This is a genomic window from Chelatococcus sp. YT9 (assembly GCF_018398315.1).
Taxonomy (GTDB): Bacteria; Pseudomonadota; Alphaproteobacteria; order Rhizobiales; family Beijerinckiaceae; genus Chelatococcus.
Window position 1 is genome coordinate 4,062,627 of record NZ_JAHBRW010000001.1, and the last position, 56,813, is coordinate 4,119,439.

At 62.4% G+C, this 56,813-nt stretch carries 54 protein-coding genes and 1 riboswitch (2 of these 55 cut by a window edge); of the genes, 35 read left to right on the forward strand and 19 right to left on the reverse strand.

All coding sequences use genetic code 11. The features are described from left to right. A protein-coding gene (gene lexA, locus KIO76_RS18765; protein WP_213324661.1) for a transcriptional repressor LexA crosses the window boundary here: on the reverse strand, positions 1 to 637 show its 5' portion. Its footprint begins 65 nt before the window's first position; 637 of the gene's 702 nt are visible here — the first part of the coding sequence; it begins with the start codon at positions 635 to 637; its stop codon lies off the left edge, out of view. Positions 638 to 1,091: 454 nt separating this feature from the next. Here lexA and KIO76_RS18770 point away from each other — a divergent pair, with 454 nt between their 5' ends. The 5 genes from KIO76_RS18770 (at position 1,092) to KIO76_RS18790 (ending at position 3,916) form a co-directional block, all read left to right on the forward strand. Continuing rightward, complete coding sequence (locus KIO76_RS18770; protein ID WP_213324662.1) at positions 1,092 to 2,009, forward strand: ABC transporter permease; 918 nt, start codon at positions 1,092 to 1,094, stop codon at positions 2,007 to 2,009. A gap of 9 nt (positions 2,010 to 2,018) precedes the next feature. Continuing rightward, a complete protein-coding gene (locus KIO76_RS18775; RefSeq protein ID WP_213324663.1) occupies positions 2,019 to 2,924 on the forward strand; it encodes an ABC transporter permease in 906 nt (301 codons plus the stop codon). After that, on the forward strand, positions 2,875 to 3,180 hold the full coding sequence (locus tag KIO76_RS18780) for a tautomerase family protein (protein ID WP_283771451.1): 306 nt from the start codon (positions 2,875 to 2,877) through the stop codon (positions 3,178 to 3,180). Before KIO76_RS18775 ends, KIO76_RS18780 begins: the two co-directional genes overlap by 50 nt. A 259-nt stretch (positions 3,181 to 3,439) precedes the next feature. Beyond that, complete coding sequence (locus tag KIO76_RS18785) at positions 3,440 to 3,655, forward strand: tautomerase family protein (protein WP_249729648.1); 216 nt, start codon at positions 3,440 to 3,442, stop codon at positions 3,653 to 3,655. Positions 3,656 to 3,697: 42 nt separating this feature from the next. Continuing rightward, a complete protein-coding gene (locus KIO76_RS18790) occupies positions 3,698 to 3,916 on the forward strand; it encodes a tautomerase family protein (RefSeq protein ID WP_291959844.1) in 219 nt (72 codons plus the stop codon). A 53-nt stretch (positions 3,917 to 3,969) separates the two neighbouring features. On the opposite strand, the gene KIO76_RS18795 is transcribed toward KIO76_RS18790, so the two are convergent. Further along, positions 3,970 to 5,481 (reverse strand): ABC transporter substrate-binding protein, encoded by a 1,512-nt coding sequence (locus KIO76_RS18795; RefSeq protein WP_213324665.1) that lies wholly within the window; start codon positions 5,479 to 5,481, stop codon positions 3,970 to 3,972. Positions 5,482 to 5,656: 175 nt separating this feature from the next. On the opposite strand from KIO76_RS18795, the gene KIO76_RS18800 reads away from it, so the two are divergent. Next, positions 5,657 to 6,208 (forward strand): cupin domain-containing protein, encoded by a 552-nt coding sequence (locus KIO76_RS18800; RefSeq protein WP_213324666.1) that lies wholly within the window; start codon positions 5,657 to 5,659, stop codon positions 6,206 to 6,208. 98 nt (positions 6,209 to 6,306) lie between these two features. Continuing rightward, entirely contained in the window at positions 6,307 to 7,305 is a 999-nt protein-coding gene (locus KIO76_RS18805; protein ID WP_213324667.1) for a dipeptidase, read from the forward strand. A gap of 224 nt (positions 7,306 to 7,529) precedes the next feature. On the opposite strand, the gene KIO76_RS18810 is transcribed toward KIO76_RS18805, so the two are convergent. The 5 genes from KIO76_RS18810 to KIO76_RS18830 all read right to left on the reverse strand — a co-directional run bounded on the left by KIO76_RS18810 (position 7,530) and on the right by KIO76_RS18830 (position 13,799). Next, positions 7,530 to 8,534 carry a dipeptidase gene (locus KIO76_RS18810; RefSeq protein WP_213324668.1) on the reverse strand — a complete coding sequence of 335 codons (1,005 nt, stop codon included), beginning with the start codon at positions 8,532 to 8,534 and terminating at the stop codon, positions 7,530 to 7,532. A gap of 81 nt (positions 8,535 to 8,615) precedes the next feature. After that, positions 8,616 to 10,130, reverse strand: a complete 1,515-nt coding sequence (locus KIO76_RS18815) for an ABC transporter substrate-binding protein (protein ID WP_213324669.1) — start codon at positions 10,128 to 10,130, stop codon at positions 8,616 to 8,618. A gap of 272 nt (positions 10,131 to 10,402) precedes the next feature. After that, the gene (locus KIO76_RS18820) at positions 10,403 to 11,287 is read right to left on the reverse strand and encodes a carbohydrate ABC transporter permease (protein ID WP_213324670.1); all 885 of its coding nucleotides are present in this window, start codon (positions 11,285 to 11,287) and stop codon (positions 10,403 to 10,405) included. Beyond that, positions 11,284 to 12,204 carry a carbohydrate ABC transporter permease gene (locus KIO76_RS18825; protein ID WP_213324671.1) on the reverse strand — a complete coding sequence of 307 codons (921 nt, stop codon included), beginning with the start codon at positions 12,202 to 12,204 and terminating at the stop codon, positions 11,284 to 11,286. The genes KIO76_RS18820 and KIO76_RS18825 overlap by 4 nt, the downstream gene beginning before the upstream one ends. A gap of 350 nt (positions 12,205 to 12,554) precedes the next feature. Next, positions 12,555 to 13,799, reverse strand: a complete 1,245-nt coding sequence (locus KIO76_RS18830) for an ABC transporter substrate-binding protein (RefSeq protein WP_213324672.1) — start codon at positions 13,797 to 13,799, stop codon at positions 12,555 to 12,557. Between the two features lie 95 nt (positions 13,800 to 13,894). On the opposite strand from KIO76_RS18830, the gene KIO76_RS18835 reads away from it, so the two are divergent. The 8 genes from KIO76_RS18835 (at position 13,895) to KIO76_RS18870 (ending at position 24,361) form a co-directional block, all read left to right on the forward strand. Beyond that, positions 13,895 to 14,989 (forward strand): GntR family transcriptional regulator, encoded by a 1,095-nt coding sequence (locus tag KIO76_RS18835; protein WP_213324673.1) that lies wholly within the window; start codon positions 13,895 to 13,897, stop codon positions 14,987 to 14,989. An 88-nt stretch (positions 14,990 to 15,077) separates the two neighbouring features. Further along, on the forward strand, positions 15,078 to 16,139 hold the full coding sequence (locus KIO76_RS18840; RefSeq protein ID WP_213324674.1) for a lactonase family protein: 1,062 nt from the start codon (positions 15,078 to 15,080) through the stop codon (positions 16,137 to 16,139). 60 nt (positions 16,140 to 16,199) lie between these two features. Continuing rightward, positions 16,200 to 17,729, forward strand: a complete 1,530-nt coding sequence (locus tag KIO76_RS18845; RefSeq protein WP_213324675.1) for an ABC transporter substrate-binding protein — start codon at positions 16,200 to 16,202, stop codon at positions 17,727 to 17,729. A gap of 86 nt (positions 17,730 to 17,815) precedes the next feature. Further along, positions 17,816 to 18,757 carry an ABC transporter permease gene (locus KIO76_RS18850; RefSeq protein ID WP_213324676.1) on the forward strand — a complete coding sequence of 314 codons (942 nt, stop codon included), beginning with the start codon at positions 17,816 to 17,818 and terminating at the stop codon, positions 18,755 to 18,757. Continuing rightward, positions 18,757 to 19,623, forward strand: coding sequence for an ABC transporter permease (locus KIO76_RS18855; protein WP_213324677.1), 867 nt, complete (start codon positions 18,757 to 18,759; stop codon positions 19,621 to 19,623). The genes KIO76_RS18850 and KIO76_RS18855 overlap by 1 nt, the downstream gene beginning before the upstream one ends. 19 nt (positions 19,624 to 19,642) lie before the next feature. Continuing rightward, positions 19,643 to 20,878, forward strand: a complete 1,236-nt coding sequence (locus KIO76_RS18860; RefSeq protein ID WP_213324678.1) for an amidohydrolase/deacetylase family metallohydrolase — start codon at positions 19,643 to 19,645, stop codon at positions 20,876 to 20,878. A gap of 234 nt (positions 20,879 to 21,112) precedes the next feature. Further along, a complete protein-coding gene (locus tag KIO76_RS18865; RefSeq protein WP_213324679.1) occupies positions 21,113 to 22,309 on the forward strand; it encodes an aminotransferase class V-fold PLP-dependent enzyme in 1,197 nt (398 codons plus the stop codon). A 402-nt stretch (positions 22,310 to 22,711) separates the two neighbouring features. After that, positions 22,712 to 24,361 (forward strand): FAD-binding protein, encoded by a 1,650-nt coding sequence (locus tag KIO76_RS18870; protein ID WP_213324680.1) that lies wholly within the window; start codon positions 22,712 to 22,714, stop codon positions 24,359 to 24,361. Here the strand turns inward: KIO76_RS18870 and KIO76_RS18875 are convergent. The 7 genes from KIO76_RS18875 to KIO76_RS18905 form a co-directional block, all read right to left on the reverse strand. Then, positions 24,345 to 25,589, reverse strand: a complete 1,245-nt coding sequence (locus KIO76_RS18875; protein ID WP_283771452.1) for a molybdopterin molybdotransferase MoeA — start codon at positions 25,587 to 25,589, stop codon at positions 24,345 to 24,347. The genes KIO76_RS18870 and KIO76_RS18875 overlap by 17 nt on opposite strands. Continuing rightward, complete coding sequence (moaC, locus tag KIO76_RS18880) at positions 25,586 to 26,086, reverse strand: cyclic pyranopterin monophosphate synthase MoaC (protein ID WP_213324681.1); 501 nt, start codon at positions 26,084 to 26,086, stop codon at positions 25,586 to 25,588. The genes KIO76_RS18875 and moaC overlap by 4 nt, the downstream gene beginning before the upstream one ends. Then, a complete protein-coding gene (gene trpC / locus KIO76_RS18885) occupies positions 26,083 to 26,913 on the reverse strand; it encodes an indole-3-glycerol phosphate synthase TrpC (RefSeq protein WP_213324682.1) in 831 nt (276 codons plus the stop codon). The genes moaC and trpC overlap by 4 nt, the downstream gene beginning before the upstream one ends. Beyond that, positions 26,913 to 27,944 (reverse strand): anthranilate phosphoribosyltransferase, encoded by a 1,032-nt coding sequence (trpD, locus tag KIO76_RS18890; RefSeq protein WP_213324683.1) that lies wholly within the window; start codon positions 27,942 to 27,944, stop codon positions 26,913 to 26,915. Before trpD ends, trpC begins: the two co-directional genes overlap by 1 nt. Positions 27,945 to 27,954: 10 nt before the next feature. Further along, a complete protein-coding gene (locus KIO76_RS18895; protein WP_213324684.1) occupies positions 27,955 to 28,563 on the reverse strand; it encodes an anthranilate synthase component II in 609 nt (202 codons plus the stop codon). An 11-nt stretch (positions 28,564 to 28,574) separates the two neighbouring features. Continuing rightward, on the reverse strand, positions 28,575 to 30,092 hold the full coding sequence (gene trpE, locus KIO76_RS18900) for an anthranilate synthase component I (protein WP_213324685.1): 1,518 nt from the start codon (positions 30,090 to 30,092) through the stop codon (positions 28,575 to 28,577). Between the two features lie 361 nt (positions 30,093 to 30,453). After that, positions 30,454 to 32,367, reverse strand: coding sequence for a peptidylprolyl isomerase (locus KIO76_RS18905; RefSeq protein WP_213324686.1), 1,914 nt, complete (start codon positions 32,365 to 32,367; stop codon positions 30,454 to 30,456). A gap of 354 nt (positions 32,368 to 32,721) precedes the next feature. Between KIO76_RS18905 and tpiA the strand changes: the two genes are divergently transcribed. The 9 genes from tpiA to KIO76_RS18950 all read left to right on the forward strand — a co-directional run bounded on the left by tpiA (position 32,722) and on the right by KIO76_RS18950 (position 40,274). Then, positions 32,722 to 33,495, forward strand: a complete 774-nt coding sequence (gene tpiA, locus KIO76_RS18910) for a triose-phosphate isomerase (protein WP_213324687.1) — start codon at positions 32,722 to 32,724, stop codon at positions 33,493 to 33,495. Positions 33,496 to 33,662: 167 nt separating this feature from the next. Continuing rightward, a complete protein-coding gene (secG, locus tag KIO76_RS18915; protein ID WP_213324688.1) occupies positions 33,663 to 34,106 on the forward strand; it encodes a preprotein translocase subunit SecG in 444 nt (147 codons plus the stop codon). A 183-nt stretch (positions 34,107 to 34,289) separates the two neighbouring features. After that, the gene (gene pyrG / locus KIO76_RS18920; protein ID WP_213324689.1) at positions 34,290 to 35,918 is read left to right on the forward strand and encodes a CTP synthase; all 1,629 of its coding nucleotides are present in this window, start codon (positions 34,290 to 34,292) and stop codon (positions 35,916 to 35,918) included. Next, positions 35,918 to 36,808, forward strand: coding sequence for a VOC family protein (locus tag KIO76_RS18925; RefSeq protein ID WP_213324690.1), 891 nt, complete (start codon positions 35,918 to 35,920; stop codon positions 36,806 to 36,808). Before pyrG ends, KIO76_RS18925 begins: the two co-directional genes overlap by 1 nt. Positions 36,809 to 36,843: 35 nt before the next feature. Beyond that, on the forward strand, positions 36,844 to 37,248 hold the full coding sequence (locus tag KIO76_RS18930) for a DUF350 domain-containing protein (protein ID WP_213324691.1): 405 nt from the start codon (positions 36,844 to 36,846) through the stop codon (positions 37,246 to 37,248). A gap of 48 nt (positions 37,249 to 37,296) precedes the next feature. After that, positions 37,297 to 37,391, forward strand: a riboswitch (TPP riboswitch). Beyond that, positions 37,383 to 38,534: a glycine oxidase ThiO gene (gene thiO, locus KIO76_RS18935; protein ID WP_213324692.1), complete on the forward strand. Its 1,152-nt coding sequence runs from the start codon at positions 37,383 to 37,385 to the stop codon at positions 38,532 to 38,534. (Overlaps the previous riboswitch by 9 nt.) Positions 38,535 to 38,643: 109 nt before the next feature. Continuing rightward, a complete protein-coding gene (thiS, locus tag KIO76_RS18940) occupies positions 38,644 to 38,850 on the forward strand; it encodes a sulfur carrier protein ThiS (protein ID WP_213324693.1) in 207 nt (68 codons plus the stop codon). Positions 38,851 to 38,853: 3 nt separating this feature from the next. Next, on the forward strand, positions 38,854 to 39,651 hold the full coding sequence (locus tag KIO76_RS18945) for a thiazole synthase (RefSeq protein WP_213324694.1): 798 nt from the start codon (positions 38,854 to 38,856) through the stop codon (positions 39,649 to 39,651). Continuing rightward, positions 39,651 to 40,274, forward strand: a complete 624-nt coding sequence (locus KIO76_RS18950; RefSeq protein ID WP_213324695.1) for a thiamine phosphate synthase — start codon at positions 39,651 to 39,653, stop codon at positions 40,272 to 40,274. The genes KIO76_RS18945 and KIO76_RS18950 overlap by 1 nt, the downstream gene beginning before the upstream one ends. Positions 40,275 to 40,477: 203 nt before the next feature. On the opposite strand, the gene queF is transcribed toward KIO76_RS18950, so the two are convergent. Further along, positions 40,478 to 40,942 (reverse strand): preQ(1) synthase, encoded by a 465-nt coding sequence (gene queF / locus KIO76_RS18955; RefSeq protein WP_213324696.1) that lies wholly within the window; start codon positions 40,940 to 40,942, stop codon positions 40,478 to 40,480. 198 nt (positions 40,943 to 41,140) lie between these two features. Between queF and eno the strand changes: the two genes are divergently transcribed. The 7 genes from eno (at position 41,141) to KIO76_RS18990 (ending at position 49,332) form a co-directional block, all read left to right on the forward strand. Further along, positions 41,141 to 42,430, forward strand: a complete 1,290-nt coding sequence (gene eno, locus KIO76_RS18960; RefSeq protein WP_213324697.1) for a phosphopyruvate hydratase — start codon at positions 41,141 to 41,143, stop codon at positions 42,428 to 42,430. A gap of 126 nt (positions 42,431 to 42,556) precedes the next feature. Beyond that, positions 42,557 to 42,931 (forward strand): FtsB family cell division protein, encoded by a 375-nt coding sequence (locus KIO76_RS18965; protein WP_213324698.1) that lies wholly within the window; start codon positions 42,557 to 42,559, stop codon positions 42,929 to 42,931. Positions 42,932 to 43,125: 194 nt separating this feature from the next. After that, complete coding sequence (gene pdhA / locus KIO76_RS18970; protein ID WP_291976314.1) at positions 43,126 to 44,199, forward strand: pyruvate dehydrogenase (acetyl-transferring) E1 component subunit alpha; 1,074 nt, start codon at positions 43,126 to 43,128, stop codon at positions 44,197 to 44,199. 86 nt (positions 44,200 to 44,285) lie between these two features. Next, positions 44,286 to 45,707 (forward strand): pyruvate dehydrogenase complex E1 component subunit beta, encoded by a 1,422-nt coding sequence (locus KIO76_RS18975; protein ID WP_213324700.1) that lies wholly within the window; start codon positions 44,286 to 44,288, stop codon positions 45,705 to 45,707. Between the two features lie 163 nt (positions 45,708 to 45,870). Beyond that, on the forward strand, positions 45,871 to 47,301 hold the full coding sequence (locus KIO76_RS18980) for a pyruvate dehydrogenase complex dihydrolipoamide acetyltransferase (RefSeq protein ID WP_213324701.1): 1,431 nt from the start codon (positions 45,871 to 45,873) through the stop codon (positions 47,299 to 47,301). 121 nt (positions 47,302 to 47,422) lie between these two features. After that, positions 47,423 to 48,862, forward strand: coding sequence for a dihydrolipoyl dehydrogenase (gene lpdA, locus KIO76_RS18985; protein ID WP_213324702.1), 1,440 nt, complete (start codon positions 47,423 to 47,425; stop codon positions 48,860 to 48,862). A gap of 215 nt (positions 48,863 to 49,077) precedes the next feature. Then, positions 49,078 to 49,332 carry a GlsB/YeaQ/YmgE family stress response membrane protein gene (locus KIO76_RS18990; protein ID WP_213324703.1) on the forward strand — a complete coding sequence of 85 codons (255 nt, stop codon included), beginning with the start codon at positions 49,078 to 49,080 and terminating at the stop codon, positions 49,330 to 49,332. A gap of 7 nt (positions 49,333 to 49,339) precedes the next feature. Here the strand turns inward: KIO76_RS18990 and KIO76_RS18995 are convergent, their stop codons facing one another. Continuing rightward, positions 49,340 to 50,506, reverse strand: coding sequence for an acyltransferase family protein (locus KIO76_RS18995; protein ID WP_213324704.1), 1,167 nt, complete (start codon positions 50,504 to 50,506; stop codon positions 49,340 to 49,342). Further along, on the reverse strand, positions 50,503 to 51,648 hold the full coding sequence (locus KIO76_RS19000) for an acyltransferase family protein (protein ID WP_213324705.1): 1,146 nt from the start codon (positions 51,646 to 51,648) through the stop codon (positions 50,503 to 50,505). The genes KIO76_RS18995 and KIO76_RS19000 overlap by 4 nt, the downstream gene beginning before the upstream one ends. A gap of 147 nt (positions 51,649 to 51,795) precedes the next feature. Between KIO76_RS19000 and lipA the strand changes: the two genes are divergently transcribed. Next, complete coding sequence (gene lipA, locus KIO76_RS19005) at positions 51,796 to 52,791, forward strand: lipoyl synthase (RefSeq protein ID WP_213324706.1); 996 nt, start codon at positions 51,796 to 51,798, stop codon at positions 52,789 to 52,791. A gap of 77 nt (positions 52,792 to 52,868) precedes the next feature. After that, positions 52,869 to 53,345 carry a type II toxin-antitoxin system RatA family toxin gene (locus KIO76_RS19010; protein ID WP_213324707.1) on the forward strand — a complete coding sequence of 159 codons (477 nt, stop codon included), beginning with the start codon at positions 52,869 to 52,871 and terminating at the stop codon, positions 53,343 to 53,345. Between the two features lie 14 nt (positions 53,346 to 53,359). Here the strand turns inward: KIO76_RS19010 and KIO76_RS19015 are convergent, their stop codons facing one another. Together KIO76_RS19015 and KIO76_RS19020 are read right to left on the reverse strand one after the other, a co-directional pair. Then, the gene (locus KIO76_RS19015) at positions 53,360 to 53,887 is read right to left on the reverse strand and encodes a CinA family protein (protein WP_213324708.1); all 528 of its coding nucleotides are present in this window, start codon (positions 53,885 to 53,887) and stop codon (positions 53,360 to 53,362) included. A 119-nt stretch (positions 53,888 to 54,006) separates the two neighbouring features. Continuing rightward, the gene (locus KIO76_RS19020; RefSeq protein WP_213324709.1) at positions 54,007 to 55,206 is read right to left on the reverse strand and encodes a bifunctional 2-C-methyl-D-erythritol 4-phosphate cytidylyltransferase/2-C-methyl-D-erythritol 2,4-cyclodiphosphate synthase; all 1,200 of its coding nucleotides are present in this window, start codon (positions 55,204 to 55,206) and stop codon (positions 54,007 to 54,009) included. A gap of 179 nt (positions 55,207 to 55,385) precedes the next feature. On the opposite strand from KIO76_RS19020, the gene dusB reads away from it, so the two are divergent. Continuing rightward, a complete protein-coding gene (dusB, locus tag KIO76_RS19025; protein WP_249729649.1) occupies positions 55,386 to 56,408 on the forward strand; it encodes a tRNA dihydrouridine synthase DusB in 1,023 nt (340 codons plus the stop codon). 86 nt (positions 56,409 to 56,494) lie between these two features. Continuing rightward, positions 56,495 to 56,813 carry the beginning of a two-component system sensor histidine kinase NtrB gene (locus KIO76_RS19030; RefSeq protein WP_249729960.1) on the forward strand. The gene runs 806 nt beyond the window's last position, so 319 of the gene's 1,125 nt are visible here — the first part of the coding sequence; it begins with the start codon at positions 56,495 to 56,497; the stop codon falls past the right edge of the window.

Below are 56,813 nucleotides of genomic sequence, written 5' to 3' on the forward strand. Positions count from 1 at the left end.
GCGTCTCATAAGCCGGGTTAGCCGCTTCAAGCGCGATCGAGGAGCCACGGCGCCGCAGGCGTTTAAGCGTCGCTTCCTCATCATCGATCAGGGCAACGATGATGTCTCCCGTATCCGCCATGTCCTGGCGCCGGATAACGACCGTGTCGCCATCAAGGATGCCGGCCTCAATCATCGAATCGCCGCGGACCTCAAGAGCAAAATGCTCGCCGGCACTCAGCATTTCGACCGGAATGGCCAGTGTGTTGCTGCGCGATTGGATCGCTGAGATGGGCGTGCCGGCGGCGATCCGCCCCATCACCGGGACCGAAATCGTTTTTGGCGCATCGGTTTCTGCCGCAGGAGGCAGGTTGCGCACACGTCCCAGGCCCCCCTCCACCACACTTGGGCTGAATTTTCCACGCGGCACGGCGGCCATCGCGGTATCGGGCAACTTGATGACTTCAAGAGCGCGCGCCCGGTTAGGAAGCCGGCGAATAAAGCCGCGTTCCTCGAGAGCGATGATCAGACGATGGATGCCTGATTTCGACTTCAAATCAAGCGCTTCCTTCATCTCGTCGAAGGAGGGAGGTACGCTTGTTTCCCGCAGCCGCTCGTGGATGAAGCGAAGAAGCTCGTTCTGCTTGCGCGTCAGCATGTTGTGACCACCCCCGCCTTTCGTTTGCCCGCTTCCAACACATCCAGCACCAGGATCGATCAGTTTTTAGGAGCAATCGCACCTATTCAATACTGTGCTCCTGAAGTAGGAAACAAATCATGAACGACGATAGCTGTTCTCTATGTGTTCCGCAACCCCGAAAGCACGCGCCCGAGGCGGGCGGCTGATTTCAGCCGCTCCGTATGCCGCCTCTCTGCTGATCAACAGGCTCTCTCTTTGCGAACTCTGCCACCCATCTTTCCGGACGGATGACTTGGGGCCGCGCATGCAGTTTCCGAATTTGTGAATTTTAAATCGGAAATATCGTTCATCATGAAATTCATGCTTGTGAATTTAAGCATGGCCGATAAGATCGTCTCAACTTCAAATCAAGCGGTCGCAAAATGCGATCCGTCGCTCTCAAAGACGTGCGACGGTGGCAGGGGAACTATGTATGGGCCGTTACATCGTGCAGCGACTCATCCTCACGATTCCGGTGCTCATCGGCATCATGCTGGTGTGTTTTTTTCTGACCCGTCTAAGCGGTGATCCGACCGACCTCATGTTGCCGACCAACGCGACCGAGGAGGCCAGGGCCGCCTTCCGGTCCGTGCACGGCCTCGACAAGCCGTTGTGGGAGCAGTTCGTCACATTCTTCGCCAAAGGGCTCATGGGCGATTTCGGCTCCTCGTTGCGCTTCAACCAGCCGGCGATGAGCCTCGTCTGGGAGCGCCTTGGTGCGACCACGGAACTGGCCGCCGCAACGATGGCCATGGCGCTCTTCATCGGCGTGCCGGCGGGGGTGGCCGCTGCCTATCGCCGCAATACGCCCGCCGATATCACCATTCGCGGCATCACGCTCATGGGACAGGCGCTGCCAGGCTTTTACCTCGGCATCATCTCGATCATTGTCTTTGCCGTATGGCTGCGCTGGCTGCCCTCGGGCGGACGCGGTTCCTGGCTCAATCTCATTCTGCCGGCCGCGACCCTTGCCTTCAATCTCGTCGCGCTGATCGCACGCGTCACGCGGTCCTGCATGCTCGACGTGCTGCGGCAGGATTATATCCGTACAGCCCGCGCCAAGGGCGCCCGTGAGCGCACCGTGCTGTGGATCCACGCCCTGCGGAACGGCTTCATTCCCGTGCTCACCGTTATTGGTCTCCAGGTCGGTCTCCTGATGGGAGGCGTCGTAGTGACCGAAACGGTATTCTCCTGGCCCGGAGTGGGGCGCCTCGCCATCCAAGCGATCTACGCGCGCGACTTTCCCGTTGTGCAGGCAGTCGTTTTCACCTTCGCGATCATTTTCGTGTTCGTGAACCTCGTCGTCGATCTCCTCTACGCGGTTCTCGATCCGCGCATCAGCTACAACTGAGGCGGCGCCATGTCCTTGTCACCGCCTGTCGCTGCAGCGGAGCCCACCCCCATCGAAAGCCGCTGGCGCGGCGTGCTGAAGCGCCTCGTGGCGAAGAAGGCGGCCAAGCTCAGCCTCTTGATCATCTTGATCGGGTTTCTGTTCGCGCTGGCGCCTTCGCTATTGGCGCCGCATGATCCCTATGCCCAGGAGCTAACCCTGCGCCTGCGTCCGCCGGCGCTGATGGAGCGCGGTGTGCCGGGATACTGGCTCGGCACCGACCAACTCGGCCGCGATATTCTCTCCCGCATCATCTATGGCGCCCGTATCACGCTCTTCGTCAGTATCTTCGCTGTCCTCGTATCGGGCCTCGCGGGCGTCGCGATGGGCCTCATCGCGGGGTACTACGGCGGCAAGGCGGATGCGGTCATCCTGCGGCTGATCGATATCCAGCTCGCCTTTCCGCTGGTTCTCCTGGTCATTGCCGTGGTGGCGGTCGTTGGTCCCTCGCTCACCAATCTCATCATCATCATGGGATTGTCGGGCTGGCCGCGCTTCGCGCGCGTGGTGCGCGGCTCGGTACTGTCCGTCCGCAACAAGGAATTCGTGGAGGCCGCGCGAGCGATCGGCGTGAAGACGCCGCGCATCATGGTGCAGCACATCCTGCCGAACGTCCTCTCGGCGGTGATCGTCTATGCCAGCTTTGATCTCGCCCGCATGATCCTCCTGGAAGCGACGCTCAGCTTTCTAGGCCTTGGCGTGCAGCCGCCATCGCCAACATGGGGTGGCATGATCAGCGACGGCGCCAAATACATGAGCTTGTCGTGGTCGGTCTCACTCAGCCCCGGCATCGCCATCGCGCTTCTGATCCTGGCCTTCAACATTCTTGGCGACGAGCTTCGCGACGCGCTCGACCCACAGATTTCCGATAACTGACGTCGCGATCGATCCGGCCCAGGAGGGGGCGACCATGATCATTACCATTCAGTTTGAGAACAGCCGCACGGACGACACCAAGCGTGCCGGCGCCAAGGCTTTGACGGAGGCGGCTGTTGAAACGCTCGGCGTCAAGCCGGAGTGGGTCACCGTTCTCTACGAGAATTACGACAAGGAGAACTGGGCCATTGGCGGCGAATTGCTGCTCGACCGCCATGCGGCGCGCGAGAAGGCCGCGAAAGCGCAGGAGTCCTAAGGCCTACAGGAGGCCTCAGGCCGATCCAGGGCCATGAATTGGCTTTGGCTGTTCCGAAGCAGAGCCAGTCTCAACACGCGGACCGGCTCGAAACAAGCGGGAAATCCGGCCGAATCCTTAAAGTGACGATCCAAACGCCTGAGTATTTCGAGGGGTATATCTTCTCAGCTGAGCCTGAGCCGCATCGATCAAGATCGGAAAAGCAGGGGGATATCCACCCGATGTTCGTAACCATCACCAGCCAGACAGGGATTAATCGATGCCCATCATCACCATTCAGTTCGACAAGGGCCGCTCCGTGGAGAAAAAGCGGGAAGTCGCCAATGCTGTAACCGACGCCATCGTGGCAACGCTCGGGGGCCAGCGCGATTGGGTCACCATTCTGTTCCGCGACTATGAGCGTACGGACTGGGCGATCGGCGGCAACCTGCAACTTGACCGCCACGGTCCGCTGAAACCCGGCCACCACGGCTGATAGCGCATACCTCTCCCCTCACGAGCAAAAGGCATCACGACAGTGATCATCACCATTCAGATGGAAAAAGGCCGCAACGTGGATACCAAGCGGCGGGCGGCGAAGGCCTTTACGGAGGCTGCCATTGCGACCCTCGGCGCCAAAGCCGAGTGGGTGACAGTGCTGTTTGAGGATTACGAGCGCACGGATTGGGCGATCGGGGGCAACCTGCAGCTAGATCGCCACGGCCCGGGGCTCGTCACGCTCGGCAATAAGGAATAACAAAAGGGGCCCGGATTTTATTCCGGGCCCTCATCACTGAACCGAGGCGTGATCTACTTCAGCGAAGTATTATAGAAATAGAAGCGCTGGTCGCCGCTCGGCTTGAAGTTCTCGAGCTTGTTGGTCGTTCCGTAGAATTCGACGCCAGCGAACAGAAATATGATCGGCGCCTCATCATGCATGATGCGCATCGCCTTCTTATAGATCTCGTCGCGCTTGGCACGGTCGGTCTCGCGTGCTCCGGCATCGATCAGCGCATCGAGCTCGGCGTTCTTGATATAGGAGTAGCGATAGTCCGAACGATAGGCAGCGATCGCAAAGCCTGGATCATCGGGAACCCCAAGGCCGATCAAGCCGAGAGGCGCCAGCTCGCGAGCGATGAACTGACGCAGGAATTCGCCTGACTCGAGCGAGGTGATCTTCGTTTTCACGCCGACCTTATCGAGCATGCCGGCAATGGCTTCGCAAAGCTCACGATCATTGGGATAACGGTTCGACGGGCATTTGAAACCGACCTCGAAGCCGCTGGGAAAGCCTGCTTCTGCAAGCAGAGCCTTTGCCTTGGCGGGATCGTAGGGATAGTCGTCGATCGAGGGATCGAAGCCGAGCTGGTTCTTCCGCAGGATCTGGCCGTGGAGCATCCCCCCCTTGCCGAAGAAGAGGTTGTCGATGATCGCCTTTTTATCGATTGCGTAGTTCAGCGCCTGGCGAACGCGCTTGTCTTGAACAGGGCCTGGGTGGGTTTCAAGCGACGACTGCACGACCTGGAATACCCGATAGCTGTCGACGCCGATCAGCTTCAAATCCGGACGCGCCTCGAGCTCGATCGCCGTGGTCACCGGCAGGTTGACGGCAAGCCCATATTCGCCCGTCGTAAGACCCGCAGCGCGCGCGGTATCGTCCGGCACGGCCTTCCAAACGAGCCGATCGATGCCTTCCGGCAACTTGCCCCAGTATCCCGTGTTCTTGTCCATCACGAGCCGGTCGTCCTTGACCCACTCGGTCAGCTTGAAAAGACCGGTGCCGATCGGCTTCTGACCAAAGCCCTTAGGTCCGACCTCTGCCCAATAGGCAGGTGGTGTCACGAGCACCTGCGCAAGCATCAGTTCAAGGGCAGGGTAGGGATATTTGAGACGAAGGCGGACCGTATGATCATCAACCTTCTCGGCGCCCGCAAGACCAGTCGAATAGACCGTGTAAGCGGACGCGATCTTTGGGTCCATGAAGATGCGGAGACTATGGACCACGGCATCCGCATTCATCGGCTCGCCGTTGGTGAAGCTGACCCCCTTGCGCAGCTTGATGAGGATCTCAGTCTCGGACACCTTCTCGAAGCTCTCCGCCAGGAGAGGTTCGATCTTGCCGCTGACCGGATTGTTGAAGAACAGCGGCTCCAGGATCGCGAAGGACGGGTTGTTCGTCGACAGTGTGCCGAACAGATCCGCTGGGTCGTAGGGCTGGGCGATGGTCAGGGTCGCCGCCACGGCGTTGGCCGACAAGGGCAATGCGGAGGCCATGAAGGGAAGCGTCACCGCAAGCGCAAGTGCACGCAGGTTGGGGCGCATCTTATTCTCCTCGGAAGTTAAATTATGACGAGCGTATCGCTATTTTTTGAATTTACAAAAGAAAATTTCACAAATATCGTAATGTCACCCAATTCATTATGAAGCATCGAAGGTCACGCCCATTCCTGCCCTCGCCAGCAATTCAGCCGCCCTGGACCGTGAAACGGACATCTCTGTGGGTGATCGCATTCGCCAGCTCCGCCTGGCGCGCGGTCGTTCCCTGAAGGAAGTTGCGGAACGAGCCGGGCTGTCGATCGCTCTCATCAGCCAGATCGAGCGAGGCCTTTCCTCCGCATCCGTGCGCGTTCTCGCGCGGCTTGCCTACGGTCTCGATGTGGACATCGCTGACCTGTTCGAGCCGCCGTTTGACGAGGGGGACAGCGAACGGCCCATTGCGCGCGTCAAGGACCGCAAGCGCATTGAGTTGGCGCAAACGGGAATCACGAAGGAACTGCTCACGCCCTTCCGTCGCACGCCGCGCTTGGACATCTACATGATGACGATCGAGCCCAACGGGAAATCGGGCGACGAGAGCTTCGTCCACGAGGGTGAGGAAGCTGGCGTTATCCTTGAGGGAAGCCTCGATTTCTTCGTCGATGGGCGGCGTTACGTTCTGGGCCAGGGCGATTGCTTTCGCTTCGCCAGCCAGCGCCCCCATAAATACTACAATGCAGGCCCCATTCCCACGAAGGTGATGTGGGTTCTGTTTCGCAGCGACGAGAAGTAGCGCCGGGCCGGCTGACAGTCGTCTGCCTTTTCTGGCCGCATAGACGCCGGGCCCCACACAACCAGGGGCGGCCGATCAAGAACAGAGGAAATCCGGAGGTGTCCGAAGTGTCCCACATCGTCATAGACGGCCTGAATTGCGCATCAATGAACCGCGACCAGATGGTGCGCACCCATGAGGGGGGTATCACCGCGCTCAACTACACATGTCTGCCGGTGCTCGGGGACCTCGTCGCCTCCCTCACACGTCTGCAGGCCGTGCGCGATACCATCGAGGCGATGCCTGACGTCGCCCTGATCGTGTCCTCGACCGCAGACATTCGGGCAGCCCACGAAACAGGCCGGGTTGGGGTCATCCTCGGCACCCAGAACTCGACAATGGTCGAGGCCGACGTGGCGCTGCTCGGTGCGTTCCGGACACTGGGTCTGCGCATCCTGCAGCCCACCTACAACGAGCAGAACGCCTTCGGTTATGGCGCATCCTTCGACGCGAGCACCGATCTCGGCATCACCGAAGCCGGGCACGCGTGGCTGGCCGAGATGCACAAGCAGCACCTCATCGTTGACCTGTCACATTGCGGCCCGAAGACAACCGACGACTACCTGGCGGCCGCCAAGGAGCCCGTCGTCATCAGCCATTCCAACGCCTTTGCGCTTTGTCCCAATCCACGCAACAAGTCTGACGACCAAGCGCGCGCGGTCGCCAAAACCGGCGGCCTCATTGGCGCGGTGCTGTGGTCGCCGCTCGTCAAGATCGAGACCCGGCCCACCCTCGACGACTATATCGACCATGTCGCGCATCTCGTGAGAGTCGCCGGGATCGAGCACGTGTCTTTCGCGACCGACCTTGTCGAGCCGCATCCCGATCCTGTGAAATGGGACAAGGCGGTCGGTCCGAACGGTGAATATCCAAACATCACCGGCATTCTCGGTGACTGGTATCGCTACGAGACCCGCCTCAATACCGGCTTTCAATCGATGAGGGATACACCCGGGATCTGGGAGGCCATGCGGCGCCGCGGCTTCAGCTCGTCCGACATCGAGAGGATCGCCTCGGGCAATTGGCTTCGGGTCATGCGTGATATCTGGGGTGCGTGAGGTTCCCATTCCCCCCCAGAAGCGGAACCAACGCAGGATCCAGCCGGGCTTTCTGGCCCGGCTGGATCTTTCTACTGGAAACAGGTGCGGCTCGTGACGATGCAGTCCACCTGAAATACTGCTGAAATCAGCCTTAAGGTCGCGACATTCGGTCGACCGGCGGGGCTTCTTTCTGGCCCCACTTCCGGCTGGGAGATGAACAACGTGAGGTGGAGAGGGACTGATCAGCCGCCCCACACTTCGGCGTAAACGCGCAAGAGGTTGCCGCCCATGATCTTGTCGACATCCGACGGGCTGAACCCTTTGCGTTTTAGCGCTTCGCTCAAATTGGGCGTTTCAGCGAGGCTCTCGAAGCCCTCAGTCATGCGACAGGTGAAGGTGAACCAGGGACCCATGACGCCGGTAACCTCGGGATACATGCCGCGGGGACCGAAGGATTTCTGCCACTGCTCCTCCGATGCATAGGTTCCCTCGGACAGGTCGCTGCCGAACGCCACATGGTCGATGCCGATCAGATTGACGACGTAGGCGACCTGTTCTGCCCAGTCGTCCAGTGTCGGCCGCGTCGCATGCCGTGTCATAGGCGGCCAGGGCGTCAGACCGACGGTGCCGCCCGTGCGCGCGGCGGCGCGGATCAGCTCGTCTGGAATGTTGCGCAGGCTGTTGCACACCGCGCGCGCGTTGGAATGGCTGAAAATGACCGGACGCTTCGAACGGGCAAGCACGTCGGCGGCCGTGCGGTAGCCCACGTGGGACAGATCGATAAGGATCCTCAGCTCATTCATGAGCTCGACCCAGCGCTCGCCCTTTTCGGTCAAGCCGTCGTCTCCGCCCTCTGCGAGCACGCCGCAGCCAAGAGTGTTTCGCTCCATATAGGTTGGCTGGAGAATGCGAAAGCCGATGCGTTGCAGGATGCGGAGAAGTTCCAGATCCTCCTCCACCACGACCGAATTCTGCGCGCCCAGAATGATGGCGAGCTTGCCGGCGGCTTTCGCTGCCTTGATATCGGCGACGCTGCGGGGGATGACGGCGATGTCGTGGTTCTCTGAGATGACCGCCAGGCTTCGCGCTAGCGCCGGCATGGCGGTGGCAAAATCGTGGGGCGGACGGATCGCGGTGAGATTGATGGCTGTGACGCCGCCCTCCAGCGTGCGCAGCATCTGCTCGCGGCTGACGCGCGCGCAGTTCAAGCCATCGACGACGATGGCATCAGATGACGATGATGGCATGACGTTCCTTGCACTCCCATAGTCTTCGGAACATTCCGGACAGGCGACTTCTCAACTGGCGAATTCCTGGCGATGCCAATGTCACGGCTTTAGAGTGACACCGTAGAAGAAGAAGCGTTGGTCGCCGCGCGGCTGAAAGCCCTCGAGCTTTTTCGAGACGCCGTAGAAGTCGTATCCGCCGTAGAGAAAGACGATAGGCGCCTCTTCGTGCATGAGCTGCATGGCCTGGCGATAAATGGCGGTACGCTTGTCACGGTTCGTCTCGCGCGCGCCAGCGTCGATTAAGCCGTCGAGCTCCGCATTGCGCATGTAGGAATAGCGCCAGGACGAGCGATATTGCGCAACCTGGAAGTCGGGGTCGTCAAGGGGCGCAAGTCCCAGAAACGCCATCGGTTGCAGTTCACGCGCCCGGAGCTGGCGCAGAAACTCACCGGCCTCGAGCGACACCATCTTTGTGCGAACGCCCACCTTGGCCAGCATTCCGGCGATCGCCTCGGACACCTCGCGGTCCTGCGCATAGCGGCCTGAAGGAAATTTGAAGACGATCTCGAAGCCATCGGGATAGCCGGCTTCGCGCAGAAGCGCTTTAGCCTTCTCCGGGTCGTAGGGGTAGTCCTTAAGGGATGGATCGAAGCCCAGCTGTTCCTTGCGCAGCACCTGCCCGTTGAGCGGGAAGGCACGGCCGGCGAACAGGCTGTCGATGATGAGCTTCTTATCGACGGCATAGTTCATCGCCTGGCGGACGCGCTTGTCCTTCAGAGGACTTGGATGTTCCTCGAGCGAGGACAGAATCAGCTGAAATATCCTGTAGCTTGGCACCTGCATCACTTCGCGGTCGGGCAGACGCTCGATGTCGCCGATGGCGGTGATGGGAATATTCGTGGCGACATCGAACTCGCCGATCGTGAAGCCCGCGACACGGGCTGCATCGTCAGGCACCGGGCGCCAGACGAGACGATCGATACCGTTCGGCCCGTTGCCCCAATACTGGGTGTTACGCTCCATGACCAGCTGATTGTCTTTAATCCACTCCTTCAGGATAAACGGTCCAGTACCAATTGGCTTCTGGCCGTAGGCTTCCAGTCCGACGCTCGACCAATAAGCGGGCGGCGTGATGTAGACCTGAGTCAGCATCAGCTCGAAGGGCGGGTAGGGGAACTTGGTGTGCACGGCGACGGTCATGTCGTCGAGCTTCTCGACCCGGTCGACCGCCGCTGCATAATTGGCGTACGCAGGCGCCTGCTTCGGGTCGAGGAACACCTTGAAGCTGTGGACCACCGCATCGGCGTTCAGGGGTTCGCCATTGCTGAAGCTGACACCCTTGCGGATTGTCAGCTTCATGGTCGTTGGCGCGACGAGCTCCCAGCTTTCGGCAAGAAGAGGTTCGGTCTTGCCGCTGGTGGGATTGTTCCAGAGCAGAGGCTCGACGATCACGCCGCCGGCATTGAGATTGTCCGACGCTGTTGTGCCATTCGGCCAGAGAGTCTGTGGATCGAAGCCCTGAGCCACGGTCACGGTTTTCGTCTGCGCCACGGCCATAGTCGATGACGTGACGATGGCGAGCAGAATGAAGGCACGGCGCACAGCTTGCAGCATGAAGCGAGCTCCCCTTCTGACGTCGCGCGAGCTCGACCTACTTTTATTTAAATGAAGCCGTTTGATGCGCGCGACGATGAAATTATGAGGATCGTATTCGCAAAAAGTGAAGTCGGAAAGGGATATTTCAGACCTGCTGCAGCATCAGGCCATAGGCGCACCACATTGGTCTGACGGTGCTGTTTTTTACGACGATCACCGTTCGTTAAAACAAACAAGGCGCGGATGACATCTGTCAGCCGCGCCTCGGATCTCGATGGCCTTGCTGTCGCCTAGCCCTTCACGGCACCGGACGTCAGGCCGGAGACGAGATAGCGCTGGATGACCAGGAAGAACGCTGCAGCGGGCAGCGCGAAAACGACCGACGCCGCCATCATCTCGTCCCACGCCACCGAATACTGGCTCTCGAAGGAGGTGAGACCGACCGAGAGCACCCAATTGCTCTGGGTGGCGATGAGCGTGCGCGCCAGGAAGAATTCATCCCATCCGGTGATGAAGGAGAAGGCTGTCACCACCACGAGCCCGGGAATGGCCAGCGGTAGGGTCACCCGATAGAAGGCGCCCATGCGGCTGCAGCCATCGATCTGTGCCTGCTCCTCGAGGTCCGCTGGAATGCGGTCGAAGAAGCCCTTCATCAGCCAGGTCGCGAGCGGCAGAATGAAGGCCGCGTCGGCGATCGCAAGCCCGATCAGGGTATTGTAGAGGCCGAGCTGCCGGAAGATCACATAGAGTGGCACGACGATCAGCGTCGCGGGCAGCATTTGCGAGAACAGGATGAAAATCCCGAAAGCGCCGGTCATTTTGCCGCGAAAGCGCGACAGAGCATAGCCGGCATTGATCGCCACGATGGTGCAGAAGATCGACGTTGCGGAGGCCACGACGGCGGTGTTGGTCAGCCAGGTCAGTACCGCGCGCTCTGTGAAGATCTTTTCATAGGCTTTGAGGGAAATGCTGCTGGGAATGATCCGCGGCGGCCATTCGAAGAGAGAGCCGGTGTCCAGAGAGGATACGAGCATCCAATAGTACGGAAAGATCACGATCCCCGCGCAGAGCAGCGTGAAGATGAAAGCAGCGGTGCTTCTCACAAGCGCGAGCCGCGACGACCCTGCGATCGAAGACGAGTCCATCCTCTTTGCGGTACTGACGAAGGATCTCATGGTGTCTCGCTCCGGCGGGCGATCAGAAAGAAATAAACCAGGCTGAAGCAGAGCAGGATTACGAGAAGCACGGCGCCGACCGCAGAGGCGTAGCCGATGCGCTGATATTGGAAGGCGACGTTATATGTGAGAATCGACAACGTTTCCGTCGCGCGCGCTGGCCCACCGCCGGTCATCGCATAGATCATCGTCACGCGGCGGAAGGAATTGAGAATCAGGATCAGGATGAGGATGACGTTGACGGCTCTCAAGCCAGGCAACGTCACGTGGATGAAGCGCCGGAAAACGCCTGCGCCATCCACCATCGCGGCTTCATACTGCTCGTCGGGAATGGTCTGCAGACCGGCAAGCAGGATCAGCATCGCGAAGGGGAATTGCTGCCAACTCGTAACCAGCACAAGAGCCGGCATGGCCAGCCCTGCGCTTGTCAGCCAGGCGGCTGGAGCACTGAGAATGCCGGCTTCAACCAGGACGTAGTTGATGACGCCATACTGGGCATCCAGCATCCACACGAAGATCATGACGGCCACAACTTCGGGGATGGCCCACGGCATGATGAAAAGTGTGCGAATGAAGCCACGACCGGGCATCTTGCGGTTGAGCAGCAACGCAAAGCCGAGCCCGAGGCAATAGGTGCAGAGCATGGTCACAATGCCGTAGGTGAAAGTCACCGTTACGGAATTCGAGAATGCCGGATCGCTCCCCAAAGCCACGTAGTTGGCAAGGCCAATAAACTGGCCCTCGCTGTAGCGCAGTAGCCGCGTGTTGAAAAAGCTGAGCGCGATGCCCCGCACGATGGGATAGAAGAGGAGCCCCGCCATAATGATCCCCGCCGGCAAAATGAGCCAGACGGGCATCCAGTCGATGGGCGCCGGACGCGATGGCTGAATGACCACCGCCGATGGGTCCCGTTTCATGAATCGCTCGCAAATTGGTATTAGACTGGTACGATACCAGATCGGTGGGTCCACTGGCATGGACTGGAATCATCGTGACAGGAGAGGCATGGCGATCTTTTTCGGACAGGCCTTTCCCCGGCAGTGGGAGAGCCGGGACCTAGCCCGGCCTCGAAAGCCGCGAACGGTCGGTGATGACGGATCGTCTGTAGATGAGTGAACGCTGTGAAGCGTCGGGGAAACGGCACGTGAACGGCCACCTAAACCCCAGCCCCCAGCGGGTCAGGATCCTTCCGCCTTGCCGCAGGCTCGGCGGGAGGGCCCGCGGGCGACCGCGGACCGTACATAGGACCGGGAGGTGAGCCTGGCCGTCACCGGGTTTTCGCCCAGGTCTCCAAGGCATTCTGTGCCTGGTTCAGGCCTTCCTCGACCGTCGCCGTCCCCGCATAGATCTTGGCGAGATGGTCAGAGACGATCTGCCGGAACTCAGCCGCATCGACCGCGTAGCCGGGCGGGGCATAACCGAGTCCGCCAGGATATTTCGCCGCGATCTCGACCATCTTGCCGACCCAGGGGTTGCTGGCGAGGAATTCCGGGCTGAGCTTCACGTCCGTGCCGGGAATCTGCAGGAGCTTCTCGACATAGGCGCGCTGGGCCGGCTCTGCGTTGATGATCTCGAGATACTCGCAGGCCTCGGCCTTCAGCTTCGAGCCTGCGGGAATCGTGTAGTAGGCGCCGCCGGTGATGGCCGCATGGGTCGGCGTCGGCATCACGGCGAAGTCCACCTTTTTCAGGAGATCCGGATTGGTGGTGCTGACCTGCCCGATCACCCAGGGACCGTCGAAGATAAAGGCGACCTTACCCTCTGCGAACATGGTGCGAATCGCGTTGGCATCGAGGCCTTTTGGGCTCAGGCCCTCGTCAAGGAAGCGCTTGGTCCATGAAACGCCTTTAATCGTCAGCGGATCGTTCGCGGTGATGGTGCCGTCCGGCTTCGACCAGTCGCCACCCAGCCCGATCACCCACTGCATGCTCTGCAGATAGGGGAAAAGCGCGTTCGACATGTTGTTGGGGAAGCCATATCCCCACTGGCCGGTCTTTTCCTTCACCGCCTTCGCGGCGGCATGGAACTCTTCGGGCGTGGTCGGGATGCTCGTGATACCGGCTCTTTCCAGAAGGGCCTTGTTCACGATCATGGACTGAGGGCTCATTGTGAGCGGCACGCCATAGGTCTTGCCGTCCTTCTGCGCGAACTTGATCGAGGATAGCAGCCTGTCCTTGTAGGAGGAGGCCGCGATACAGTCGTCGAGCGGCGCGAGCACGCCCGCATCGATAAGCGGGGCAAGCATGTTGGTGTAAGCCGGCATGAGGTCTGGCACATCGCCAGCGGCGATCTGCGTTGTGATGACGTTCTCGAAATTGGCTGGAGACAGCACCGTGGCCTCGACCTTCACGCCCGGGTGCTTGGCTTCGAACTCCGCCTTCCGCTCCTTGTGCCAGGCTCCGACCTGGCCTTCTTCCCACATCCAGCTCGGATATTTGAAGGTCTTGTCCTGCGCGACGGCCGCGCTTGAGAGCGCCGCGAGGCAGCACACGCCAGCGATAATCGCTTTCATAAAAAATCCCCCTTTGTGACCGGTATTATCATTTCAGCTGTTGTTGTCGTTTGAGCGTTCATGTAGAATACATGTTCTATGGAGCGATACAATCCATGACCGCAGATAAGACCGGACTTATGGAGCGCGCGCTGCGCGAGGCAATCGAGGAAGGGCGCTATGTGCCCGGCCACTCGATCCCCTCTGAGCGTCAGCTCATGGAGGAATATTCCCTGTCGCGCACCACCGTTCGGCGGGCGATTGATGCGCTTGTTGATGCCGGGCGGCTTGAGCGTCGGCCTGGAAGTGGTACTTTTGTCGTAGACCGCCTGGCGAGCATTCGCCCTGGTCCCGCGCGTCCGACGCGGCTCGCGCTGATCATCCCCACTTTTTCGAGTCCGTTCTACGGCGAGATGATCGATGGCATGGAGCAGGAGGCGCGTAGCCATGATCTCAAGGTCATGGCGAGCCAGTCCGAATATCGCTTCGAAAGTGAGAGCGAGCAGCTTGGCGAGGTTGCAAACGATCCCAGTATCGGCGGGGCGGTCGTCGCGCCCGGCGCGGTGGATCGCCCGACCCCGGGCGCTCTCAGGGTGATCGAGGTCGGCAAGCCCCTCGTCTATGTCGGCCGCTGGCCGAAAGGGCTCAAGATCGACGCCATTTCAACCGACTACCTGACGGCTGCGAAGCTTGCCGTGGCGCATCTCATCGCGCTTGGTCACAGGCGCATTGCCTATGTCGAAGGGGCGCCGCATTTCCACAATTTCTCACCCTACAGCGGCTATAGCGAGGCGCTCAGGGAAGCGCGCGTGGCGCAGCATGGGGAGCTGGTATGCCTTCCCGATCTGCCTTCTCAGGAGGCGGGGCACGCTGCTGTGACCGATCTCGTCCGTCGGGGCGTCGAGTTCACGGCAGTCTTTGCGCGCAACGACGTGACTGCCGTGGGTGTAATGCGCGCGTTGCGCGAGAGGGGGCTCAGTATTCCCCAAGACGTCTCCGTCGCCGCTATTAACAATAGTCTTCTCGCACGCTCACTCGATCCGCCCCTGACCACGGTCGACCCTTTTCCGTCGACGCTCGGACGGCTCGCGCTCAAGCTCCTTCATGAAAGGGTTTTGGGGCAATATGCCGGGCCCCCCATACGGATTACGCTCGACCCGACGCTTAATGTACGGGAATCAAGTGGCCCACCGCCGAGGGCGCGTAAATGAATTGTCCAGCGCCCACAGCGGGAAGTGATGGTAGCTATTCGATGCTACCCACCGTCTCGTGTCGGGCGCTCCTGCGAGGGAGGTGCCTGTGACTGAGCGCTATTTCGCAGTTGGTAGCTTCACTGAAAGCTACGGGGATTTTCGGGCGGCCGGAGAGGGGGTCTCTCTCGTCCGGCTTGGCGAGGATGGACATCTCGCGCTGGTTGATTGCCTCCGCGATCTGCCGAACCCATCCTATCTCAAGCCGCTCGGTAACGGTCGTTTTCTCGCGGCGCTGGAAGTTGATGACGCGCGGAGCGGCATCGCGACCGTTGCAGCCGACTGTGAAATGGGTAGGCTTCGCCTCGTTCATCGCCGGCCAGTTCCCGGGCGCGTGTTGTGTCATCTCGATCTTGATCCGACGGGGCGATGGCTCGCCGGTGCATGCTACGGCAGCGGACATGTCCTGACGCGCGGCATCGACGCGGACGGCTTAGTTGCGGACGAGGGCAGCATGGTCCAGCGCCACGGTCATAGTGTCCACCCCCTACGACAGACTGTTCCGCATCCCCATGCGGCCCGCTTCTCACCCGATGGCGGCTGGATCGTGGTTCCGGACCTCGGCACGGATGAGGTTGCTTGTTATCCCGTCAATGATGGCCGGCTCACGTCAACGCCGCCGCTCGTGTGGCACGCCCCGGCGGGCTCGGGACCACGGCTTGTTCGTTTCAGTCGAGACGGGCGCCATGTTGTACTCGTTCACGAACTGGCAAGCGAGGGTTCGTCGCTCAGCTTCCGCGACGGCCGGCTTGAGGAAACGGCGCGTGTTTCGACACTGCGCACGCCTTTTCCCGGCGAGAACACCGCGGCGGGGCTGCACTGGCATCCGACCCGGAGTATCTTCGCCGTCTCGAACCGCGGCGCCCACACTATTGCTTTCTTCGAATTCGACGATGCGACGGGCGCGATAGCACCCTGGTTCGATATGCCGAGTGGTGGTGATAAGCCGCGCGACTTTGCCTTTTCACCGTGCGGACGCTGGGTCATCACAGCGAACCAGAATGATGACAGTGTCATGGTATGGGAAATCGACTGGCAAGAAGGGCGCGGCTACCGTACCCACTTTCGGCTAGACGTAGGAACGCCGAGCTGCGTTCTTTTTTTAAAATAAGAATAGAACAACCGTAATAAACCGCGTATTTATATTATAAATACGAAAAGGGGAGACATAATGAAACGGAAGTATCATTCCCTTCTGGCAGTGGCCTTGGTTTCACTTCCATTTTATTCGGGGAGTGCTATCGCGGAGCCGAAGCGTGGCGGTATTATCAACGTGGCAACCGTCGGCGAGCCGCCGACGCTCGATCCCATGGTCTCGACGGCCGATCTGGTCGGCATCGTTAGCCAGCACATCTTCGAGACGCTCTATACCTTCGGCAAGGACTGGAAAATCACGCCTCTTCTTGCTGAGGCGCTACCTGAAATATCGCCGGACGGCAAAATCTATACAATCAAGCTGCGTGATGGAATTGCTTTCCACGACGGCGGCACCATGACGTCTCGCGATGTGGTCGCTTCACTGAAGCGCTGGACGGAGAATGCTTCTCGCGGCAAGCAGACCGCGACCAATATTGCTTCGATCGAGCCGGTCGGCGACCTGACCGTGAAGATCACGCTGAAGGAGGCCTACGCCCCGCTTCTGGCTTTGCTGGCCTTCAACAATTCGGCAGCCATCGTGCTGAAGGCGGATAATCAGGCGGTTCCGTTGGCCAAGGTGGCCGGGACGGGCCCTTATGCCTTGAAGGAGCGCAAGGCCGACCAGTATATCCAGCTCACCCGCTTCGATGGATACAAATCACGTTCCGGCGATTCGGATTTTTACGGCGGCGCGCGCAAGCAATACCTTGACGAGATCCGCTTTGTTCCCGTGCCGGATCCCAATACGCGTGTTGAAGGGGCCGTTGCGGGGCAGTTTGCTTACGCGGATTCCCTGCCGGTCGAGTCCTTTGACCGTCTGAAGACGGGTAAGTCGACGCCGGCCGTTCTGAAATCTTTCGGTTGGCCGGTCTTCGTCATGAATACGAAGGAAGGCATCACATCCAGGCTCGAGGTACGGCAGGCGGTCCAGGCTGCGCTCGATCCCAACGATATGCTGTTGGCCGCGTTCGGTTCCAAGGAGTTCTATGAGGTCGATGGTGCGCTCTATCCGAAGGGCTTCATCTGGCATACCGAGGCGGGCACAAAGCTCTACAATCAGGCGAGCCCGGAGAAAGCCAAGTCGCTTCTCGACAAGGCCGGCTATAAGGGCGAGCCACTCGTCATTCTGACGAGCCGGCAGTACGAATTCCATTACAAGATGGCTCAGGTGGCCAAGGCCTATCTGGAGCAGGCGGGCTTCAAAGTCGACATGCAGGTGGTCGACTGGGCAACGCTCACGCAACGCCGGGCTGATCCGAAGCTTTGGGGAATTTATATCACCCATAGTCCGTTCCTGCCGGAGCCGGCCCTGTCGAGCTACATGTCCGACGCCTCGCCGGGCTGGTGGTCAACGCCTGCGAAACAAGCGGCCGTTGGCCCGTTCAACACGGCAGTCAATACGGACGAACGTGTGAAGTTGTTTGCCAAGGTGCAGGAGGCCGTGTTCGCCGAGGCGCCTCTCTACAAGGTCGGCAATTTCAATGCGCTTTACGCGCAGGCGCCGAATCTGAAGGGCGTGGAGCCAGCCCCATGGCCGTTCTTCTGGAACGCCTCTCTGGACTGACGAAAGCCGGGCCAATCGTTTGATTGTCTCGGTCGGGGCCGCGTGGGGGAGACGCGGCCCCCCTCTCTCTCGCAATGGTCAGGGTCATGGTCGGCTATATCCTCAATCGCTTTGTCGGCATGATTGTTGTCATGTTCATTGTGGCGACCGTCGTGTTCGTCATCGTCCGCGTCACGCCGGGCGATCCGGCCGCCGTCATGCTGGGGCCTGACGCCACCGCCGCGGATATCGCTGCGTTGCGCACCCAACTCGGCCTCGATCGGCCTCTGCTGATCCAGTATCTCTCTTTTCTCGAACAGGTTGTGCGCGGTGATCTCGGTCGCTCGATCTTTCTCGACCAGCCCGTGCTAAGCGCGCTCGCCCAACGCGCCGAGCCTACCTTCTTCCTCACGGTCTTCGCCATCCTCATCGCCTGCGCCATCGCATTGCCCGTCGGCATCATGGCGGCGTGGAAACGCGGCACCTGGACGGACCAGCTCGTAACGGCAGTGGCGATGCTGTCGGCCAGTATTCCGAGCTTCTGGCTGGGTCTCATCTTCATCCAGTTCTTTTCCGTGCGCATGGGATGGTTCCCGACGTCGGGCTATGGCGGGCCGGGAGAGAGCTTCATGGGGCGCATGCAGCACCTCGTGCTGCCCGCCGTGACGCTCGGCATCATCAGTTCTGCGCTCATCACTCGTTTCACACGCACAAGCATGATTGAGGTGTTGTCGAGCGACTACATCCGCACGGCACGCGCCAAGGGCGTCAGCCACATGAAGGTGCTGTTGCAGCATGCGTTGAAGAATGCGCTCATCCCCATTCTCACCGTCATCGGCCTCACGGCGGCGGTGCTGATTTCGGGCGCGGTCGTCACGGAAACGGTGTTCGGCCTGCCCGGTGTCGGCAACCTCGTGGTCTCGGCTGTGCTGCGCCGCGATTACCCGGTCATCCAGGGCGCGCTGTTGATCGTCGCGGGGCTCTACGTCCTGCTGAATTTCATCATCGACATGCTCTATCTCGTCGTCGATCCGCGGGTGCGCTTCTGATGGCTACGATCGACACCCACACCTTCGCGACGCGGCCCTCGCTGCTCAGGCGCTCGATGCAGCGCAAGACGATGATCGTCGGCATCGCGGTGCTCGTGATCTTTGCTCTCGCGGGTGCCTTGGCGCCATGGGTCACCCCCTATTCGCCATCACGGTTGTCCGTGGCCAACCGGCTGCTCGCACCCTCCAGCATGCATCTGTTCGGCACGGACGACTTTGGCCGCGATGTATTCACCCGCGTCGTCTACTCCGCACGCGCATCGCTTTTCGTTGGCTTCGCCGTGGTGGTTTTTTCCTCCATCGTCGGCGTCACACTCGGGCTGCTGGCAGGCTTCTTCCGCCGGCTCGATCCGCCCATTTCGCGGCTTCTCGATGCGATGATGTCGTTCCCGGACATCCTGTTGGCCATATCGCTGGTTGCGGCGCTCGGGCCGACCCTGGTGAATGTCATCGTCGCGCTCGGGATTGTCTATGCGCCGCGGCTGGCGCGCATCGTGCGCGCCTCCACGCTCGTTATTCGCGAGCTGCCCTATGTCGAAGCCGCTCGCGCCATCGGCGCCTCGACGCCGCATATCATGATCATGCACGTGTTGCGTAACATCACATCGCCGATCCTGGTCCAAGGCACTTTCATCTTTGCCAGCGCCATCCTCGCTGAGGCGGGATTGTCCTTCCTCGGCGTTGGCGTGTCGCCGGATGTGCCGACCTGGGGCACCATGATCAGTCTCGGCCGCCAATATATGGATCAGGCCTGGTGGATACTGCTGTTTCCGGGGTTGGCGGTCGTCATAGCGGTGCTTTCGCTGCAGCTCGTGGGCGATGGCCTGCGCGACCTGCTGGACCCGCGATTTTCTAAAGACTTATGATTACGCAAGGACAATTCTGATGCTGGAACAATGGGCCCAGGAAGCCCGAGGACGCGCACGCATCCTCGTGCGCAACGTGCGGCCAGTCGCCTTCCACGGTGGCTCACCCGAGGCGCAGGTCGATATCTTGATCGACGAGGCCGGCAAGATCGCCGCTGTCGGCCGCGGCCTGGCCGCGTCGGACAAGATGCGCGTCATCGAAGGCAACAATGCCTATGTATCGCCCGGCTGGGTAGATTTGCACGCCCATGTCTGGCACGGGGGAACCGACATCTCGATACGGCCGGAGCAAGCAGGTCTGCGGCGCGGCGTGACGACAATCGTTGACGCAGGCTCGGCCGGCGAGGCCAATTTCCACGGTTTTCGGGAGTATGTGATCGACAGGGCGCCGGAACGGATCCGCGCCTTCCTCAATGTCGGGTCGATCGGTCTCGTCGCCTGCAACCGCGTGAGCGAGCTCATCGATACACGGTCCATCGACATGGACCGCTCGTTGGCCGTCATCGAAGCTAACCGTGACGTTATCGTGGGGATCAAATGTCGCGCGAGCGGCGTCATCGTTGGCAGCTGGGGCATCACGCCGCTTAAGATCGCTAAAAAGATGGCGCGGGTCGCCGGCCTGCCGATGATGGTCCATGTGGGGGAGGCACCACCGACCTATGACGAGGTGCTCGCGCTCCTCGACCCCGGCGATATCGTCACCCATTGTTTCAATGGCAAGGCGGGCTCGTCGATCATCGAAGACCGACATCTGTGGGATCTCGTCGTGACATGCGCTGAGCGCGGCATTCGCCTCGACATCGGGCACGGCGGCGCGTCGTTCTCCTTCAAGGTCGCCGAGGTTGCGCTTCAGCGCGGATTGAAGCCCTTCTCGATCTCCACGGACCTGCATTTGCGTTCGATGGACTCGACGGTCTGGGACATGGCCACGACCATGTCGAAGCTTCTCTCGGTGGGCATGCCGTTCGAGGATGTGGTGACCGCCTCGACAACCGCACCGATGACGGCCGTTGGCTTGCCTGTCGCGGATCTGCTGGCGGTCGGCACCGCCGCCGAGTTCACGGTCTTCGATCTCGTTGACGACGATTTGACGGTGATGGATTCGCTCGGGCAGACCGCCCATCTCACCCGAATGTTCGAGCCCCGCTTTGCCATTCGCGGCAGCCATGTGGCAGAGGCGGCGCGCTATAGGCCGAGCCGACGTGAAAGCACAGCGTGCTGTGGTTTCGACAACGGCATCACAAGACAGGATTGATGAGCTGCCGGGGGGCGGAGGCGATCCATGGGACCTCGAAGGAGAGAGAATGTTGTGCTGCTGTGAGGGACATGTCTCAGCCTGGCAATATCTCTTTTCGGGGTTCCATGGATCCGCACCATGCCCGTCCCGCATGTTCGGCTTCGCTTGCCGATGATCGTTGCAGAAGCGGCATTTCAGACGTTGGCTATCGTTCCTCGCTGGCGACGGTCGACGCGTTCGCAGGAGTAAGGCATGAGCACCGATATCCGTATGGACCTTGGCGTACGTCCAATTATCAACGTATCAGGCACGATGACCGGCCTCGGGGCTTCGATCGTTGTGCCTGACGCCGTCGACACGATTTCGCAGGTCCTGCCGCAGTTCGTCGAGATCAATGACCTGCAACGTCGCGCCAGCGAGGTGATCGCGCGGCTCACCGGTGCCGACAGTGGCTTTGTGACCGCCTCCTGCGCGGCAGGCATAACGCTCGCCGTCGCGGGAGCCATGACGGGCTCTGATCTTGCAGCCGTGGAGCGGCTCCCTGATGCTCGCGGGCTTAAGGATGAGGTGGTTGTCCTCAGCGGACATCTCGTCAGCTTCGGCGCGCCTGTCGAACAGAGCGTCCGCCTCGCCGGTGCCAAGGTTGTTCCGGTGGGGCAGGTAACGAGCGCCTATGGCTACCAGCTCGCGGGGGCCATCACCGACCGTACGGCCGCAGCGCTGTATGTGGTCTCTCACCACACGGTTCAATTTGGCCAGATCCCCTTGGCTGAATTCGCCGCGATCGCTCATGAGAGGGGTGTCCCGGTCATCGTCGATGCCGCGTCGGAATATGACCTGCGGGGCTTTCTGGCCGACGGGGCCGACGTGGCGCTCTATTCGTCCCACAAGTTCCTGGGTGGTCCTACTGGCGGCATCGTCGCCGGGCGCAAGGACCTCGTACGCGCGGCCTTCCTGCAGAACCTCGGCATTGGCCGTGGCATGAAGGTCGGCAAGGAAGGGATTGCCGGGACGATTGCCGCCCTGAAGGCCTGGGAACGGCGCGACCATGAGGGCATCCGCACCCGTGAGCTGCGCGCCCTGGAGCTTTGGAAAATCGGCTTGGTTGCCCGCCCCGGCATTACCGCGCGCATCGTCGCCGACCCCACCAACAACCCCCTTGAGCGTCTCCAGGTCGATGTCAATCCGGAAGGCGCTCACATAACCGCGTGGGACCTGGCGGACGCCCTGGCTGCTGGCAATCCGCCCGTCATCGTTCGCGACCATGAAGTCGAGCACGGCTATTTCTTCATGGATCCGTGCAACCTGCATCCTGGGCAGGAACACGACGTGATGGTGCGCCTCAATGAAGAGCTCGACAAGGCGCAACGCTCAAACAGTGTTATCGCGACGCCACTCGCTGACAGGCGCAAGCGCCGCGTCGAGACACTTCTGCGCTGGCCGGATTAGGACGGGAAGGGCTCATAAGCCGGTTCCGCATGGAAAAGGAGCCGCGTGAGGCCCACTCTCTCGAGTTCCGACGCCTACCACGCTCTCGATCTGCACAGCAGCGATGGCGCCTCTATATTGATGCGGATTGGAGCAGCGGTGCGGATGACGCCCCCGATCACGGGGCGTCGTCAGAACAACGCCGTTAACAATCGCTCGTTCAAAAAATTCCGCCAAATTACTGGGGGGATCCATACGCCATAGGAAGATCATTAAAATATATAGTTAATAGAAGAAAGATAAAAATATAGTGGTTTTCGTGTTGACGCAACAATTTAACATTGAATAGATTTGCTTATCATGGAGCAATTTCCATGTGCGCGGGGAAGCGCTTGACGTTGGTGACCTTGGGGAAGGTGAGCCATGTCCACATGTCTTTTCAGAGAAGGTGATGCCATTACGCCCTCCGATCGGCAGGGCTTCGACAAGCGCTGGAGCGCGCCTAATCTTGAGCGCGTGTATACGCCGCTCACCGCCGAAGATGCACTGAATGCGGCGGAGAATTTCATCACGATGTATAAGCATGATGAAGTTCAGATCGTCAGTGGCCGCCACTGCTACGAGAATTTCGTTTATAGCAGCAAGACCAAATGCATCGTCGATGTGACCGGCCTGAGGGATTTCGGCCTCGACAAGGACAAGGGATATTATATCGGCACCGGCAATGCCAACTGGGACATGTACCAGATTCTCAATAACGTCTTCGGGAAAACGTTGCCCGCCGGTTCGTGCTATTCCGTTGGTCTTGGCGGCCATGTCACGGGTGGCGGCTATGGCCTCCTCTCCCGGCTCTACGGACTGACCGTTGATTGGCTAACCGGTGTAAGCATCGTTGTCATTCGCAACGGGAAAGCAGAGCTGATTTACTGCGATAAAGACAATAACCCGGATCTTTTCTGGGCGGTGCGAGGCGGTGGTGGCGGGAATTTTGGGATCATAACCCACTATTATTTCAAGGAACTGCCGCGATCTCCTGATTATATGTATATCAGCACGATTACGCTTCCTTGGGGCAACATAACAAGCGATATTCTATTTCAGTATTTTCAGACATACGCCGAGTACGAGTGCGATCAGCGGAAGGATACGTGGAATAATTTCCACATATTTCACATCAACCATAAATACACTGGCGACTTATCGCTGTCGTCATTCACTTACTATGATAAACACCTGCATGGAAACCTGAGCGATTTTGAGCAGGCCCTGATCGCCACGACCAATGCGCGCAAGCAGCGCTACGCCGGAATTGGTGAAATCTCCAACACACCCGCGCCTCATATTGGTCATCCCGCGTGGCTGGCGGACAATGGTCTTTTTCTGACCGGCGATGACGCTCTCCCTTACCGAAAGTATACCTATCTTGAGGGGACGCAGAACGTGAATGGTTCTGGCGCCAATCGGTACGGGAAATATAAGTCTGCCTATATGACGACGGCCGTGACGCGTTTTCAGAGTGACGCTTATTTCAACTACATGACCATCCAACCCCCCGGGGCGGATCTAAGCGCGACATTGTTCCAGCTCGATTCCTATGGTGGCCAGATCAATCGACTGCGCGGCACGGACAACCCTATGCCTGTTTCCGAAACGGCGATCGTCCAGCGGCAGTCTATTACAAAAATTCAATACGAAACCTATTGGCAGGAAGACTCGCAGGATGAGGGCGCCAACCAAGCGCTTGCACATGCCAATATTAAGTGGCTGCAAGATATGTACAAAGCCGCCTTTGCCGATCAGGGAGGCGTTCCAAACCCCGATATTTATGCGCCCTCGACGCAAGGATGCTACTTTAATTACTGTGACGTTGATTTGGGAGTAAACAACGAAGAGTACAGCTCTACACCCGGGGACGGCCAGATAGATAGAGCAATGAACCTATATTTTAGGCGAAACTACATGGGTTTATATGGTGCGCCAAGCCTTTTCGAGATAAAGCGCAAGTGGAACCCGCAGAACTGGTTCGCGAGCAGCCAGTCCATTCCGGCCGTAGTCGCTAAGAAAGCCGCATGATACGACACCGCGCGCCGGCCTTCGCGGCCGGCGCATGGGGCGGCCGCAGCACGAGCGCGCCTGAGGCGGCAAGAGTGCTCAGCATCGAGCTGTCCTGCCGTCCGAAGGGACGCACCAGCGGCACGCCATCCGGGCGATCGATGAGTTCGGCGCGCAGATAATCCTGGCGGAAGTCGTTGGCTGATAAGTCTGCCGCGAGTTCCGCCTCCTCGCTCATGTCGGCGAGCGCGTCGGGATCACCGCCCAGCCGGCGCAGAAGGGGTATCAGGAAAAGCTGGGCGCAGACGATTGCGGAGACCGGGTTTCCTGGCAATCCGAGGATCGCCATGTCACCAAGCCGGCCGTGCATGAGGGGCTTGCCCGGGCGCATGGCGATCCGCCAGAAGCCAAGCTCCATGCCCTGGGCCGTCAGGGCCGATTGCACGAGGTCGTGGTCGCCGACGGAGGCCCCGCCCAGCGTCACCAGCACATCGGCTTTGGCCTCTCGGGCCGCGTTGATGGCGGCTTCAAGAGCGACGAAGCTGTCACCGGCGATTCCAAGGTCGATCACTTCCGCGCCTGCATCCTCGGCCATCGCCGCTACGGCGTAGCTGTTGGACGTCACGATCTGATCCGGACCCATCGGCTCGCCGGGCCGGACCAGCTCATCGCCCGTGGCAAGGATGGCCACGCGAGGACGCCTGCAGACGGGCAGGGCCCCATGGCCCATGGCGGCGGCCAGAGCGAGCAACCGCGCATTGAGCCGCACACCCGCGCGGATGAGGACCTCGCCAGCGGTGAAATCAAGTCCGGCCGCGCGAATATTGGCGCCCGATGATGATTGGGTCGTCACGACCACATCATCACCGTCGCGCTTCGTATCCTCCTGGATCACGACACGGTCAGCACCGGTCGGCACGGGCGCCCCGGTAAATATCCGGACGGCCTCGCCTGTGCCGAGCGCGCCGGGATAGCGACGCCCAGCCGCGCTGGTGCCAATGACGCGGAGCGTCGCTGGCAGCGCGGAGACATCGCTGTCACGAACAGCGTAGCCGTCCATCGCGGAGGCATCGAAGGGCGGCTGCGTCCGCAACGCTGCGAGATCATGAGCGAGATAACGGCCGCGGCATTCGGCAAGCGGAAGGTGCTCGGCTGGCAACGCCGAGCGAGCCATGCCGACGATCGTCGCCAGGGCATCCGCCACTGATGTGAGGTCAGCGCCCGCCGCCTTCTTGCCCTCTCCGCTCAAGGCCCTTCCTCCGTGCCTGGCTCCGCTGCGCGGAAATCGCCGGATTGACCGCCGCTCTTGGCGAGAAGGCGGATTTCGCCGATCACCATGCTCCGGTCCACGGCCTTCACCATGTCATAGATGGTGAGACAGGCGACGCTCGCCGCCGTCAGGGCTTCCATCTCGACCCCGGTCTGCCCGTTGACCTTCGCCGTCGTCGTCACGCGGACACCGGGCAGAGCGTCATCCAAAGCCAGATCCACGGTGATCTTCGACAGCGCGAGCGGATGGCAGAGTGGGATGAGATCGTGCGTCTTCTTGGCGGCCATGATGCCAGCGAGGCGGGCGGTGCCGAGTACATCGCCCTTCTTCGCGTCACCGGCTCGTATCAAGGCGAGCGTCTCAGGCCGCATGCGCACCACACCCGCGGCGGTCGCAACGCGGCTCGTCGCGGGCTTCGCGGAAACATCGACCATATGAGCTTGGCCGGAGGCGTCGAGATGCGTCAGGCCTTTCACGGCTGCGCCGCCTCGCCGAAGAGCAGCGCGCGTGTCGCCGCCGTCACATTCACCTGGCGCATCAGGCTCTCACCCACGAGGAGGGCGCGAATGTTGGAACCTGCCAGGCGCTGGACATCCGCATGGGTGAAGATGCCGCTCTCGCCCACGATGATGCGGTCGCCGGGTATGCGCGGCGCAAGGCTCTCGCAAACGGTCAACGACGTCTCAAAGGTCCGGAGGTTCCGGTTGTTGATGCCGATGAGCCGCGTGCCGAGCGGCAAGGCGCGGTCGAGCTCGGCTCCATCATGCACCTCGACGAGAACGTCCATGCCCAGGTCATGCGCCGTATCCACAAGCGTGCGCGCCTCGTCGTCACTGACGCTCGCCATGATGACAAGGATGCAGTCGGCGCCCCAGGCGCGTGCCTCGAAGACCTGGTATGGCTCGAACATGAAGTCCTTGCGCAGCGCCGGCAGACCGGAGGCCGCGCGCGCCGCCTCGAGATATTCGGGCCTCCCTTGGAACGAAGGCGTATCCGTCAATACGGAGAGGCACGAGGCGCCGCCCTCTGCGTAGGCGCGAGCCAGCGTCGGAGGATCGAAATCGGCGCGGATTAGCCCTTTGGACGGGCTCGCCTTCTTGACTTCCGCAATCAGCGCTGGACGCCCCTGCGCCATATGGCTGGCGATCGCCTCGGCGAAGGGGCGGACCGGTGCTGCGGCCCAAGCACGGCGTTCGATTTCCGCCAGCGGCACACACGCCTTGGCAGCCTCGATCTCGCGACGCTTATAGGCTTCGATATGAGCGAGTATGTCTCCCGCCGGAGCCGTTTGGGCGACACTCATCACTGCTGCTCCTCCGGCGCCGCGTTTGAGACGCGCACAAGATTCTCAAGAACATTACGCGCCGCACCGCTGTCGACCGCCTTGGCGGCCAGCAGCAATCCTTCCCTGAGATCGTTTGCCTTGTCCGCAACCACAAGGCCGGCCGCCGCGTTGAGCAGCGCAATGTCACGATAAGCGCCCGGCTTGCCCCCGAGCACATCACGCAAAGCCTGCGCATTGTGCTCCGGATCGCCCCCCTTCAGATCTTCAGGGCGGGCGAGGGCAAGGCCGAGTTCCTCAGGGTGCACCGAGAAGCGCCGGATCTGACCATTTTCCAAGGCAACCACGTCGGTCCGCGCCGCGACGGTCAGTTCGTCGAGGCCATCCGTGCCATAGACGGCCCAGACTTTTTCCGAACCCAGCGCCTTCAGCACCTCGACAAGAGGCTCCAGCCAGCTCTCGGCGAAGACGCCGAGCACCTGTCGCTTCACCCCCGCTGGATTGGCGAGCGGGCCGACCAGATTGAACAACGTGCGGGTGCCAAGCTCCGCGCGCACCGCAGCGACATGGCGCATCGAGCCGTGGTGGGTTGGCGCAAACATGAAGCCGACGCCCGCCTCTCGAATGGTGCGCGCGATTCCTGGGGCATCCTGACCAACCTTGACGCCGAGCGCCATCAACACATCAGCGGCGCCCGACTTCGACGAGGCCGCACGATTGCCGTGCTTGGCCACGACGACGCCCGCCGCCGCGGTGATAATAGAGGCGAGCGTCGAGACATTGTAGCTGCCGGAATTGTCCCCGCCGGTGCCAACGATGTCGATGGCATCGGGCGGCGCGGAGACGCGCAGCATACGGGCCCGCATGGCCGATACGGCTCCGACGATCTCGTCGACGCTCTCGCCGCGGACGCGGAGCGCCATGAGGAAGGCGCCGCTCTGCGCGGGCGTGACCTCACCGGAAAGCAGGGTATCGAAGGCGGCTCGCGCTTCGTCGCGGCTCAGCGGGGCGCCGGTGGCGACTTTGGCGATGAAAGGCTTGAAGGCATCCATGGCGTTCCCGTCAGTTATGTTTGTGGCGATGCGTCCCGTTCCAGACAGCCGCCAGGTCAAGGAAGTTTCGCATGATCGTCGGCCCATGCTCGGAAAGAACACTCTCCGGGTGGAACTGCACGCCATGCACGGGATGCCGCCTGTGCGACAAGCCCATGATGAGGCCTCCGTCGCTCTCGGCCGTGACGTCGAAAACATCCGGGCAGGTCGGGCGATCGACCACAAGGGAGTGGTAGCGTGTCGCCTTGAACGGCCCGTCGATGCCGTGGAAGACACCGTCTCCGTTGTGCCGGACCTCCGAGATCTTGCCGTGCATCGGGGCAGGGGCTCGCACGACCTCGCCGCCGTAAGCCTGACCCATGGCCTGCATGCCAAGACACACGCCAAAGATCGGAATGGAGGGGCCGGCCTCCGTAATGAGGCTGAGGCAGATGCCCGCCTCGTTCGGCGTACAGGGCCCGGGTGACAGCACGATGGCATCCGGACCGCTGGCCAGGACGTCGGCGACGCTCAGGGCGTCATTGCGATGGACTTCGACATCGGCGCCCGTACCAGCGACGAGATGCATCAAGTTCCAGGTGAAGGAATCGTAGTTATCGATCAGAACGATACGTGTCATGGCGAAACCTCCTACTGCCCGCGCCTGGCAGTCGCAGCGAAGCGCACCGCTTCCTCCGCTGCCCGGAAGGCGGCTTTCGCCTTGTTGACGCATTCGGTCTGTTCTGACTCCGGATCGGAATCATAGACGATGCCGGCGCCGGCCTGGACGGACATGCGCCCGTTCTTGACCAAGGCCGTGCGCAGGACAATGCAGGTGTCCATCTCGCCATCAGCACCGAAATAACCGATGCAGCCGGCATAGGGGCCGCGCTTGTCCTTCTCCATCTCGTCAATGATCTCCATGGCACGCACCTTCGGCGCGCCGGAGACCGTCCCGGCAGGGAAAGCCGCGACCAGGGCATCAAGGGCATCCCACTTCGGATCGAGCCGGCCCTCGACATTGGAGACGATATGCATCACCTGGCTATAGTACTCCAGGAAGAAGCTGTCGGTGACGGTGACGCTGCCTATCGCGGAAACCCGGCCGGCGTCGTTGCGGCCGAGGTCGAGCAGCATCAGATGCTCCGCACGCTCCTTGGGATCCGCCAGCAGTTCCTCGGCAAGTGCCCGGTCCTCGGCCGGCGTGGCGCCCCGCCGGCGCGTGCCGGCGATTGGGCGCACGGTGACCTTGCCGTCCCGCACCCGCACCAGGATCTCCGGGCTCGAACAGACGATCTGGAAATCGAGAAAGTCGAGGAAACAGAGGTAAGGCGAGGGGTTGAGCCGCCGCAGCGCGCGGTAGAGCGACAGCGCCGGGAGCGTGAAAGGCGCGTCAAAGCGCTGCGAGAGTACCACCTGGAAGATGTCGCCAGCGCGGATGTAGTCCTTCGCCTTGTCCACCATCGCCTTGAAGCGTTCCGGCGTGGTGTTCGACACCGGGGTGGGCGAAGGCAGGTTCGCCGCATCCGGCCCGCTGTCACGCGGCACGGGCGCCTCAAGCGCCGCCAGCGCCTCCTCGATACGCTCCACGGCAGCCTCATAGGCGGCCTTGGCAGACACACCGTCCTGCGGACGAACAGGTGTGATGAGCGACAGCTCGTCCCTGACGGAATCGAACACAACCATCACAGTCGGACGCACGAGGATCGCATCGTCCAGATCGAGCGCATCCTGCGGTCCGCCGGGCAGGCGCTCTATCTGGCGGACCATGTCATAGCCGAGGTAACCGAAGACACCCGCCGCCATGGGAGGCAGGCCCGCCGGCAAGGAGATCGCGCTCTCGGCGATCAGTGCCCGGAGACTGTCCAGAGGTGCCCGATCATCGGGAGAGAAGGCGGCGCTGCGTGATGCGGCGCGATTGACCTCGACCTTCCCATCACGGCATCGCCAGATCAGGTCGGGTCTGAGCCCGATCATGGAATAGCGGCCTCGGGTGGCGCCGCCCTCGACCGATTCAAGAAGAAAGGTGGGAAGGGTGCCGCCGGCGCTGAGCTTCAGATATGCGGCGACGGGGGTCTCTAGATCAGCAACGAGACTTGTGCTGAGTACGCTGGCCTCGCCTTTTTCATAGGTGGCGGCGAAGTCTTCGAAAGACGGTGAAAATAGCATGGCTTGTACTGAGGTCCGAACCGACCGTTTGGAACCGGGCGGGAAACCTCACCTTTTCAATTAGGGAGCGTGACCAGCGCGAGGGGTGAAGTCGCGTGATACGTCCAGATCACCGTACCTCCGGACAGATCTGCCGGAGGGTCGTCAGGCCCATCTCACTGAAGACGGGCTTCCCGTGAAAGGGAAGACGGTGCGCCGGTTCTTTGCCGGGCGCGCACGCCGCTTCCGCCGTCATGGTGTTGCGGGCTATACCTGACCCGCCGCCGCAATGCCAGTGGCTTGACGCGACGGCTGAGCAGGCGAGGTTACGCAGGCAAGAAGCCCGCGTCACGATCGCGCGGAACAGCGCACCGGCTCGCGATCAGAGATCGCTGTTGCCGAAAGCGTTGTTGATCGCCTGCTGGTTGATGGTGACGCCGAGCTCACTACGCAGCTTGGTGGTATATTCGCTGATCAAATCCTCCCCGACGGCGGTCCGCATCTGATCGCGAATACGCACCGCGTCGCCAGTCGATGTGATGTAGGGCGGTACGGTCGCCTCGGTCACCACAAACACGACGCGCGCGTCGCCGTTGGTCCCGGCGGCCGCTGATCCGGCCTTTCCGGCTGGCACGGCGAAGATCTGCGTCACGACCGGCGCGGGTAGATTCCCGCTCGGCGCGCCGCGGGCGAGGCCCGTGGCTGTCTGGACCGGCAGGGAAAGCTCGGTGGCGATCGCCTGAATGGCTTCACCCTTGTTGAGGCGCTCGACCAGAGACCGCGCCTTGTCGGACAGCGCCTTCGCAATCGCGTCTTCGCGCCAACGCGTCAGCACCTGGTCGCGTACCTCGGCGAGAGGGCGCTCGCGAGCGGGATCAACACCACGCACGTCGAACCACTCATAACCTCCGTCGCTCAGCCGGATCGCCTCATTGTCCGCGCCGACGTCAGACGCGAAGATCGCATTCAGAAGCGCCGTATTGCCGGCAACGCCAGGGATGGGTTGGCCGTTCTTGTCATTTCCCGCCTGATCCACCGCGGCGATCGTCTGTGCGGTGAGGCCAAATTCCGTGGCGATGTCGGTGAGGGGCTTGGCCGCCAGACGCTGGTCCTCGATCCGGTCATGAATATCGTTCATCTGGTTCTGCGCGGTGGAGCGGGCGATCCCTTGCCGGATCTCCGCGGCGACGGCCTCGAGCGGCTTCACCGATGCCGGCTCAATGGCGGTGACGCGCACGATCACCGGCCCGAACCGGCCTTCGATCGCGCCGCTGGCGACGCCTTGCGCGAGGGAGAACACTGCATCCGCCACCGCAGTATCGATCAGTTCGCTCTTCGCAAATGTCCCGAAGGCGATATCCTTGTCCGCGAGCCCCCGCTCCGCGGCAATGGCCTCGAACGTGGTGCCGCCTGCGAGCTTCGCCGCTGCAGCCTGGGCATCGGCCAGATTGGGGAAGGTGATACGCTCGACCGTGCGACGCTCCGGCGTACCGAAACGGGTGGCTTTGTCCGCCTCGTAGACGCGGCTGACTTCCGCCTCGGAAACCGCGTCCGGCTTTGCCAGCGCTTCGGGGGTCAAGGTGAGCGTAACGACGCTGCGGTATTCCGGCGCGCGGAAAACCGCCTTTCGGGCGTCGAACCACGTTTGCAGGGCCGCCTCGTCGGGATCGGCAATCGTGCCCACGCTCGCCGCGGGCAGAATGATATAGGACGCCGCGCGCCGCTCCGCGCCATAACGATACACCGCTTCCTGGAGGGCAATCGGCGTCTCGAGCGCGCCCATCACCCCCTCCAGCAACTGCCGGCGAATGATGACCGCGCGCTGGTCCCTGAGGTAGGAGGCCTCGGTCAACCCGTTGTAGCGCAGCAATTCATCGAAGCGACGGCGGTCGAACTGACCGGCCGCATTGCGGAAGACCGGGTCGTCCATGACGGCCCGCGCGAGATCCGCATCGGAGATGGAGAGCCCGAGCTGCGTGGCGCGAGCATCCAGCGCCGCTTCGTTGATCAGCTTGTTGAGAACCTGCTGCTCGAGGCCGATCCGCCGTGCCATTTCATTGCTGATCGGCTGCCGCAGCTGCTGTTGCAAACGCTGCAGATCGTTCTGATACGTGTTGCGCAGCGTCTGAACCGTGATTTCCGTCTCGCCCACATTCGCCGCGGTGTTGGCCGCATAGCCTCGAAAAATGTCGCCGACGCCCCATAGACCGAAGGACAAGATGAGAAAGCCGAACAAGATGGCAATGATGGCACGGCCAATGATCGATTTTCCGGCGTTGCGAAAACTGTTCAACATGAGGAGCGGGGTCCGGTCTTAATCAGCGAGACGTTGGTGGTGACTGGGCACAGCCGAACTCGACCCGTCAGGCAGGCCTGACCGAGCAAGGTGGCGGATCATAGAGAGCGCGCTCCTGAGCCGCAATGGACAAAGGCATCTCGTGGCGTCAGGTCTATGTGAAAGTCCGCGCGGCAGGAACGCTACTGTAGCTCGGCGTCTCCTGCCATCTTGGGCTTGAGCCGATCTTCTTGGGTGTGAGCCAATCGAAAGGTCGGATGAACGAAACTCCCGGGTGAACCAGACTAGGCGATGCCGCCCGCACGGGTTAAGGATCGATTCGATCGAAAACATTGACGACAAGGAAAATGCTTCATGGCTGGTGGTCATCTGCGTCATCTCGTGGCTGGAAACTGGAAGATGAACGGGTTCAAGGGTTCCACGGATGTGCTGGATGCGGTGATCAAGGCCCATGACGCCGGGCTGGCGGCGAGAGCCGACCTGATGATCTGCCCCCCAGCCACCCTCATCGCCGCATTTGCCGCGAAGGCCAGCGGCTCGGCTGTCTCTATCGGCGGGCAGGATTGCCACGCGGAACCCTCCGGGGCTTTCACGGGCGACATCGCGGCGGAAATGATTGCGGATGCCGGGGGATCAGCGGTCATCGTTGGCCACTCTGAGCGGCGCACCCTCCACGGCGAAAGCGACGCAGATGTGCGGGCGAAGGCCGAAGCGGCATGGCGTGCCGGGCTTCTGCCTATCGTCTGCGTCGGCGAGACGCGCCAGGAGCGCGACGCCGGCGACGCCCTTGCCGTGGTGGCACGACAGATCGACGGCTCGTTGCCGGACACGCTCCCCGGTGACGTGGTTGTCGCCTATGAGCCCGTCTGGGCGATCGGTACGGGTCTCACGCCAACATCGGCCGACGTGGCCGAGATGCATGGCGCCATCCGCCGTCAGCTCGTCGAGCGCTATGGCGAGGCAGGGGCTGCCGTGCGACTGCTCTACGGCGGATCGGTCAAGCCCGCCAATGCCGCCGAGCTTATGGCCGTGCCGAATGTGAACGGTGCGCTGGTCGGCGGCGCGAGCCTGGTTGCGGATGACTTCCTTGCGATTGCCAAGGCCTGTGGTGCCCCGGCAGGCCCTTGATCTCGCGCAGTCGCGTCACGATCTGCCGTCTCGGCAGGGAAGCCCTGCACACCACGCGGGCAATTCTCCCGCGCTATGGTCTTTCCTCGCGCGGGGGGACTGTGTTAGAGCGGCACAAATGAATCGAGCCTGGCCGGCGGTGCCCGTGCCGGGCGTTGGATGTTGACATGCAAACCGTTATCATCGTCATCCACCTCTTTGTTGTCATCGCGCTGGTCGGTGTGGTGCTTTTGCAGCGCTCCGAAGGGGGCGGCCTTGGCATGGGCGGCGGTGGCGTTTCAGGCTTCATGACGGGCCGCGGCCAGACCAATGCGCTGACCCGCACGACTGCCATCCTTGCGACCATCTTCTTCCTGACGAGCCTCGGCCTGTCAGTGATGGCGAGCATGCAGCGCGGCCAGCGTTCGATCTTCGATTCCGTCCCGGGTGGAGCACCCGCGGCTGTTCCGGGCGCACCGGGCGCACCAGGTGCGGGCGGCGGCGTGCTCGATCAACTTCGTCAGATGCAGGGCGACCAGCCATCAGCGCCTCCCGCGCCGGCTCAGGCTCCGGCCCCGCAACCGGCGGCACCGCCTGCGCCGTCGACGCCTCAGGTGCCCGGCTCGCAATGAGCCGGACGCCGGCCGCGCTGCGGCGCCTTTTCTGATCTTCGCGACTGGCCGGGCCGAAAGGGTCCTTGATATGCGCGCGATGCGCAGGATCAGCGCTGGTTTGCGAGTATGTACATATTTTCGCCTGGATTGGTCCTATGACCACTCCCCGAATCGATCGCGATAGAGTAAATGAGGACTCCCATGGCGCGGTACGTTTTCATCACCGGCGGCGTGGTCTCCTCCCTAGGCAAGGGCCTCGCATCAGCCGCTCTCGGAGCCCTTCTGCAGGCACGCGGCTATAGCGTGCGCCTTCGGAAGCTTGATCCTTATCTCAACGTCGACCCCGGCACGATGAGCCCCTACCAGCATGGTGAGGTGTTCGTGACCGACGACGGCGCCGAGACGGATCTCGATCTCGGTCATTACGAACGCTTCACGGGTCGGCCTTGCACCCGCAATGACAATGTCACCACGGGCCGCATCTATCTCGACATTCTGACCAAGGAACGCCGTGGCGACTATCTCGGCGCGACCGTCCAGGTCATTCCGCATGTCACCAACGCCATCAAGGAGTTCGTCCTTGAGGGCAACGAGGACTGCGATTTCGTGCTTGTCGAGATCGGCGGCACGGTCGGCGATATCGAGAGCCTGCCGTTCCTGGAGGCGATCCGCCAGCTCGGGCAGGAGCTCGACCGCGGCCAGGCCGTTTTCATCCATTTGACGCTTCTGCCCTATATACCGTCCGCCGGCGAGCTGAAGACGAAGCCGACGCAGCATTCGGTCGCTGAGCTTCGGTCTATCGGCATTCAGCCGGATATTCTGCTCTGCCGCACAGACCGGCCGATCCCTGAAGATGAGCGGCGCAAGCTGTCGCTGTTCTGCAATGTCCGCGAGACGGCGGTGATCGAAGCGCGCGACGTCGGGACAATTTATGATGTGCCGATCGCCTACCATGCCGAGGGGCTCGACGACGAGGTTCTGGCGGCATTTGGCATCAAGGATGCTCCTGCGCCGAATATCGATCGCTGGCAGGGGATTTCACAACGCATCAAGAATCCCGAGGGCGAAGTCAACATTGCCATCGTTGGTAAATACACGGGATTGAAGGACGCCTATAAGTCCTTGATCGAGGCGCTGACCCACGGCGGCATCGCGAATCGCGTGAAAGTCAATCTCGATTGGATCGAAAGCGAGATCTTCGAACGGGAGGACCCCGCGCCCTTCCTCGAGCACGTGCACGGCATCCTGGTGCCTGGTGGCTTCGGTCAGCGCGGCGCCGAGGGCAAGATCAGGGCGGCTGGTTTCGCGCGGGAGCGCAAGGTCCCTTATTTCGGGATCTGCTTCGGCATGCAGATGGCGGTGATCGAGGCCACGCGCTCGCTCGCCGGCATTGGGGCTGCCAATTCCACGGAATTCGGAGCGACCGACGAGCCGGTTGTGGGCCTTTTGACCGAATGGCTGAACGGTAACGAGCTGGAGAAGCGTCGCGCAGACGGCGATCTCGGCGGCACCATGCGTCTCGGGGCTTTCCCGGCCTCCCTATCCGCGGGCAGCAAGGTGGCCGACATCTACGGAATGACGAAGATCTCGGAGCGCCATCGCCACCGCTATGAGGTCAACATGAGCTATCGGCAGCGGCTGGAAGAGCGCGGCCTGCGCTTTAGTGGCGTTTCACCGGATGGGCTCCTGCCGGAGATCGTCGAGCTCGTCGATCATCCCTGGTTCATCGGCGTCCAGTTCCATCCGGAGTTGAAGTCACGGCCGTTTGAGCCTCATCCCCTGTTCCAGAGCTTCGTCGCTGCTGCTGTCGAACAGAGCCGGCTCGTCTGATGGTCGGCCATCCCCGCGGAATCGACCATCTCGTCGTGGCTGTCCACGATCTCGACGCGGCTGCCGCCTTCTACGAGGCGCTCGGTTTTACGGTCGGGGCACGCAACCGGCATCCTTGGGGCACCGAGAACCGGATCGTCCAGTTCCACGGCTCCTTCATCGAGCTTATCACGGTGGGCGAGGGGGCGGTCATCGCCCCGCACGGTGAGCGGAAATTCAGCTTCGGCGCCTTCGTTCGCGACAGTCTCGCGCGCGGCGAGGGGTTGGCGATGCTCGTGCTCGAAAGCCGCAACGCGCCGGACGACGCACTCGAATTCGCCGCCGCCGGGATCGGCAATTTCGAGACTTTTTTCTTCGAAAGGCATGCGCGCCGCCCCGATGGCGGGGAGACGACCGTTGCCTTCACTCTGGCCTTCGCCCAAGACGATCGTGCCCCACGATGTGGGTTTTTCGTTTGTCAGCAGCACTTCCCGGAAAACTTCTGGAACCCGGCATTCCAGAACCACGCCAACGGGGCCCGGGGCATCTCTGCGGCCGTCATGACGGCGGAAAATCCCACCGACCACCATATCTTCCTGTCTGCCTTCACGGGGCAGCGGGATCTGCACGCAACATCGCTCGGTGTTTCCGCGGAACTGCCCCGGGGTCGCCTCGACATTCTCTCCACGGACGCCTTCCGCAGCCTCTACGGCATGGCTGGCCCGGTGGCGGAAGAGGTCTTCGTGGCCTATGCGGTTGCGGTTGACGATCTAGGCGCCGTGGCCGAGCGGCTCGCCAAAGCCGGTATCCCGTCGCGCATGGCGGGGCCTCGTCTGACAGTGGCCGCGCCAGACGCCTACGGCGTCACGATCGCATTTGAGCCCGCGGGACGCGGCGGCGAGAAAACATAGCGCCGGGGTGACGTGGCGCATACGCGGGGGCAACGATGGACGGTATCCTTCTGGTCAATTTCATCGACTTTCTCGTCGATTTTGTCATTTCGATCATCCTGGTTGCGCTCTATCTAGCCGTCTACACCTTTGCCACGACTCACAACGAGTTCGAGCTCATCCGGCGCAACGTTGTCTCGGCGGCGCTGTCCCTAGGCCTCAGCCTGGTCGGTTTCGCCCTGCCGCTTTCAAGCGCCATCGTCAATACGACGACCGTTCTTGCGCTGGTCCTCTGGGGCATCATCGCGCTTGTCGTGCAGATCATCGTCTATTGGCTCGTGCGCATTCTCGTCCCCAATTTGACGGAGCGCATCGCAAAGGGCGAGATCGCTGCTGCATGTCTCCTCGGCGCGGCCTCGCTGTCGGCAGGCATTATCAATTCTGCCTGCATGACGTTCTAACCGTCGCCATAAGGCTTGCGGTTCATGCCTGAAGCCCTCATTTTAGGAAGACATGGCTTGGGGTGCCTCGCTTCGCGGGGCTGAGAACATACCCATCGAACCTGTCTGGGTCATGCCAGCGTAGGGAGCCGCGAATGGTTCAAGATAATTCCGCGCGTCAGGACAAGGTCGCTATCATAGGGGCGGGCGTTATTGGCCTGTCCATCGCTTGGCGGCTCGCGCAGCGTGGCCTTGCCGTCACGGTCTTCGACAAGGGCGGCGCAGGACAGGGCGCGAGCCACGCGGCTGCCGGCATGCTGGCCGCATGCGCCGAAATCGAGCCCTCTGAGGAGCGGTTGCTGTTGCTTAACCGAGCGAGCCAGGCGCTCTGGCCTGAGTTTGCTGCCGAACTGGAAGCGGCGAGCGGCGAGCAGGTGGAACTGCGGTCCGAAGGCACGCTCATGGTTGCACTGACCGCTGACGACGCCGCGAAGCTCCGCAACCATGCGGAGCTACAGAGGCGACTTGGGTTGCCGGTTTCGTGGCTGAGCGGCCGCGACCTTAGACGGTTGGAGCCTGCGCTCGCTCCGGGGATCGCGGGGGGCATCTCCTCGCCGGAGGATCATCAGGTCGACAATCGCAAGCTTGCGCGAGCCTTGCGCCTGGCGGCACTCCGCGCAGGCGTCACGCTGGTTGAGAATACGCCCGTGGACGGCTTGTCCATGAGGGAGGGCCGCGTTGACGGCGTCAACACGGCCGCCGGCCTCCACGAAGCGGGCAGGGTCGTACTGGCGGCTGGCCCTTGGTCCCGGACCATCCCTGGCCTTCCGGCGGAGGCGCGACCGGCGGTGCGTCCGGTAAAAGGCCAGATGCTGGCGCTCGCGATGGATCCAGCGGCGCCGCTCCTGCGCCATGTGGTCTGGGCGCCTGGCGTCTATCTCGTGCCGCGCCTGGATGGCCGCCTCATTGTCGGCGCGACGGTGGAGGAGAAGGGATTCGATGCGGCGGTCACCGCCGGCGGGCTCTTGTCCCTGCTCCACGCGGCATGGCGCGCGCTTCCCGGCATAGAGGAGCTGCCGGTTGTCGAGACCTGGGTGGGGCACCGTCCCGGGAGCCGTGATGACGCTCCGATCCTCGGCGCCGGACCGGTCGCAGGGCTCGTCTATGCAACGGGGCACCATCGCAACGGGATCCTGCTGACGCCGATCACGGCCAAGCTGATCAGCGATTTCATCTTGGGCGGCACGATCGATCCGCTGGCCGAACCGTTTGCCTTCGCCCGCTTCATGCGCGCGGCGGCCGCATGAGCGATCCCCACCTGAAAGATCTTGGTTGTCCAGGCCACGGCCTGATTAGGAAGCGGCACGGCGGCGAGACCCTTCGAACTTAAGCCGAGTACCGCTTGGAGTTGAAAAGATGCCTGAACTCATCCGCGTGAATGGCGAGGAAGCCCCCCTCGAGGTGGCAACTGTCGCGGAGCTCGTGGCGAGCCGCGTCGCCCCTGAGGCGCGCGGTATAGCGGTGGCCCTCAACGGCGCCGTTCTCCCCAAAACGAAATGGCCGGAGACGCACCTTGCCGCGGGGGACCGCGTGGAAATCGTGCATGCTCGGCAGGGAGGTTGATCGATGAACACCCTGTCTCCTGTCACGACGACGGACGATCCGCTCGTTATCGCCGGCCGCCGATTCGAGTCGCGCCTCTTTCTAGGGACAGCCGGTTATCCTAATCAGCAGGTCATGCTCGATGCGGTGGCCGCAAGCGGCTCGCAGTTTGTCACCGCTTCGGTGCGGCGAATCAGTCTCGACGGCTATGAGGAAAGCCTCATCGACGTATTGGGAGACCGGGTCGGATTTCTTCCCAACACGGCCGGCTGTCAGACCGCGCGCGACGCCATACTCACAGCGGAACTCGGGCGTGAAGCGCTCGAAACCGACTGGGTGAAACTGGAGATCATCGGGGACCGCGAGCTGCAATATCCGGATGTCGAGGAACTTTTGATCGCGACCGCCGAACTGACCGCCAAGGGCTTTATCGTGCTCCCCTATTGCACCGAAGACCCGGTCGCCTGTCGTAAGCTCGCGGATGCCGGCGCCGCCGCCGTGATGCCGCTCGGCTCCCCGATCGGCTCAGGCCTTGGTATTTCCAACCCCCATCTCATCGAACTCGTCTGCAGCCGCAGCCCCGTACCAGTCGTGCTCGACGCCGGCATCGGCACCGCCTCGGATGCTGCCTTTGCCATGGAACTCGGCTGTTCGGCCGTCCTGCTCAACACCGCCGTTTCCCGGGCGGACGACCCGATCAGGATGGCCCGCGCCATGCGCTATGCGGTGGAGGCGGGGCGGCTTGCGCATCTCGCCGGGCGGATCCCGCGCCGTCGTTATGCCGAACCATCGAGCCCGCAGTTGGGGCTTGTGGAGAGCTGATGCTACCGCAGCCGCCCTTGCTGGTGGTGAGCGATCGCGCGCAGGCCTCACGGCCGCTTCCCGAGATCGCGGCGGCTGCCTTCGCCGGCGGCTGCCGGTGGTTCAGCCTGCGCGAAAAGGACTTACCCGAAGATGCTCAAGTAACACTTCTGCGCGCGATCAAGGCTGAGGCCGAGCCGTTCGGGGCTGTTGTCACCGTTCACGGGGCGCCCGCGGCGGCCGGAGCGGCGAATGTCGGGCTCCATCTCGGCGCCGCCGGTGATGCCCGAGCCGCACGCGCGCGGCTCGGCCTCGATGCGCTTATCGGCCAGTCGGTGCATAGCCCTGCGGAAGCCGCCGCGGCGTCGTCCACGGCATTGGACTACCTGGTGGCAGGGCCTGCCTTTCTGACCACGAGCAAGCCGGGTTACGGGCCGGCGCTCGGCCCGGATGGGCTCGCCGCGATCGTGGCAGCGAGCTCTCTACCGGTGATCGCCATCGGCGGAATCGATACCGCCGCAATCCCTGTCTGCCGTCGGGCCGGTATCGCGGGCATCGCCGTCATGGGCGGCGTCATGCGGGCAGCGGACCCCGCGGCCCTGGTCAACGACCTCGTCAAGGCCTGGAACAGCACCGCGCCGTAGCGAGCCTTGCGGACCGACGTTGTCCCTCCGGCGCATCGTGCGTTCATAGATCCCTTTCGGGCTGCTATGCGGCCCGCCGGAGATGACACGGAGCCTGATGCGCCAAGGCGGTGTGTCATCCCCGGCGTCGCGTAGCGACGGGAAGGGGATTCATCCCGAGGGCCAACGTGCCACGATGCTTGGGGGAAGCTCCTGCCACGGGTCTATCCCCGCGCGCGGTAGGGCGGCACGCCCTGGTCGGGCAGGAACAAGCCATCGGGCGGGGCGCCGGTCTGCCAGAAGACGTCGATCGGGATGCCGCCGCGCGGGTACCAATAACCGCCGATCCGCAGCCACACGGGCTCAAGGAGCGCTGCGAGGCGCAGCCCGATCGAGACGGTGCAGTCCTCATGGAAGGCGCCATGGTTGCGGAAGGCGTGGAGATAGAGCTTCAGGGACTTTGATTCCACGAGCCACTCGCCCGGCACATAGTCGATCACGAGAATGCCAAAATCCGGCTGGCCGGTGACCGGGCAGAGAGACGTGAATTCCGGGCAGGTGAAGCGCGCGACATAGCGCGTGCCGGCCTGCGGATTGGGCACCCGATCGAGCTCCGCCTCATCGGGAGATGCGGGGAGGGCGGTGGGCTTGCCCAGTTGCAAGTTTGCAGGCTTGAGGTCGCTTGTCATCTCGGTGTCATCCTTTTACGCCGAGTTCTGTGGCTCACGCGGCCTCCCGGCGCAAGCCCGGACGCGGTCCGCGTATCCGCCCTTTGCCGTCCGGAGCAGTTGGCGTAAAAGCCGGACGGTGTTTTCCAAGGCTGCCGTCCGCGCCGCGGGCGGCCTGTTGTCAATTGTACAGCCCGCTTGTGGCTGGGAGGATGCTTCATGACATCGATCGTCGATATCGTCGCCCGTGAAATACTCGACAGTCGCGGCAATCCCACCGTCGAGGTCGATGTCGCGCTGGAAGATGGCTCCTTCGGCCGTGCGGCGGTCCCCTCGGGCGCCTCGACAGGTGCCCACGAGGCGGTCGAGCTGCGCGACGGCGATAAATCGCGTTATCTCGGCAAGGGCGTGCTGAAGGCTGTCGACGCCGTCAATACGGAAGTCTTCGAGGCGATCGGCGGCCTCGATGCGCAGGATCAGGTAAGGATCGACGAGGCTCTGATCGAACTCGACGGCACGCCGAACAAATCCCGAATCGGTGCCAATGCGATCCTCGGCGTGTCGCTGGCGGTTGCCAAGGCGGCCGCGCAGGCGAGTGGCTTGCCGCTCTACCGTTATGTCGGCGGCACCCAGGCGCGCGTCCTGCCCGTGCCGATGATGAATATCGTCAATGGCGGCGCCCATGCGGACAACCCCATCGACTTCCAGGAATTCATGGTGATGCCCGTTGGTGCGCCAAGCTTCTCCGAGGCGCTCCGCACCGGCGCCGAGATCTTCCACACGTTGAAGAAGGCCCTGAAAGACGCCGGCCATAACACGAATGTCGGCGACGAAGGCGGCTTCGCGCCGAACCTGCCGTCGGCGGAGGCGGCCCTTGATTTCGTCATGCAAGCCATCCGAACCGCCGGCTTCGAGCCTGGCCGCGATGTGGTTCTGGCGCTCGACTGCGCAGCGACCGAGTTCTTCAAGAACGGCTCTTACGTCTATGCCGGTGAAGGCAAGACCCGCTCGCCGGAGGAGCAGGTGGCCTATCTCGCCAAGCTCGTCGCCGACTATCCGATCGCCTCGATCGAGGACGGCATGTCCGAGGACGACTGGGAGGGGTGGAAGGCGCTCACTGACGCCGTCGGCACCAAGACGCAGCTCGTCGGCGACGACCTCTTCGTCACCAACGTCACGCGTCTTCAGGAAGGCATCAACCGGGGCGTCGGCAACGCCATCCTCGTGAAGGTGAACCAGATCGGCTCGCTCACCGAGACGCTTGCTGCCGTCGACCTCGCCCAGCGCAGCGCCTATCGGGCCGTGATGTCGCACCGCTCGGGTGAAACCGAGGATTCGACGATCGCCGACCTCGCGGTCGCGACGAATTGCGGGCAGATCAAGACCGGCTCGCTGGCCCGTTCGGACCGTACGGCAAAGTACAACCAGCTCCTGCGCATCGAGCAGGAACTCGATACTGAAGCCCGTTACGCGGGCCGTGCGGCGCTCGCCGCGCTGGCGCGCGGCTGATCCCACCGCGACAGCTTCGGAACCCAGACAATGGCCGGGTAACTCCCGGCCATTTTTTTCACGCATGACAGGTGACAACCCCGGCGTTCTAACCGCTTTTTAACCACGAGCGAGCATCATCACCGTATGGTAGTTCGCAAACGTCGCCGTGCTGTCCTCATTCCCCTCGCGCTCTATGCGATATCGAGCGCTATCGTGGGATATTTCGTCTTCCACGCGCACCACGGCGCGCGTGGCCTTGAAGCCAAACGTGAGCTGAAGCGCGAGAAGTTCGAGTTGACGGAGGAGCTCACAGCCCTGAAGGCAGAGAGAGCCTCCTGGGAGAAGCGCGCCTCGATGCTGCGATCCGACACGATCGACTATGACGTGCTCGACGGCCAGGTCCGCCAGACGCTCGGATTTGTGCATAAAAACGAAGTCGTTATACTACTTAATGCTGAGGCAGAAGGGGGCTCGAAATCCTTCGCGTCGCCTGTCACGCGTGGGTCGTCACCCCCTTAACCGAAAATCGGTTAAGCTAAAAAAGACGCGCGTTTTCAGGCTGTTAGTTGCAGTTGTATCTAATATTTATACGGTTTGGGGCTCGCCAATAGCGCGGGGGTACGTTACATATTCTCCCAAGAACTCGCTTCGGGAGGATGCTGATGTCCCTAGCTGCTCGAAAATCTTCGCGCTCGGACGCCAAGATTGACTCCGTGACCTCAGACGCCGCCGGAACTCGCCGCGGCAGCCGCGCCACCAAGGCGCCGGCCAAGAAGACAGCCACCACAGCGCGCAATTCCGCCAGGGCAGGCTCCACATCTCCAGCTGATTTCACCAAGGACCAGGACCTCGCTGCTTTCCGCGAGATGCTCCTTATCCGCCGCTTCGAGGAAAAGGCCGGCCAGATGTACGGCATGGGCCTGATCGGCGGCTTCTGTCACCTCTACATCGGCCAGGAAGCCGTCGTGGTCGGCATGCAGGCCGCCTCGAAGGAAGGCGACCAGGTCATCACCGGCTATCGTGACCACGGCCACATGTTGGCCGCTGGCATGGATGCCAAGGGCGTCATGGCCGAGCTCACCGGCCGCCGCGGAGGCTACTCCAAGGGCAAAGGTGGCTCGATGCACATGTTCTCCAAGGAGAAGAACTTCTACGGTGGCCATGGCATCGTCGGCGCGCAGGTGTCGCTCGGCACCGGGCTCGCCTTCGCCAATCGCTACCGGAACGAAAAGCGCGTTAGCCTGACCTACTTCGGTGATGGTGCCGCCAACCAGGGGCAGGTCTACGAGAGCTTCAACATGGCGGAGCTGTGGAAGCTCCCCGTTGTCTATGTCATCGAGAACAATCGCTATGCGATGGGCACCTCGGTGGCGCGCTCCTCAGCTCAGACGGATTTCTCGAAGCGAGGCTCCTCGTTCAATATCCCCGGCGAGCAGGTGGACGGCATGGATGTGCGCGCGGTCAAGGCGGCCGGCGAGCGCGCCATGGAATGGGCTCGCGCCGGCAACGGCCCCTATATCCTCGAGATGCAGACCTACCGCTATCGCGGCCACTCCATGTCCGACCCGGCAAAGTACCGGTCCAAGGACGAAGTGCAGCGGATGCGCGAGGAGCATGATCCGATCGAGCAGGTACGCCGCAGGCTCCTGAACGATTGGAAAGTCCCGGAAGACGAATTGAAGGCAGTCGACGCGCAGGTGCGCGAGATCGTCAACGAGGCAGCAGACTTCGCGACCCACGACCCGGAACCCGATCCGTCCGAGCTCTGGACAGATGTCCTGAAGTAGTCCGTCGGGGATCAAGTCCGTCCCGGCGCATCCGCGTCGGCCGGCCGCCTCGAAGCGCCCTCAGACCGTTCGCGAAAGTCCAGACCATGCCCATCGACGTATTGATGCCCGCCCTTTCCCCGACCATGGAAAGCGGCAAACTGTCTAAATGGCTTAAAAAAGAAGGCGATAGCGTCCGCTCCGGCGACGTGCTCGCAGAGATCGAGACGGACAAGGCCACCATGGAGGTGGAAGCCGTCGACGAGGGTACGCTCGCCAAGATCCTCATCCCCGAGGGAAGCGAGGATGTGGCCGTCAACACGCCGATCGCCCTTATTGCCGGCGAGGGTGAGGATGTCTCTGCCGCGTCCGCGGCGAAGCCCGCCGATGCGCCAAGGCCGTCACCGGACGAATCGACCAGCGAAGCCGCGGCGCGCGAGATGAAGGCGCCCGAGGCGCCCAAGCCTGCCTCGCCTGCGCCCTCGGCCGTGTCCGTGCCGCCGCAGCCAAAGGCTCAGCCCGATCCGGAAGTGCCCGAGGGCACCGAATTCGTCCAGATGACCGTTCGCGAGGCTTTGCGCGACGCGATGGCAGAAGAGATGCGCCGCGACGAGGCGGTCTTCGTGATGGGCGAGGAAGTCGCGGAATACCAGGGCGCCTACAAGGTGACCCAGGGTCTCCTGCAGGAGTTTACCGCCCGGCGCGTCGTCGACACGCCGATCACCGAACATGGCTTCGCCGGTCTCGGTGTTGGCGCAGCCTTCACAGGCCTCAAGCCCATCGTCGAGTTCATGACCTTCAACTTCGCCATGCAGGCGATCGATCAGATCATCAACTCGGCCGCGAAGACGCTCTATATGTCCGGGGGCCAGCTCGGCTGTCCGATCGTCTTCCGCGGCCCGAACGGCGCGGCCGCCCGTGTTGCCGCCCAGCACAGCCAGGACTACGCCTCCTGGTACAGCCATATTCCCGGCCTGACGGTGATCGCGCCCTATAGCGCCGCCGACGCCAAGGGCCTCCTCAAGGCGGCTATCCGGAACCCCAATCCGGTGATCTTCCTCGAGAACGAAATCCTCTACGGCCATTCCTTCCCGGTGCCGAAGCTCGACGACTACGTCCTGCCGATCGGCAAGGCGCGTATCGTGCGCGAAGGCGCCGACGTCACCATCGTGTCCTGGTCGATCGGAATGACCTACGCCTTGAAGGCTGCCGAGGAACTGGCGGGCGAAGGCATCAATGCCGAAGTGATCGACCTCAGGACGATCCGGCCGATGGATACCGAGACCATTGTCACTTCCGTGAAGAAGACCGGCCGTCTGGTCACCGTCGAGGAAGGTTGGCAGCAATCGGGCGTCGGCGCTGAGATCGCGGCGCGCGTCATGACGGAAGCCTTCGACTATCTCGACGCTCCGGTCGCGCGCGTGTCGGCCAAAGACGTGCCGATGCCCTATGCCGCCAATCTCGAGAAGCTTGCGCTGCCGTCGGTCGCCGAGGTTATCGAGGCGGTCAAGGCTGTCACCTACCGGTGAGCCGCCGTGGCAGGCGATGCCTCCCGTTTCATCCACCCCGGTTCCACCCGGGGTGGGAAGCCTGCAGGGCGCCTGACAATGCTCGCGCTACTCCACCCTCTTGAGGCCGCGCTGGGTGCATGACCGCTGACATGCCGGCCTACTGGTTTTTGAGGAAACGACCATGCCCGCCAATATCCTGATGCCAGCATTGTCGCCCACGATGGAGAAGGGCAACCTCGCCAAGTGGCTGAAGAAGGAAGGCGACAAGGTCTCGTCCGGTGATGTGCTCGCCGAGATCGAGACCGATAAAGCGACCATGGAGGTCGAGGCGGTCGACGAGGGCATCCTCGCCAAGATCGTCGTGCCTGAAGGCACAGCCGACGTGCCTGTGAACGAGCTCATCGCGGTCATCGCCAGTGACGGCGAGGACCCTAAGGAAGTCGCCGCCGGCGCCGGCAAGGGTGGAGCAGCCGCTGCGCCCGCGAAGAGCGAGGCCCCACAGACTGAACAGCCGGCCAAGGCGCCGGCAGCTGCCGAGGCCAAGCCTGCGGAAGCCAGACCTGCGGAAGCCAAGTCTGCCGAAGCCAAGTCTGCCGAAGCCAAGTCTGATGCTGCAGTGACCTCCGCGCCGCAACCGGTCGCGAAGCCGGCGGGCGAGGGGGGGCGGGTATTCGCCTCCCCACTCGCCAAGCGTCTTGCCCGGGACGGCGGCATCGACATTGCGGCTATCGCCGGCTCGGGCCCGCATGGCCGTGTCGTCGAGCGCGACGTGAAGGCCGCCCTTGCCGGGGGTGCGGCCAAGCCGGCGCCGGCGGCCGCTGCGCCCGCAGCTCAGGCACCGAAGACGGCCGCCACGCCGCTCGCGGCCGGCATGGCCGACGAGCAGGTCAAGAAGCTGTTCGAACCCGGCAGCTTCGAGGAGATCCCGCACGATTCGATGCGCAAGACCATCGCGCGCCGGCTGACCGAGTCCAAGCAGACGATCCCGCATTTCTACCTGTCGGTCGATTGCGAGCTCGATGCGCTGCTCGCCTTGCGGGAGCAGATCAACGCCGCAGCGCCGAAGGACGGCGAGGGCAAGCCTGCTTACAAGGTCTCGGTCAACGACTTCGTCATCAAGGCCCTTGCCGTGTCGCTCATACGCGTCCCGGACGCCAATGTCTCTTGGACGGACAGCGCCATGCTGCGCCACAAGCATGCGGATGTCGGTGTGGCCGTCGCGATTCCGGGCGGCCTCATCACGCCGGTGGTGCGCAAGGCGGAAACGAAGACGCTGTCCACCATCTCCAACGAGATGAAGGATTATGCGGCGCGCGCCCGCACCCGCAAGCTGAAGCCCGAGGAATACCAGGGCGGCTCCACGGCCGTGTCCAACCTCGGCATGTTTGGCATCAAGGACTTCTCCGCGGTCATCAATCCGCCCCACGCGACGATCCTCGCGGTGGGCGCCGGTGAGAAGCGCGTCGTGGTGAAGAACAATGCGCCAGCCATCGCCACGGTGATGACCGTGACCCTGTCGACCGATCACCGCGCCGTCGATGGTGCGCTGGGGGCGGAACTCATCTCCGCCTTCAAGCAGCTCATCGAGAACCCGATGGGAATGCTGGTGTAACGCCGCGTTACGCCGTCATGGCCGGGCGTGGGCCCGGCCATCGCGAGACTTTGTGGCACAGCCTTTTCGATCGCGATGACCGGCGGCGACAGCCCGGTCATCACAGAGAGAGTGAGCGTCAATGGCCGATCAATACGACATCATCGTCATCGGTGGCGGTCCCGGCGGTTATGTAGCCGCGATCCGTGCTGCGCAGCTGGGCTTCAAGACGGCCGTCGTGGAGCGCGAGCATCTCGGCGGGATCTGCCTGAACTGGGGCTGCATTCCCACCAAGGCGCTGCTGCGCTCCGCGGAAATCTATCACTACGCCACCCACGCCAAGGACTACGGGCTGGTCCTCGAGGGCACGATCCGTCCCGATCCAGCCGCCGTCGTGAAGCGTTCGCGCGGGGTCTCGACCCAACTGAACAATGGCGTCGCGTTCCTTATGAAGAAGAACAAGATCGACGTCATCTGGGGACAGGCGACGATCGCCAAGCCCGGCGAGATCGTCGTGAAGGACGCGGCCAAGCCGCGCGACGGCACGGCCGCGGCGCCGAAGAGCACCAAGGGCGCCGGCACCTATGCAGCCAAGCATATCATCGTGGCGACGGGTGCCCGCCCGCGCGTGCTGCCCGGCCTTGAGCCCGACGGCAAGCTGGTCTGGACGTATTTCGAGGCCATGGTCCCCGAGACTATGCCGAAGTCCTTGCTGGTCGTCGGTTCAGGCGCGATCGGCATCGAGTTCGCTTCCTTCTACCGCACGCTGGGCGCTGAGGTGACGGTCGTCGAGGTGCTGCCGCAGATCCTGCCGGTCGAAGATGCCGAGATCGCCGCGCTGGCGCGCAAGCGCTTCGAGAAGCAGGGCATCAAGGTAATGACCGGCGCCAAAGTCACCAAGCTCGACAAGAAGGCGGACAGCGTGACCGCCACGATCGACGACGGCAAGGGCGGCACCCAGAGCCTCACCGTCGACCGGGTCATCTCGGCGGTGGGCGTCGTCGGCAATATCGAGAACCTCGGGCTTGAGGCGCTCGGCGTGACCATCGACCGCGGCACGATCAAGACCGACGGTCTCGGCAAGACCTCCGTCGCCGGCATCTATGCGATCGGCGACGTGGCCGGTCCGCCCATGCTGGCGCACAAGGCCGAGCACGAGGGCGTCATCTGCGTCGAAGCCATCAAGGGCCTGCACCCGCACGCCATGGACAAGCTGATGATCCCCGGCTGCACCTACTGCCACCCGCAGATCGCCTCCGTCGGTTTGACGGAAGCCAAGGCCAAGGAGGCGGGCTACGACATCCGCGTCGGCCGTTTCCCCTTCGTCGGCAACGGCAAGGCGATCGCGCTCGGCGAGCCGGACGGCCTGGTGAAGACGATCTTCGACAAGAAGACCGGCAAGCTCCTCGGCGCTCACATGATCGGCGCCGAAGTGACGGAACTCATCCAGGGCTTCGTGATTGCCATGAACCTGGAGACGACCGAGGAAGAGCTGATCAACTCCGTCTTCCCGCATCCGACGCTGTCTGAGATGATGCACGAAAGCGTCATGGACGCCTATGGGCGGGTGATCCATACTTAGGCGGCTGTGGAAAGCCGCTTACCTTGATGATTGGCAATGGCGGATCGATCACTCCGGACCGAGCTGGTTGGCTCCGCCCTGACCGGCTCATCGTCGGCTACGAGCCGGATACGACCGATTCCAGTCTCTTTCCTGGCTTGAGCGGAACTGTTCCGGTCTGCTAGCGTTTGTTCCTCGCCGTTAACCGAACGGCAGCGCAGCAAGGGTCTGGAAACATGCAGGGTGTTGGCATTATCGGGGCGATTATCGTCGGAATTCTCGCCGGCTATATCGCAGAGAAAGTCATGAGCCGAAGCCACGGGCTTTTCACCAATCTCATCGTGGGTTTGGTGGGCGCGCTCATCGGACCCTTCATTCTCAGCGCCCTCAACCTCATGCCGACGAGCGCCGGCTTCTGGCCAAGCCTCGTCGTTTCAACGGTCGGCGCCATTGTTCTGCTTTTTATTATGGGGCTGTTCCAGAAGCGCTAAAGGATGTCTATTTCGTAGCCGGCAAGTCGCCAGCAGCGCCCGGTGCTGCCAAAGCTGCCGGCTCAACCCGCCGCGACCATTCGCGCAGAGGCCGCTCGATCACCCGGTAGGAGAGCGCCGCCGCGACCACCGTGCCACCGAGATAGGCCGCCAGCAGACCATGGGCGGCCAGAGCCCGCACGAATATGGACTGGCCGTTTGCCTCGAGAAACGCGGTTACTGGCCGGTAAACCATCCAGCCCAGGCCCTTGGCAACGATGAGGTGCCAAAGATAGATCCCATAGGACAGGGTGCCGAGACCGACGAGCGCCGGGGCCTTGAGGATCCGCGAGACGATGCCCCGCTGATGGGCGAATACGATGACCATTGCGGGAAAGAGAGCAACGATCGCAAACACGGCAGGCGTCTGATTGTCGATAATGGCCAGCCCTGCGAGGAGAAGGGTGACGAGCGCGATTTCAGTGAAGCTCGTCGCTCCGGCGGATCTCCAGATACGGCCATCGCGGGTGCTCTCGAACAGGCGCCACGCCAGGGCACCGACGAAGAAGCCGAACATCCCGCGGCCAATGCCAAGCCCCGTAACGGACAGGTACGTATAGCGGCCTGGGTCTGCCGGCATTGCGCAGACCAGCGCCAGGCCGAGAGAGGCGAGCCCGACGTAGAGGCCGATGCGCAGGCGATCACGACCGCCCGCCGCCATCACGATGGCCGCAAAGATCAGGTAGCTCCAGATTTCAGCGGAAATGCTCCAGCTCGGCCAATTGAAGACATCGACGGCGGTGGTGCCAAGCGCATGAAGCAGCGCGACCATATGCAGGAAATCACCAAGAGTCGCGGCGGCCTGGTTGCCGCTGCCGCTGGCACCAGACCTCTGCATCACGAGGACCATGACGCCGAAAATCGCTAGGGTGGTGATATGCAGCGGATAAAGGCGCCAGAAGCGTCGCCATGCGAAGCGCGTCACCGCTCGCGGCGTCGACAGCCGCCGCTCATAGTTCATGGCAATCACGAAGCCGGACAGCACGAGAAAGAAATCGACCGCCAGATAGAGCGACTGCACCAAGGCCGTCTCGTTGCCGAGGAAAGGCACTGGCGCATGCAGCAGCGCTACTGCCAAGGCGAACACGCCGCGCCAGCTGTCAAGAACGACGAGTTGCGAAGCCTCTCGCTTCATGAGGCCTGTCCCTCTGGTAAGGGGGCATGCTGCGGCGCCCGCCGAACAGCGCGTCGCGATTTCAGCGCGAGAGCGGGTTTCTCGACCAGCAACCACGATCCAAGAGCGACGATCAGAACGACTGGCAGTACTTGGACGATGAGAATCCAAGGGCTCGACGGCTGCAGAAACTGGAACACGGCCTGCTCCAGGGGGAAGCCGTAAAGATAAATGCCGTAGGAGAAGTCTGCACCGGCGAGCAGCGTTAGCAGCGGCTTTGCCGGGGTGAGCCAGCCCGCCAACTCCGATCCGACCACGGGAAGCGACCCGCCGAGCCAGGCTGTCGGGAGAAAGGCCAGCCAAAGCGCTCCGTAGCATTCGGTGAGAATCATGACCGGCAGCCCGAACGTCGTGCGGGCAAGCGCGAGCGATAGCAGGATGCCGCCAATAACAAGCCGGCCGTCCAACGGCATCTTCCGGCGATAGAGCCACGCGCCGACACCGAGCGCAAAGCACATGCCAAGCCGCGCAAAAGAATGGATCGCATCCGGCAGGACTATCCTCGAGGGCAGACTCATCAGCGCAAAGCCGATCGCGCAAGCCGCGAGCGCGACCGCGGGGCAGCGCTTGAGCAGCACAACCCCGCCGATAGCAAGAAGGGCGTAGCAGGCGATCTCGTATTTGATCGTCCAGATGGTGATCATCGCCTCATGAGCCGGCTGGTTCGCGAATACGCCGGGCAGGCTGGCATGACCATTGAAACGCGGAACAACATCCACAAGGAAGCGCCAGGTGCCGCCGTCGCGAAGATAAGCTCCCAGCGGTAGCGATGTAACAAGCGGCCCGATGACGAAGGCGGTAAAGAGCGTCGCCACGACGAGGCCGGGCAGCAGGCGCAGAGCGCGGGCGCGCGCATAGGCCTTGGCCCCCCGCCGCTCCAGGCTTTGCACGACGAGAAAGCCCGAGAGGGCGAAAAACAGATTCACCGCATGCTGGCCGAGATCGAGCCCTGTTTCGTCAAGAAGCGGTTCGCGCACGTCCGCGCCGCGGAATACGAAAAAGGCGTGGCTCACGAGCACGCAGCCGGCAAGAATGTGCCGTAACGACAGAAAATTGTCCCGGCCGCGGGCCAGGCCGTCCGATACTGTCGCAATAGGGGACATTCGTTCCTGCCCTTAGGACATCATGAGCCAATCCGATAGCGCCCGCGCAGGATACATGCCAACTATGACCCCGCCTTCCTTGTGACAGACGGCCAAGCTCTATATGTAGGGACGGTTGGCGCGTGTATGACGCAGAGCGAGGCCCCTATGGCGGTTGTATTGGATCTCATCAACGGCAAGGATCGACGCGCCAAGCTCGGTGCGCCGGGCGATGTCGAGGCCAAACGGCACCCTGAAAAGGCTCACCGCCCGGATCAGCCGGTGCTTCGCAAGCCGGAATGGATCCGCGTCAAGGCGCCAGGGTCTCCAAAATGGGCCGAAACCCACCGCATCGTTCGCGACAACAAGCTCGTTACCGTGTGCGAGGAGGCCGGTTGCCCGAATATTGGCGAGTGCTGGGAAAAGAAGCACGCCACCTTCATGATCATGGGTGACACCTGCACGCGGGCCTGTGCCTTCTGCAACGTGAAGACCGGCTTGCCCCAGGCCCTCGATCCCAACGAGCCTGAATCGGTCGCGATCGCCGTCGAGAAGCTTGGCCTGACCCATGTGGTCATCACATCAGTCGATCGCGACGACCTGGCCGACGGTGGCGCGGCGCATTTCGCTGCGGTCATCCAGGCGATCCGCGCGCGTTCTCCAAAGACGACGATCGAGATCCTCACGCCGGACTTTCTCCGCAAGAAGGGCGCGCTCGAGGTCGTCGTCGCTGCCCGCCCCGACGTGTTCAACCACAATCTGGAAACCGTCCCGTCCAAATATTTGAAGGTGCGGCCCGGCGCCCGCTATTTCCACTCCATTCGCCTGTTGCAGCAGGTCAAGGAGCTCGACCCCTCCATCTTCACCAAATCCGGGATCATGGTCGGCCTCGGCGAGGAGCGGAACGAGGTTCTGCAATTGATGGACGACCTGCGATCGGCAGACGTGGATTTCATCACGATCGGCCAATATCTGCAGCCAACGAAAAAGCACCACCCCATCCTTCGTTTCGTGACGCCGGATGAATTCAAGGCGTATGAAACGACGGCTTATGCCAAGGGCTTCCTGAAAGTATCCTCCAGCCCGCTGACACGCTCCTCGCATCACGCCGGCGAGGACTTCGAGGAATTGAAGGCGGCGCGCTCCCTGAAGCTTGGACTGTGACGCAGGCTCTCGCGGCGGCATGGCGGCCTGTTCTTCTGACTTGCGCCGGCGGCCACCCGTCCCCATAAGTTTGTGCCATGCCTTCCTTTCGTGACAGCCGCACCGTCCCGCAGCCGCCTGAGGCCATGTTCGCCCTGGTGGCGGACGTGGAGCGCTACCCTGAATTCCTGCCCCTTTGCGAGAGCTTGAAGATTCGCCGTCGCTCCCAGAGCGGGGAGGGGGTCGAAACGCTCGTTGCTGACATGGGCGTCGGCTACAAGTCGATCCGTGAGAATTTCACGAGCCGCGTGACGCTCGATCGCCCGCGCTTGAAGATACTCGTGGAATATGTCGACGGCCCGTTCCGCTATCTTGAGAATCGCTGGAGCTTTCGCCCCATCGAGGGCGGCGGGTGCAAGGTGGATTTCTACATTACCTACGAGTTCAAGAGCTTCGCCTTGAAGCTTTTGATGGGCGCCTTGTTCGACAAGGCGTTTGCGCGATTTGCGGATGCATTCGTTGCCCGGGCGGCGAGCCTTTACGGCAAGGGCGGAGCATTGCCCGCCTCGGTGTGAGCGCGATCCTGCTCTCACGCAATAAGCGGCTGTCGGGCGATTTCCGCGAGAAGGTCGAGTGCCTGCTCGACCGACCGGCGCCGAATGACGCCCCGCCCGAGATCCCCGAAACGCCGCTCGGCATGGAGCGTCGCGAAGCCACGGCGCGCGGCGGCGAAATGCACGAGGCCAACGGGCTTGGCCTCGCTGCCGCCGCCCGGCCCGGCAATGCCTGTGATCGCCACCGAGACATCAGCCAGCGTGCGGGCAAGCGCCCCCTCGGCCATCGCGCGGGCCACCGTCTCACTCACCGCCCCATGCTGCGTAATCAACGCTTCGGGAACCCCGATCGCGCTGTGCTTGGCCTCGTTGGAATAGGTGACGAACCCGCCCTCGACGGTTTCCGATGATCCCGGCAACTCGGTCAGGACGGCAGCGACGAGACCGCCCGTGCAGGATTCGGCGGTGACGATACGCAGGCCAAGACCGCGACACAGCTCGAGCACGCCCTTTGCATGCAGGACGAGATCCCGATCGATACGCGTGAATTCGATATCCGCCATCCTCGATGCTCCTCTGGCTCACTAGGCAGGTCTGTGTGTGGCAGACGCGCGTCACTTTGACGTAACGAGCAGATCCGCCGATCGGAATGGAAACATGCAGGTTCCGCCCCGGATTTGCCTCATGCTCCTTCCGGCAGCCGGATACTGACCACCGCCTGCGCCGCGATCCCCTCGCGGCGCCCCGTGAATCCGAGTTGCTCCGACGTGGTCGCCTTCACCGAGACCGCCGAAATCGGCACATCCACGATGGTGGCGATGCGGGCGCGCATGGCGTCGCGATGCGGCCCGATCTTTGGCGCTTCGCAGATGATTGTCAGGTCGAGATGATCGGGCCGACCGCCGCGCGCCCGCAGGCGCTCGACCGCGTAGGCCAGGAACTGGTCAGAGGCAGCGCCCCGCCATTGCGGATCGCTTGGCGGAAAATGGCTGCCGATATCGCCGTCAGCCATCGCGCCGAAGACCGCGTCGGTCAGCGCATGCAAGGCCACGTCACCGTCGGAATGGGCGACGACACCCCGATCATGGGGCAGTCGCAGGCCTCCGATCCAGATGTGATCTCCCGGGCCGAAAGCATGAACGTCATAGCCGATCCCCGCGCGGCTGATCAGGGTGGTCGAGGGTGCCAGGCGGCGTTCAGCTTCCACGATGTCCTCGCCACTGGTGATCTTCATATTGCCGGCCTCGCCGTCGAAAATATGGACGCTATGGCCAGCCCATTCGGCGAGCGTGCCGTCATCGGTGAAGCTGGTCAAACCTTCGGCGACCGCACGGCGATGGGCGGCGAGCAGCGGCGCGAAGGCGAAAGCCTGCGGGGTCTGGACGCGCCGCAGCAGGTCTCGGTCCGGCGTTTCGCAAATCCTGCCGTTGTGGTCGACGCGCTTTATGGTGTCGGCAATCTTCACGCCCGGCACCGCCGCGGCATGGGCGATACCCGCGGCAACAGCACGCCTGACGAGTTGCGGCGAAACGAACGGCCGGGCAGCGTCGTGAACCAGCACGAAGTCCGGCGCGTCCTTCCCGCTTGCTAACGATTCGAGCCCGGCCATGACCGAGAGCTGCCGTGTCGCGCCGCCGGCGACGGGGTGCGCCAGCCGGTCCCTCACCGCAGCCGGCAGTGCGGCGATGACGTCGCGATAATAGGAACCGTCATCGGGATGTATAACGACGACGATACGCTCGATGTCCGACTGATCGGAGATGGCTGAAAGCGTATGGCCAAGCACCGCACGACCGGCAACTTGGCGGTACTGCTTCGCAATCTCTCCCCCCAGACGCGTCCCGCGTCCGGCCGCCACGATGATCGCTGCAATCTTCGGCATTCGAACCTTGTCCACTCCGGTGACAGGCGCCTATAGGCCGCGGGCTCATTTCTTACAATGCTCTTGTGACGGATCATGACGGCTGAGACCAGGCCGATCACGATCTCTCCCAGGCCAGCAATAAGGGCGGGACAAAGGGTTTTGTTTAATTTATAAGCATGGCCATGAATGATGCGGAAATGGGCACAGACACTGACATCTCCCAGTGGCGCCCGACCCTTGCCTTGGGTGCTGTGCTCGCCCCCATGTCCGGCATCACGGACGTCGCGTTCCGACGGATCGCGCACCGCTTCGGCGCGTCACTCGTCGTTTCGGAGATGGTCGCCAGCCAGGAACTCGTGGACGGATCGCAGGAGGCTGTCCTGCGGGCGGAAGGTGCTGGAATAACACCCCATGTGGTCCAGCTCGCCGGCTGCGATGCGCATTGGATGGGTGAGGCGGCGCGGGTGGCTGAGGCTTCCGGCGCGGCGATGATCGACATCAACATGGGATGCCCGGCCAAGCGCGTGATCGGCGGATGGGCGGGATCGGCGCTGATGCGGGATCTCGATCACGCCACATCGTTGATCGAGGCAGTGGTCGCAGCGGTCAAGATCCCCGTTTCCGTAAAGATGCGGCTCGGCTGGGACGATGGGAGCCAGAACGCCGATGAGCTCGCCCGCCGGGCGGAAATATCGGGTGCTGTCCTCATCACCGTCCATGGCCGCACGCGGCAGCAGTTCTACAAGGGCACAGCCAACTGGGGCGCGGTGCGGCGCGTGCGCGAGGTCACCACGCTGCCTCTCGTCGTTAATGGTGACATAGCCGACGTTTCGGACGCCCGCGCAGCCCTAGACCAAGCCGGCGCGGACGCGGTGATGATCGGCCGCGCCGCGGTCGGGCAGCCGTGGCTGGTTGGCCAGATCGCCGCTGAACTCCGCGGCGGGAAGGTCACGCCGCTGCCATCCCCCGCTCTCAAGACGGAAGCAATCACAGAGCATTACACAGCCCTTCTCACGCTCTATGGAAAGAAGATCGGCCTTCGCCATGCCCGAAAGCATCTCGCAGCCTATTGCGCGGATGCGGAGCGGCATGGCAGCGCCACGGCTGCCAGTTGCCGCGCTGAGCTCGTGACCAGCGAGCAGCCGGAGCGTGTGCTGGCGCTCCTCCAGGGGCTTTATGAAGGCAGCCTCGCAAGCCCTGTGCACCGCGAAGCGGCGTGACAATCGACCGGTCTCGCGAGGGACACGGAAAAAGGCGGACTTGAACCCGACTTCAGCCCAACCGGATAGGCATGCGCAAAATCACGATGCCAAGTGCTTCCGCAAATAATGAGCCTGGCTTCGATCCTGGCCTCATCCTCAACGCTCTGCCCGTACCTATCCTGGTGGTAGGGCAGGGAGATGCAATCCTCCATGCCAACAGCGCCGCCGAAGCGTTCTTTGAAGCCAGCCTCCCTGTCCTGAAGCGACAGCGGCTCGTGGACGTCCTGCCGTTCGGCTCGCCGGTACTGACGCTCGCGGAAGAGGCCCGACGTCGCAACGCGAGCGTGAGCGAATACCGTATCGAGATCGGGACGCCGCGCACAGGGCATGAGCGGATCGTCGATATTTTCGCCGTCCCTCTTG

Coding starts and splice junctions, on each gene's coding strand:
- KIO76_RS18850 (WP_213324676.1), top strand. CDS start 17,816: ATGGTCGGCTATATCCTCAATCGCTTTGTCGGCATGATTGTTGTCATG.
- KIO76_RS19015 (WP_213324708.1), bottom strand. CDS start 53,887: ATGGCGGATATCGAATTCACGCGTATCGATCGGGATCTCGTCCTGCAT.
- KIO76_RS18925 (WP_213324690.1), top strand. CDS start 35,918: ATGGTCGGCCATCCCCGCGGAATCGACCATCTCGTCGTGGCTGTCCAC.
- KIO76_RS18905 (WP_213324686.1), bottom strand. CDS start 32,367: ATGTTGAACAGTTTTCGCAACGCCGGAAAATCGATCATTGGCCGTGCC.
- pyrG (WP_213324689.1), top strand. CDS start 34,290: ATGGCGCGGTACGTTTTCATCACCGGCGGCGTGGTCTCCTCCCTAGGC.
- KIO76_RS18865 (WP_213324679.1), top strand. CDS start 21,113: ATGAGCACCGATATCCGTATGGACCTTGGCGTACGTCCAATTATCAAC.
- KIO76_RS19020 (WP_213324709.1), bottom strand. CDS start 55,206: ATGCCGAAGATTGCAGCGATCATCGTGGCGGCCGGACGCGGGACGCGT.
- KIO76_RS18860 (WP_213324678.1), top strand. CDS start 19,643: ATGCTGGAACAATGGGCCCAGGAAGCCCGAGGACGCGCACGCATCCTC.
- KIO76_RS18795 (WP_213324665.1), bottom strand. CDS start 5,481: ATGCGCCCCAACCTGCGTGCACTTGCGCTTGCGGTGACGCTTCCCTTC.
- KIO76_RS18830 (WP_213324672.1), bottom strand. CDS start 13,799: ATGAAAGCGATTATCGCTGGCGTGTGCTGCCTCGCGGCGCTCTCAAGC.
- KIO76_RS18820 (WP_213324670.1), bottom strand. CDS start 11,287: ATGAGATCCTTCGTCAGTACCGCAAAGAGGATGGACTCGTCTTCGATC.
- KIO76_RS18965 (WP_213324698.1), top strand. CDS start 42,557: ATGGTAGTTCGCAAACGTCGCCGTGCTGTCCTCATTCCCCTCGCGCTC.
- KIO76_RS18975 (WP_213324700.1), top strand. CDS start 44,286: ATGCCCATCGACGTATTGATGCCCGCCCTTTCCCCGACCATGGAAAGC.
- KIO76_RS18945 (WP_213324694.1), top strand. CDS start 38,854: ATGAACACCCTGTCTCCTGTCACGACGACGGACGATCCGCTCGTTATC.
- thiO (WP_213324692.1), top strand. CDS start 37,383: ATGGTTCAAGATAATTCCGCGCGTCAGGACAAGGTCGCTATCATAGGG.
- KIO76_RS18855 (WP_213324677.1), top strand. CDS start 18,757: ATGGCTACGATCGACACCCACACCTTCGCGACGCGGCCCTCGCTGCTC.
- trpE (WP_213324685.1), bottom strand. CDS start 30,092: ATGCTATTTTCACCGTCTTTCGAAGACTTCGCCGCCACCTATGAAAAA.
- trpC (WP_213324682.1), bottom strand. CDS start 26,913: ATGAGTGTCGCCCAAACGGCTCCGGCGGGAGACATACTCGCTCATATC.
- trpD (WP_213324683.1), bottom strand. CDS start 27,944: ATGGATGCCTTCAAGCCTTTCATCGCCAAAGTCGCCACCGGCGCCCCG.
- KIO76_RS18835 (WP_213324673.1), top strand. CDS start 13,895: ATGACCGCAGATAAGACCGGACTTATGGAGCGCGCGCTGCGCGAGGCA.
- KIO76_RS18825 (WP_213324671.1), bottom strand. CDS start 12,204: ATGAAACGGGACCCATCGGCGGTGGTCATTCAGCCATCGCGTCCGGCG.
- KIO76_RS18810 (WP_213324668.1), bottom strand. CDS start 8,534: ATGCCATCATCGTCATCTGATGCCATCGTCGTCGATGGCTTGAACTGC.
- KIO76_RS18950 (WP_213324695.1), top strand. CDS start 39,651: ATGCTACCGCAGCCGCCCTTGCTGGTGGTGAGCGATCGCGCGCAGGCC.
- dusB (WP_249729649.1), top strand. CDS start 55,386: ATGGGCACAGACACTGACATCTCCCAGTGGCGCCCGACCCTTGCCTTG.
- KIO76_RS18995 (WP_213324704.1), bottom strand. CDS start 50,506: ATGAAGCGAGAGGCTTCGCAACTCGTCGTTCTTGACAGCTGGCGCGGC.
- KIO76_RS18815 (WP_213324669.1), bottom strand. CDS start 10,130: ATGCTGCAAGCTGTGCGCCGTGCCTTCATTCTGCTCGCCATCGTCACG.
- lipA (WP_213324706.1), top strand. CDS start 51,796: ATGGCGGTTGTATTGGATCTCATCAACGGCAAGGATCGACGCGCCAAG.
- eno (WP_213324697.1), top strand. CDS start 41,141: ATGACATCGATCGTCGATATCGTCGCCCGTGAAATACTCGACAGTCGC.
- lpdA (WP_213324702.1), top strand. CDS start 47,423: ATGGCCGATCAATACGACATCATCGTCATCGGTGGCGGTCCCGGCGGT.
- KIO76_RS18895 (WP_213324684.1), bottom strand. CDS start 28,563: ATGACACGTATCGTTCTGATCGATAACTACGATTCCTTCACCTGGAAC.
- KIO76_RS18785 (WP_249729648.1), top strand. CDS start 3,440: ATGCCCATCATCACCATTCAGTTCGACAAGGGCCGCTCCGTGGAGAAA.
- KIO76_RS19010 (WP_213324707.1), top strand. CDS start 52,869: ATGCCTTCCTTTCGTGACAGCCGCACCGTCCCGCAGCCGCCTGAGGCC.
- KIO76_RS19000 (WP_213324705.1), bottom strand. CDS start 51,648: ATGTCCCCTATTGCGACAGTATCGGACGGCCTGGCCCGCGGCCGGGAC.
- thiS (WP_213324693.1), top strand. CDS start 38,644: ATGCCTGAACTCATCCGCGTGAATGGCGAGGAAGCCCCCCTCGAGGTG.
- KIO76_RS18770 (WP_213324662.1), top strand. CDS start 1,092: ATGGGCCGTTACATCGTGCAGCGACTCATCCTCACGATTCCGGTGCTC.
- KIO76_RS18870 (WP_213324680.1), top strand. CDS start 22,712: ATGTCCACATGTCTTTTCAGAGAAGGTGATGCCATTACGCCCTCCGAT.
- secG (WP_213324688.1), top strand. CDS start 33,663: ATGCAAACCGTTATCATCGTCATCCACCTCTTTGTTGTCATCGCGCTG.
- KIO76_RS18980 (WP_213324701.1), top strand. CDS start 45,871: ATGCCCGCCAATATCCTGATGCCAGCATTGTCGCCCACGATGGAGAAG.
- tpiA (WP_213324687.1), top strand. CDS start 32,722: ATGGCTGGTGGTCATCTGCGTCATCTCGTGGCTGGAAACTGGAAGATG.
- KIO76_RS18775 (WP_213324663.1), top strand. CDS start 2,019: ATGTCCTTGTCACCGCCTGTCGCTGCAGCGGAGCCCACCCCCATCGAA.
- KIO76_RS18845 (WP_213324675.1), top strand. CDS start 16,200: ATGAAACGGAAGTATCATTCCCTTCTGGCAGTGGCCTTGGTTTCACTT.
- KIO76_RS18930 (WP_213324691.1), top strand. CDS start 36,844: ATGGACGGTATCCTTCTGGTCAATTTCATCGACTTTCTCGTCGATTTT.
- queF (WP_213324696.1), bottom strand. CDS start 40,942: ATGACAAGCGACCTCAAGCCTGCAAACTTGCAACTGGGCAAGCCCACC.
- KIO76_RS18990 (WP_213324703.1), top strand. CDS start 49,078: ATGCAGGGTGTTGGCATTATCGGGGCGATTATCGTCGGAATTCTCGCC.